Source organism: Bradyrhizobium sp. 199 (genome assembly GCF_023073355.1).
GTDB lineage: Bacteria > Pseudomonadota > Alphaproteobacteria > Rhizobiales > Xanthobacteraceae > Bradyrhizobium.
The window spans coordinates 1-57,208 of record NZ_JADPJI010000002.1; the positions used below are offsets into that span (position 1 = coordinate 1).

Annotated in this window: 51 protein-coding genes, 1 tRNA gene and 1 pseudogene (1 of these 53 cut by a window edge); 24 read left to right on the top strand and 29 right to left on the bottom strand. The window is 64.7% G+C overall.

The window, feature by feature from the left end:
* Positions 1-4: 4 nt before the first annotated feature.
* Entirely contained in the window at positions 5-1,276 is a 1,272-nt protein-coding gene (locus IVB28_RS00015) for an MFS transporter (RefSeq protein WP_247524030.1), read from the bottom strand.
* A 402-nt stretch (positions 1,277-1,678) separates the two neighbouring features.
* Between IVB28_RS00015 and IVB28_RS00020 the strand changes: the two genes are divergently transcribed.
* From IVB28_RS00020 to ptsN, 8 genes are all read left to right on the top strand, one after another.
* Positions 1,679-2,962, top strand: a complete 1,284-nt coding sequence (locus IVB28_RS00020) for a UbiA family prenyltransferase (protein WP_247524031.1) — start codon at positions 1,679-1,681, stop codon at positions 2,960-2,962.
* Positions 2,963-3,066: 104 nt separating this feature from the next.
* The gene (locus IVB28_RS00025) at positions 3,067-3,681 is read left to right on the top strand and encodes a ribonuclease D (RefSeq protein WP_247524032.1); all 615 of its coding nucleotides are present in this window, start codon (positions 3,067-3,069) and stop codon (positions 3,679-3,681) included.
* Positions 3,682-3,816: 135 nt separating this feature from the next.
* A complete protein-coding gene (gene lptC, locus IVB28_RS00030; protein WP_247524033.1) occupies positions 3,817-4,545 on the top strand; it encodes an LPS export ABC transporter periplasmic protein LptC in 729 nt (242 codons plus the stop codon).
* 5 nt (positions 4,546-4,550) lie between these two features.
* Positions 4,551-5,276 (top strand): LptA/OstA family protein, encoded by a 726-nt coding sequence (locus IVB28_RS00035; protein ID WP_247524034.1) that lies wholly within the window; start codon positions 4,551-4,553, stop codon positions 5,274-5,276.
* 223 nt (positions 5,277-5,499) lie between these two features.
* The gene (gene lptB, locus IVB28_RS00040; protein WP_247524035.1) at positions 5,500-6,510 is read left to right on the top strand and encodes an LPS export ABC transporter ATP-binding protein; all 1,011 of its coding nucleotides are present in this window, start codon (positions 5,500-5,502) and stop codon (positions 6,508-6,510) included.
* A 91-nt stretch (positions 6,511-6,601) separates the two neighbouring features.
* On the top strand, positions 6,602-8,230 hold the full coding sequence (gene rpoN / locus IVB28_RS00045) for an RNA polymerase factor sigma-54 (protein WP_247524036.1): 1,629 nt from the start codon (positions 6,602-6,604) through the stop codon (positions 8,228-8,230).
* A gap of 197 nt (positions 8,231-8,427) precedes the next feature.
* On the top strand, positions 8,428-9,054 hold the full coding sequence (raiA, locus tag IVB28_RS00050; RefSeq protein WP_247524037.1) for a ribosome-associated translation inhibitor RaiA: 627 nt from the start codon (positions 8,428-8,430) through the stop codon (positions 9,052-9,054).
* 228 nt (positions 9,055-9,282) lie between these two features.
* Positions 9,283-9,744 (top strand): PTS IIA-like nitrogen regulatory protein PtsN, encoded by a 462-nt coding sequence (ptsN, locus tag IVB28_RS00055; protein WP_027514736.1) that lies wholly within the window; start codon positions 9,283-9,285, stop codon positions 9,742-9,744.
* A 30-nt stretch (positions 9,745-9,774) separates the two neighbouring features.
* Here ptsN and IVB28_RS00060 read toward each other — a convergent pair.
* From IVB28_RS00060 to IVB28_RS00105, 10 genes and pseudogenes are all read right to left on the bottom strand, one after another.
* A pseudogene (locus IVB28_RS00060) lies at positions 9,775-10,255 on the bottom strand (GNAT family N-acetyltransferase).
* Positions 10,256-10,368: 113 nt separating this feature from the next.
* Positions 10,369-10,662: a type II toxin-antitoxin system Phd/YefM family antitoxin gene (locus IVB28_RS00065; RefSeq protein WP_247524038.1), complete on the bottom strand. Its 294-nt coding sequence runs from the start codon at positions 10,660-10,662 to the stop codon at positions 10,369-10,371.
* 124 nt (positions 10,663-10,786) lie between these two features.
* Positions 10,787-11,059: a DUF1150 domain-containing protein gene (locus IVB28_RS00070; protein WP_007598581.1), complete on the bottom strand. Its 273-nt coding sequence runs from the start codon at positions 11,057-11,059 to the stop codon at positions 10,787-10,789.
* 50 nt (positions 11,060-11,109) lie between these two features.
* Positions 11,110-11,535 carry an Hsp20 family protein gene (locus tag IVB28_RS00075; RefSeq protein ID WP_018323442.1) on the bottom strand — a complete coding sequence of 142 codons (426 nt, stop codon included), beginning with the start codon at positions 11,533-11,535 and terminating at the stop codon, positions 11,110-11,112.
* 265 nt (positions 11,536-11,800) lie between these two features.
* A complete protein-coding gene (locus IVB28_RS00080; RefSeq protein WP_247524039.1) occupies positions 11,801-12,883 on the bottom strand; it encodes a sn-glycerol-3-phosphate import ATP-binding protein UgpC in 1,083 nt (360 codons plus the stop codon).
* 6 nt (positions 12,884-12,889) lie between these two features.
* Positions 12,890-13,738: a sn-glycerol-3-phosphate ABC transporter permease UgpE gene (gene ugpE / locus IVB28_RS00085; RefSeq protein WP_247524040.1), complete on the bottom strand. Its 849-nt coding sequence runs from the start codon at positions 13,736-13,738 to the stop codon at positions 12,890-12,892.
* Positions 13,738-14,619, bottom strand: coding sequence for a sn-glycerol-3-phosphate ABC transporter permease UgpA (gene ugpA, locus IVB28_RS00090; RefSeq protein ID WP_247524041.1), 882 nt, complete (start codon positions 14,617-14,619; stop codon positions 13,738-13,740). The genes ugpE and ugpA overlap by 1 nt, the downstream gene beginning before the upstream one ends.
* A gap of 48 nt (positions 14,620-14,667) precedes the next feature.
* A complete protein-coding gene (ugpB, locus tag IVB28_RS00095) occupies positions 14,668-15,984 on the bottom strand; it encodes a sn-glycerol-3-phosphate ABC transporter substrate-binding protein UgpB (RefSeq protein WP_247524042.1) in 1,317 nt (438 codons plus the stop codon).
* Between the two features lie 223 nt (positions 15,985-16,207).
* Positions 16,208-17,428, bottom strand: a complete 1,221-nt coding sequence (locus tag IVB28_RS00100) for a CaiB/BaiF CoA-transferase family protein (protein WP_247524043.1) — start codon at positions 17,426-17,428, stop codon at positions 16,208-16,210.
* A gap of 175 nt (positions 17,429-17,603) precedes the next feature.
* Positions 17,604-18,029 (bottom strand): organic hydroperoxide resistance protein, encoded by a 426-nt coding sequence (locus IVB28_RS00105; RefSeq protein WP_247524044.1) that lies wholly within the window; start codon positions 18,027-18,029, stop codon positions 17,604-17,606.
* A 148-nt stretch (positions 18,030-18,177) separates the two neighbouring features.
* Between IVB28_RS00105 and IVB28_RS00110 the strand changes: the two genes are divergently transcribed.
* Complete coding sequence (locus IVB28_RS00110) at positions 18,178-18,639, top strand: MarR family transcriptional regulator (protein ID WP_247524045.1); 462 nt, start codon at positions 18,178-18,180, stop codon at positions 18,637-18,639.
* A 3-nt stretch (positions 18,640-18,642) separates the two neighbouring features.
* Here IVB28_RS00110 and IVB28_RS00115 read toward each other — a convergent pair whose 3' ends face one another.
* The 3 genes from IVB28_RS00115 to IVB28_RS00125 form a co-directional block, all read right to left on the bottom strand.
* Positions 18,643-18,864, bottom strand: coding sequence for a GIY-YIG nuclease family protein (locus tag IVB28_RS00115; protein WP_247525307.1), 222 nt, complete (start codon positions 18,862-18,864; stop codon positions 18,643-18,645).
* A 167-nt stretch (positions 18,865-19,031) separates the two neighbouring features.
* Positions 19,032-19,107: transfer RNA gene (locus IVB28_RS00120), tRNA-Ala, on the bottom strand.
* A 93-nt stretch (positions 19,108-19,200) separates the two neighbouring features.
* The gene (locus IVB28_RS00125) at positions 19,201-19,608 is read right to left on the bottom strand and encodes a TIGR02300 family protein (protein ID WP_247524046.1); all 408 of its coding nucleotides are present in this window, start codon (positions 19,606-19,608) and stop codon (positions 19,201-19,203) included.
* A 161-nt stretch (positions 19,609-19,769) separates the two neighbouring features.
* On the opposite strand from IVB28_RS00125, the gene aroA reads away from it, so the two are divergent.
* From aroA to trpB, 8 genes are all read left to right on the top strand, one after another.
* Positions 19,770-21,107 (top strand): 3-phosphoshikimate 1-carboxyvinyltransferase, encoded by a 1,338-nt coding sequence (gene aroA, locus IVB28_RS00130; RefSeq protein WP_247524047.1) that lies wholly within the window; start codon positions 19,770-19,772, stop codon positions 21,105-21,107.
* Entirely contained in the window at positions 21,104-21,742 is a 639-nt protein-coding gene (gene cmk, locus IVB28_RS00135; protein WP_247524048.1) for a (d)CMP kinase, read from the top strand. Before aroA ends, cmk begins: the two co-directional genes overlap by 4 nt.
* A gap of 267 nt (positions 21,743-22,009) precedes the next feature.
* Positions 22,010-23,716 (top strand): 30S ribosomal protein S1, encoded by a 1,707-nt coding sequence (rpsA, locus tag IVB28_RS00140; protein ID WP_247524049.1) that lies wholly within the window; start codon positions 22,010-22,012, stop codon positions 23,714-23,716.
* A gap of 346 nt (positions 23,717-24,062) precedes the next feature.
* Positions 24,063-25,043, top strand: coding sequence for a signal peptide peptidase SppA (gene sppA / locus IVB28_RS00145; RefSeq protein ID WP_247524050.1), 981 nt, complete (start codon positions 24,063-24,065; stop codon positions 25,041-25,043).
* Positions 25,044-25,214: 171 nt separating this feature from the next.
* Complete coding sequence (locus IVB28_RS00150; protein ID WP_007598410.1) at positions 25,215-25,520, top strand: integration host factor subunit beta; 306 nt, start codon at positions 25,215-25,217, stop codon at positions 25,518-25,520.
* A gap of 155 nt (positions 25,521-25,675) precedes the next feature.
* Positions 25,676-26,068 carry a lipopolysaccharide assembly protein LapA domain-containing protein gene (locus IVB28_RS00155; RefSeq protein ID WP_247524051.1) on the top strand — a complete coding sequence of 131 codons (393 nt, stop codon included), beginning with the start codon at positions 25,676-25,678 and terminating at the stop codon, positions 26,066-26,068.
* Positions 26,069-26,132: 64 nt separating this feature from the next.
* Entirely contained in the window at positions 26,133-26,804 is a 672-nt protein-coding gene (locus IVB28_RS00160; RefSeq protein WP_247524052.1) for a phosphoribosylanthranilate isomerase, read from the top strand.
* Positions 26,801-28,018, top strand: a complete 1,218-nt coding sequence (trpB, locus tag IVB28_RS00165; RefSeq protein WP_247524053.1) for a tryptophan synthase subunit beta — start codon at positions 26,801-26,803, stop codon at positions 28,016-28,018. Before IVB28_RS00160 ends, trpB begins: the two co-directional genes overlap by 4 nt.
* Before the next feature lie 78 nt (positions 28,019-28,096).
* On the opposite strand, the gene IVB28_RS00170 is transcribed toward trpB, so the two are convergent.
* Entirely contained in the window at positions 28,097-28,441 is a 345-nt protein-coding gene (locus IVB28_RS00170) for a DUF559 domain-containing protein (RefSeq protein ID WP_247524054.1), read from the bottom strand.
* Positions 28,442-28,513: 72 nt separating this feature from the next.
* Here IVB28_RS00170 and trpA point away from each other — a divergent pair, with 72 nt between their 5' ends.
* From trpA to IVB28_RS00190, 4 genes are all read left to right on the top strand, one after another.
* Complete coding sequence (gene trpA, locus IVB28_RS00175) at positions 28,514-29,350, top strand: tryptophan synthase subunit alpha (protein WP_247524055.1); 837 nt, start codon at positions 28,514-28,516, stop codon at positions 29,348-29,350.
* 174 nt (positions 29,351-29,524) lie between these two features.
* Positions 29,525-30,466: an acetyl-CoA carboxylase, carboxyltransferase subunit beta gene (gene accD / locus IVB28_RS00180; protein WP_247524056.1), complete on the top strand. Its 942-nt coding sequence runs from the start codon at positions 29,525-29,527 to the stop codon at positions 30,464-30,466.
* Positions 30,463-31,806 (top strand): folylpolyglutamate synthase/dihydrofolate synthase family protein, encoded by a 1,344-nt coding sequence (locus tag IVB28_RS00185; protein ID WP_247524057.1) that lies wholly within the window; start codon positions 30,463-30,465, stop codon positions 31,804-31,806. The genes accD and IVB28_RS00185 overlap by 4 nt, the downstream gene beginning before the upstream one ends.
* A gap of 15 nt (positions 31,807-31,821) precedes the next feature.
* Positions 31,822-32,562 carry a metallophosphoesterase family protein gene (locus IVB28_RS00190; protein ID WP_247524058.1) on the top strand — a complete coding sequence of 247 codons (741 nt, stop codon included), beginning with the start codon at positions 31,822-31,824 and terminating at the stop codon, positions 32,560-32,562.
* A 125-nt stretch (positions 32,563-32,687) separates the two neighbouring features.
* On the opposite strand, the gene IVB28_RS00195 is transcribed toward IVB28_RS00190, so the two are convergent.
* From IVB28_RS00195 to ubiE, 12 genes are all read right to left on the bottom strand, one after another.
* Positions 32,688-33,695, bottom strand: a complete 1,008-nt coding sequence (locus IVB28_RS00195) for an ATP-dependent DNA ligase (protein WP_247525308.1) — start codon at positions 33,693-33,695, stop codon at positions 32,688-32,690.
* A 146-nt stretch (positions 33,696-33,841) separates the two neighbouring features.
* Positions 33,842-34,162, bottom strand: a complete 321-nt coding sequence (gene trxA / locus IVB28_RS00200) for a thioredoxin (RefSeq protein ID WP_007598398.1) — start codon at positions 34,160-34,162, stop codon at positions 33,842-33,844.
* A gap of 66 nt (positions 34,163-34,228) precedes the next feature.
* Positions 34,229-37,738 (bottom strand): double-strand break repair helicase AddA, encoded by a 3,510-nt coding sequence (gene addA, locus IVB28_RS00205; RefSeq protein ID WP_247524059.1) that lies wholly within the window; start codon positions 37,736-37,738, stop codon positions 34,229-34,231.
* Complete coding sequence (addB, locus tag IVB28_RS00210; RefSeq protein ID WP_247524060.1) at positions 37,732-40,878, bottom strand: double-strand break repair protein AddB; 3,147 nt, start codon at positions 40,876-40,878, stop codon at positions 37,732-37,734. Before addB ends, addA begins: the two co-directional genes overlap by 7 nt.
* A 245-nt stretch (positions 40,879-41,123) precedes the next feature.
* Positions 41,124-41,846: a nucleotidyltransferase family protein gene (locus tag IVB28_RS00215; protein ID WP_247524061.1), complete on the bottom strand. Its 723-nt coding sequence runs from the start codon at positions 41,844-41,846 to the stop codon at positions 41,124-41,126.
* A 117-nt stretch (positions 41,847-41,963) separates the two neighbouring features.
* The gene (locus IVB28_RS00220) at positions 41,964-42,281 is read right to left on the bottom strand and encodes a PilZ domain-containing protein (protein ID WP_247314512.1); all 318 of its coding nucleotides are present in this window, start codon (positions 42,279-42,281) and stop codon (positions 41,964-41,966) included.
* Positions 42,282-42,367: 86 nt separating this feature from the next.
* On the bottom strand, positions 42,368-43,888 hold the full coding sequence (gene tsaE / locus IVB28_RS00225; RefSeq protein ID WP_247524062.1) for a tRNA (adenosine(37)-N6)-threonylcarbamoyltransferase complex ATPase subunit type 1 TsaE: 1,521 nt from the start codon (positions 43,886-43,888) through the stop codon (positions 42,368-42,370).
* Positions 43,885-46,389: a PAS domain-containing sensor histidine kinase gene (locus IVB28_RS00230; protein ID WP_247524063.1), complete on the bottom strand. Its 2,505-nt coding sequence runs from the start codon at positions 46,387-46,389 to the stop codon at positions 43,885-43,887. The genes tsaE and IVB28_RS00230 overlap by 4 nt, the downstream gene beginning before the upstream one ends.
* A gap of 191 nt (positions 46,390-46,580) precedes the next feature.
* Positions 46,581-47,039: a dUTP diphosphatase gene (gene dut / locus IVB28_RS00235; protein ID WP_247524064.1), complete on the bottom strand. Its 459-nt coding sequence runs from the start codon at positions 47,037-47,039 to the stop codon at positions 46,581-46,583.
* Complete coding sequence (coaBC, locus tag IVB28_RS00240; protein ID WP_247524065.1) at positions 47,036-48,487, bottom strand: bifunctional phosphopantothenoylcysteine decarboxylase/phosphopantothenate--cysteine ligase CoaBC; 1,452 nt, start codon at positions 48,485-48,487, stop codon at positions 47,036-47,038. Before coaBC ends, dut begins: the two co-directional genes overlap by 4 nt.
* A 56-nt stretch (positions 48,488-48,543) precedes the next feature.
* Positions 48,544-50,118: a 2-polyprenylphenol 6-hydroxylase gene (gene ubiB / locus IVB28_RS00245; protein ID WP_247524066.1), complete on the bottom strand. Its 1,575-nt coding sequence runs from the start codon at positions 50,116-50,118 to the stop codon at positions 48,544-48,546.
* Entirely contained in the window at positions 50,115-50,876 is a 762-nt protein-coding gene (gene ubiE, locus IVB28_RS00250; protein WP_247524067.1) for a bifunctional demethylmenaquinone methyltransferase/2-methoxy-6-polyprenyl-1,4-benzoquinol methylase UbiE, read from the bottom strand. The genes ubiB and ubiE overlap by 4 nt, the downstream gene beginning before the upstream one ends.
* Positions 50,877-50,957: 81 nt before the next feature.
* Here ubiE and mutM point away from each other — a divergent pair, with 81 nt between their 5' ends.
* A complete protein-coding gene (mutM, locus tag IVB28_RS00255) occupies positions 50,958-51,857 on the top strand; it encodes a bifunctional DNA-formamidopyrimidine glycosylase/DNA-(apurinic or apyrimidinic site) lyase (RefSeq protein ID WP_247524068.1) in 900 nt (299 codons plus the stop codon).
* Positions 51,858-52,128: 271 nt separating this feature from the next.
* Here mutM and IVB28_RS00260 read toward each other — a convergent pair whose 3' ends face one another.
* Positions 52,129-52,872: a ParA family protein gene (locus IVB28_RS00260; RefSeq protein WP_247524069.1), complete on the bottom strand. Its 744-nt coding sequence runs from the start codon at positions 52,870-52,872 to the stop codon at positions 52,129-52,131.
* A gap of 238 nt (positions 52,873-53,110) precedes the next feature.
* Here IVB28_RS00260 and ggt point away from each other — a divergent pair, with 238 nt between their 5' ends.
* Both ggt and IVB28_RS00270 read left to right on the top strand, forming a co-directional pair.
* Entirely contained in the window at positions 53,111-54,790 is a 1,680-nt protein-coding gene (gene ggt / locus IVB28_RS00265) for a gamma-glutamyltransferase (protein WP_247524070.1), read from the top strand.
* A 192-nt stretch (positions 54,791-54,982) separates the two neighbouring features.
* Positions 54,983-57,085, top strand: coding sequence for a methyl-accepting chemotaxis protein (locus tag IVB28_RS00270; protein ID WP_346730703.1), 2,103 nt, complete (start codon positions 54,983-54,985; stop codon positions 57,083-57,085).
* Positions 57,086-57,098: 13 nt separating this feature from the next.
* Here IVB28_RS00270 and IVB28_RS00275 read toward each other — a convergent pair whose 3' ends face one another.
* Positions 57,099-57,208: the final stretch of a peptidoglycan-binding protein gene (locus IVB28_RS00275; protein ID WP_247524072.1), read on the bottom strand. Its footprint extends 1,249 nt past the window's final position; the window shows 110 of its 1,359 coding nt (coding positions 1,250-1,359); the start codon falls outside the window, past its right edge; it ends in the stop codon at positions 57,099-57,101.

Below are 57,208 nucleotides of genomic sequence, written 5' to 3' on the forward strand. Positions count from 1 at the left end.
CCCCTCACACCACCCGCTTCCCCGCCCGCTCCGCCACCGCCTTCTGCACGAAATACATCATTACCAGCGTGACGATTGTCGTCGTGACGACGACGTAGCCGATCCGGTCGAAATGGAGCAGCGAGCCGTCGGGCCCTTGCGCGATGATCGCGCCGGCGAGCACCGAGCCGAGCCCGCCGGAGAGCTGCTGCAGCGAGGCGCTGACCGCGCTGAACGAGCCGCGCTGGCTTTGATCGGGGATTGCCGACATCAGGGCCTGTGATGGGATCATCCGTGAAAAGATGCCGATGAACATCAGCACGTTGACGATGATCGCGGTCACGAGCGAGACGTGACCGAGATGGGTGTAGATCAGCACCATGATGACGGTCATCACGCAGCCGAACACGAAGGTCGGATATTTGCCGAACGCATCGCTGGCGCGGCCGACCAGCGGCCCCGTGACGATGCTGAACAGGCCGGAGACGAGATAGATCGTCGGCAGATGGGTGATGTCGATGCCGAGATTGTGGACGGTGAAGGCGCTGGAGAACGGCATCAGCATGTATCCGCCGGTCGCCAGCAATGTCGTGACGGCGAAGGCCAGCGTATAGCGCGGCTCACCGATCGTTGCGACCAAATGGCGGAACGGGTTTCTGTCCTGCCTCAGCTTCAGATGCGCATCGACCGGCTCCATCGCAAAGGCGATGATGATGATCGCCGCGATCGACACGATGACAATCGCGATGAAGCAGACATGCCAGCTCCAGTGATTGGCGAGAAACAGCCCGGCCGGAATGCCGAGCACCTGACTCGCGGCAAACGCCGTCTGGATGAAGCCCATCACGCGGCCGCGCAGATGCAGCGCGAACAGATCGGTGACGATGGCCAGTACGACCGAGCCGATCACCCCGCCGAACAACCCCGTCACGATGCGGCCGAGCAGCAGCACGTGGTAATTCGGCGCGGCGGCGCAGAGCAGGGTGCCGAGCGTGAAGCCGACATAGAAGAACAGCAGCAGGCGCTTGCGGTCGAAGCGATCGGCAAAGCCGGCGGCCAGCACGCCCGAAACGCCCGCACTGAACGCGTAGGCCGACACCGCGACGCCGAATTGAGTGGCCGTGATGTCGAGCGCGGGCATCAGGATGGCGCCGAGCGGCGACATGATGATGAAGTCGAGAATGATCGTGAACTGCGTGAACGCGAGCAGCGCGATGAGAAGCGCCTGATAGCGCGAGAAGCCGCGCGGGCGTTCCGATGGCTCCTCGATAGGCGCAGCGAGCGTCTGTTCGGTCATGGGTCTCGATTCCGTCGGGAGCGGGGGAGCGAAACTGGCAAATGGGGTGGGCCCGCACGATTTTCACGGGGCGCGCGGCCCTCGTTCCTGCCGGAACCTGAACTCGCGTCAAGTTGTGGGATCCGTGCAACAGCCCGCGATCCCACGAACCGCCCGGCTTCTCCGCGACCGGCTGTTTCGCCGCGGCGCTGGGCGCGGTGATCGCAATCTGCGCTCCGCAGGCCCCGGCTTAGCTCGTGTGAGTGGAGGGACGATTAAGCCCCCTTTAGCGAATGCGCCCTAGGCTTGCGGCCGTCCATTTCCCTGCTCCCCGGCCATCCCTTTGGGCCGGTCAGTTTGCGGCAAGTCAGAGCGTTTTTTCGGATGGAGCTCCCTGCCCGGCCATATGATTCTGGCGCGTCCATGCCGTCGGCCACGGCGGCGGCTGCGCGGACGCTCGTCATCGATCTCGAAGGCGCGCTGTTGCGCTCCGAGCTGCTGATGGAAGCGCTCTTCAGCCGGCCCGCCCTCATGCTCGCCCGCTTCGGTGCGGGCGGACGGCCGGGCATGGCCGCGCTTACCGATATCCTGGCGCGGGCCGAGATCGACTACGCTCATCTGCCCTATGATTCCGACGTGCTGAACCAGGCGCTGGCCGCGCGGGCGCGGGGCGAGAAGATCTATCTGGTGGCGGATCGTTTCGCCGAGCATGCTGCGGGCATCGCCGCGCATCTCGGTTTCGACGGCGTCGTCACCCCGGCCGAACTCGCTGCGGGCAGCCTGCCCTTCGATCGTGCCTCCATCGAGCACGTTGAAAATCGCGGCAGAAGCAGAGCGAGCCTGAAGACCTGGGCGAAGGCGCTGCGCGTCTATCAATACGCCAAGAACACGCTGGTGTTCGTGCCTGTCATCACCGCGCATCAGCTGAACCTTGCAAGCTTCGGCTCCGCGCTGCTGGCGTTCCTGGCGTTCTCGGCCTGTGCGTCCGGCGCCTATCTGATGAACGATCTGCTCGATCTCGCGGCCGACCGGCAGCATCCGAGCAAGCGCCATCGCGCGCTCGCGGCCGGCGATTTGCCGATCTCCTCGGCGCTGCTTGCGATCCCTGCGCTGTGGCTGTTTGCGGCCGCAGCCGGCCTCTGCATCTCGCCGCTGTTTCTCGGCGTGCTCGGCGCCTATCTTGCCACCACGATCGCCTATTCGCTCGTGCTCAAGCGCAAGATGCTGGTCGACATCGTCACGCTCGCCGGTCTCTACAGCCTGCGCATCATCGCCGGCGCGGTCGGCGTCGGCGTGGTGCTGTCGGAATGGCTGCTGATCTTTTCGCTGTTCGTGTTCACCTCGCTGGCGCTGATCAAGCGGTTCAGCGAGCTCAGCATGCGCGAGAGCGCAGGGCTAGCCGATCCCTCCAACCGCGACTATCGCGTCACCGATCTGCAGATCATCGCCGCGATGGCGGCGGCGAGCGCGATGAATGCGGTGACCGTGTTCTCGCTCTACGTCTCCTCGACCGCGGTGATGCCGCTGTACAGCCGGCCCTGGATGCTGTGGCTGCTCAACCCGCTGCTGCTCTACTGGTTCGGCCGCGCCCTGATGATGGCGCATCGCCGCGAGATGCCGGATGACCCGATCCTGTACGCCTTCCGCGACGGTCCCAGCCGCGTCACGGTCGCGGCGATGATCTGCATCATGCTGGCGGCGATCTGACCGAACCCCGTGCTTGCGCGGCCCGCCGGCAATGGCTACATCGCCGGCAATTCGAATTCGTTATGATGCCGACGCACCGATTCGACCCGAGGTTTTGAAACGCCATGACCGTACGCCTGCACCGCGGTGACCTGCCTGACCTCACGCGCTACAGCGGAGCGGTGGCGATCGATACCGAGACCATGGGGCTGAATCCGCACCGTGACCGGCTCTGCGTGGTGCAGCTCTCGCCCGGCGACGGCAGCGCCGACGTGGTGCAGATCCCGAAGGGGCACACCGACGCGCCGAACCTGAAGGCCCTGCTGGCCAATCCCGAGATCACCAAGATCTTCCACTTTGCGCGGTTCGACGTCGCGGTGCTGTACCAGACCTTTGGCGTCATGACCGGGCCGATCTACTGCACCAAGATCGCCTCCCGCCTAGTCCGCACCTATACCGACCGCCATGGCCTCAAGGACCTCGTGCGCGAGGTGCTCAATGTCGACCTCTCCAAGCAGCAGCAGTCCAGCGACTGGGGGTCAGACAGCCTGACCGAGCCGCAGCTCGCCTATGCCGCCTCCGACGTGCTGCATCTGCATGCCCTGCGCGAGCGGCTCGATGCCATGCTGGTGCGGGAAGGCCGCACCCAGCTTGCCAAGACCTGTTTCGATTTCCTGCCGACCCGTGCCCTGCTCGACCTCCAGGGCTGGGCGGAAGAGGACATTTTCGCGCACTCCTGAGGCCCCTTGGCGGGAATTGCCGCCCCGTTTCGGACACTTTCGTAACAGCCTGTCGCGGGCTGCATATTTTGGCGCCGCCGGGTACAATGGGGCGCGCCTCAACCGGACCAGGCGAGCGACACCTCAGGAACCCAGGTGAATTCGGCCCAGAATCCCACCTACGACGCCGCGCTTGCGGCGAAGTTTGCCAGCGCGGCGCGGCACAGCCGCCTGGTGCAGATTTTGCGCGTCTCGGTGCCGGCAACGGTGGTCGTGGCCATGGCCGTGATCATCTACATCGCGTTCTTCAACAAGTTCCGGATTCCGGAGCTGCCGCTCACCGTTGAAAATATGGTGGTGTCGGGCACCAAGATCACCATGGAGTCGCCGCATCTGTCCGGCTTCACGCCGGACCAGCGGCCCTACGAGCTCTGGGCCAAGACTGCGACCCAGGACGTCACCGACCCCGATCATGTCGATCTCAAAGACCTGCGCGCCAAGGTGCTGATGGAGGATCAATCCACCCTGTTCCTCGATGCGCGCACCGGCCGCTTCGACAACAAGCAGCAGCAGCTCGATCTGCACAAGGACATCTTCCTGCGCACCTCGACCGGCTATGAGGCGCGGCTGAACTCCGCGTTCGTCGACATGGGCAAGGGTACTGTTTCGTCGGACGAGCATGTCGACGTCAAGTTGACCAACGGCACGCTGACCGCTGACAAGCTCCGCATCACCGAAGGCGGCGACGTCATCCGCTTCGAAGGCAATGTGGTGATGCATCTGGACAAGCTGGATGAGCCCGCCGCCGCCCAGCCTGCGCCAGCCGAGCGCGCGCCGCCGGCGAAGACACGTACGCCTCAGAACAAATCTGCCAACTCAAGATGATTTTCATGACCAAGACTTTTTCGCGCAGCGACGACAAGCGGTGCGCCATCGTCAGCGCGGCCGCACTTGCAGTCGGCGTCGCGCTGGTCGCGGGCGGTGCGGCCCTCGCGCAGAGCACGATGCAGGGCGTGCCCAACGCGATGCAGGGCTTTTCGCAAAACCGCGACCAGCCGATCCAGATCGAGGCCGCCTCGCTCGAGATGCGCGACAAGAAGAAGGAGGCGACCTTCGCCGGCAATGTGAAGGTCGTGCAGGGCGACACCACCATGACCTCGAAGACGCTGGTGGTGTTTTACGACTCGGGTGGGGACAAGCCCGCGACGCCGCAGCCGGCGGCGAAGGGCGCGAAGGCGGCGCCGATGCAATCGGCGCAGCCGGGCCCGGGCGGCAGTTCCTCGATCAAGAGGCTGGAGGCGCGCGGCAATGTCGTGGTCACCCAGAAGGACCAGGTGGTGACCGGCGAGACCGCCGTGTTCGACACCAGGACCAATCTCATCACCATGCTCGGCGGTGGCGGCCAGGTCGTCCTGACGCAATGCAAGAACGTGCTGCGCGGCGACCGTTTGATGGTCGACATGACGACGGGCGTCTCGCGGGTGGAATCCGACAACGGCCGGGTTCAGGCCCTGCTGCCGCAGGGCGGCGGCAACGATTGCGGCCCGGGGGGACAAGCCGGCAAGCCCGGCGGGGCGCCGCCTTTGCAATTGCCTGGTGCAAGTAAACCGAAATGAACTCAACGGCTTGGCTCGGATACGGCCGAACCGAGGTTGAAGCTTGGCCGGCGAGACTGTATCTAGCGCGCAGGGCTTTCGAAGCGGGGTCCGCCGCTTTCCGGGCGTGTTTCACTGGGCATGAGACATCCCTTCACTCATGCTGCATCGGCGAATCGAACGACCGGTGCGGCAGATCGCGCGAATTCGCGCAGGATCGTCGCGAAAGGGCTAGAAGGCGGGGATGGTCGATCTCTTCAGCATGTTCCGTCGGCGCCCCGCCAAGCGCGGCCGGCCAGGATTTGCGCGTCAGGACATCACCGCGCTCGCCGACAGCGGGCTCGTGACCAGTCCGATCCGGGACGCGCCGCCGATGGCCCGCGACCAGGCGATCCATGCGCCCGACCAGTTCCAGGGGGACTACGAGGACGACTATCAAGCCGACTATCAACCCGAGCCGCCGCAGGCGGTTCACCCCGTCAGGGCTGCCGGCAGGTCCAATGGCGCGGGCGAACCGCAGCTCCTGAAGCGGCCGGGTTTCCTGGCCGTCCATGGCGTGAAAAAAGCCTTCGGCAGCCGGCAGGTGGTGCGCGGCGTCAGCATCTATGTGCGGCGCGGCGAAGCGGTCGGCTTGCTCGGCCCGAACGGCGCCGGCAAGACCACCGTGTTCTACATGATCACCGGCCTGATCAAGGCTGACGACGGTGCGATCGAGCTCGACGGCCACGATGTCACGAAACTCCCGATGTATCAGCGCGCGCGGCTCGGCATCGGCTATCTGCCGCAGGAAGCCTCGATTTTCCGCGGCCTCACCGTCGAGCAGAACATCCGTGCCGTGCTCGAAGTGGTCGAGCCCTCGCGCAAGAAGCGCGAGCAACAGCTCGACTCGCTGCTCGATGAATTCAACATCACGCGGCTGCGCAAATCGCCCTCGATCGCGCTATCCGGCGGCGAGCGGCGTCGCGTCGAGATCGCGCGTGCGCTGGCGACGCGTCCGAACTACATGCTGCTCGACGAGCCCTTCGCCGGCATCGACCCGATCGCGGTCGGCGACATCCAGGACCTCGTCCGCCATCTCACCAATCGCGGCATCGGCGTGCTCATCACCGACCACAATGTCCGCGAGACGCTCGGCCTCACCGATCGCGCCTATATCGTCTATGCCGGCGAAATCCTGACCGAGGGGAGCCCGGAGGAAATCGTGGCCGATCCGGACGTGCGCCGCCTTTACCTTGGCGAGGAATTCCGCCTCTAGCCCATTTTGCGTCTCGTCAAGACGTGTACATCGGGCCCGGACTAGGATAAGCAAAAATCGGACCAACTTTTTTGGATCGGTTTCTTGCTTCATGGCGCTTACGCAGAGATTAGAGTTCCGGCAATCGCAGTCGCTGGTCATGACGCCGCAGTTGATGCAGGCGATCAAACTGCTGCAATTGTCCAATCTCGATCTCACGACGTTCGTGGAAGAGGAACTCGAGCGTAACCCCCTGCTGGAACGGGCCAATGACGAGGCCCCCGCGGGCGAGACTCCCACTGACGCCGGCCAGTATGGCGATGGCGACGAGGCTGGCGGAGGTGACGGTCAGGGTGACGACGGCTTTGGCGGCCCTGCCGAGGCGTTCGAGCCGGGCCAGGAAGAATGGATGAGCAAGGATCTCGGCACCCGCGCCGAGATCGAGCAGACCCTGGACACGGGCCTGGACAACGTCTTCTCCGAGGAGCCGGCCGAGGCTGCGGCACGCAATGCCCAGGACGCGGCGCCGACGACCTACACCGAATGGGGCGGCGGCGCCTCCGGCGATGAGGACTACAATCTCGAGGCCTTCGTCGCCGCGGAATTGACCCTGTCGGACCATCTCGCCGAGCAGCTGTCAGTCGCCTTCACCGGGCCTGCGCAGCGCATGATCGGCCAATATCTGATCGACCTCGTCGACGAGGCCGGCTATCTGCCGAGCGATCTCGGCCAGGCCGCCGAGCGTCTTGGCGCATCGCAAGCCGACGTCGAGGGCGTCCTTGCCGTGCTGCAAAAATTCGATCCGCCCGGCGTCTGCGCGCGATCTCTCAGCGAATGCCTTGCGATCCAGCTCCGCGAGCTCGACCGCTATGATCCCGCAATGCAGGCCCTGGTCGAGCATCTCGATCTCCTCGCCAAGCGAGACATCGTGGCCTTGCGCAAGATCTGCGGCGTCGACGACGAGGACATCGCCGACATGATCGGCGAGATCCGCCGCCTCAATCCCAAGCCCGGCATGAAGTTCGGCTCGGCGCGTTTGCAGACCATGGTGCCTGACGTCTATGTCCGCCCGGGTCCCGATGGCGGCTGGCATGTCGAGCTCAACAGCGACACCTTGCCGCGCGTGCTGGTCAACCAGACCTACTATTCCCAGCTGTCGAAGAAGATCGGTAAGGACGGCGACAAGTCCTATTTCACCGATGCGCTGCAGAACGCGACCTGGCTGGTGCGCGCGCTCGATCAGCGCGCCCGCACCATCCTGAAGGTTGCAACCGAGATCGTGCGCCAGCAGGATGGCTTCTTCACCCGCGGCGTGGCGCATTTGCGTCCGCTCAATCTGAAGGCCGTCGCCGACGCCATTCAGATGCATGAATCCACGGTGTCGCGCGTCACCGCCAACAAATACATGGCGACAAATCGCGGCACATTCGAGCTGAAATATTTCTTCACGGCCTCCATCGCCTCGGCCGACGGCGGCGAGGCGCATTCCGCGGAAGCCGTGCGCCATCACATCAAGCAGCTGATCGATTCGGAAGCACCCGCGGCGATCCTGTCGGACGACACCATCGTGGAACGCTTGCGCGGCTCGGGCATTGATATCGCCCGCCGCACGGTCGCGAAGTACCGCGAAGCCATGCGCATACCCTCCTCGGTGCAACGCCGCCGCGACAAGCAGAGCGCCCTTGGTAACGTCCTCTCCACCGCCTTGTCCGATCGTTCCCGCAATCCCGAACCGGCCTGATTGCGCTGGCGCGAAATCGCGCTACTCTCGGCTCCTCTTTGCAACCGATCCAGGCACGCGCATGATCCTGAAAAGCGCACAGCGGTTTCCCCTCCCGACAAACGCGGAAAGTGTTCGTGGGGAGATCATGCGCAGGGAACGACTTCTGCTGCGATGATGCGTCGTCGCAGCTGAAGAGCAAACCAAGCGAGGCATCCATGAGTCTTCGGATTTCGGGCAAGAGCATCAGCGTCGGCGAGGCCCTGCGCGGCCGCGTGGCCGAGCGCACCGACGAGGTGCTGCGCAAATATTTCGACGGCAATTATTCCGGCCACATCACGCTCAGCAAGGACGGCTTCGGCTTCCGTACCGATTGCGCCCTGCACCTCGATTCCGGGATTACGCTGGAGGCCGATTCGAACGCGCCGGACGCCTATGCCAGCGCCGACCAGGCGCTGGTGATGATCGAGAAGCGGCTGCGCCGCTACAAGAACCGGCTCAAGGACCGCTCCGCCCGCAAGGCCCATGTCGCCTCCGAGGCGATGGCTGCGCTTGACGCGACGAGCTATGTGCTGGAGGCGCCGGAGGGCGAGGACGAGGTCACCGGCTACAGCCCCGTCATCATCGCCGAGGCGACCACTTCGCTGAGACCGCTGTCAGTCAGCGAGGCGGTCATGGAACTCGATCTCAGCGGAGCGCCTTGCCTGGTGTTCCAGCATGGCTCTTCGGGCCGGGTGAACATCATTTACCGCCGTGCGGACGGCAATGTGGGCTGGATCGATCCGCCCGGGGCCAAGATGGACGACACGAGCGACGGCAAGATCGACGGCAAGGCGGGCCGCTAGGCCGAGGCGGGGTCCGTACGATCCCGGCCCCTTAACAATGACCGTGGCAAAGCCGCACGCGGGAGTTGGCACCGGGATTGCGTTGGAGTAGAAGCCCCCCACATCTGGACTTGGCAGGACTTCCGGCTAAGTCCCCCTCCTGCTTCATGTTATTGACGCCGGCTCGGCTTGGTCTATCAAGCTGGCCAAATCGGAACCTGACGGTTTAATTCACCTCGGAAAGCCTCCATGCCGATTACCGATCTGGTCGCACCCGAGGCGATTCTCCCGGCATTGAAGGTCAACAGCAAGAAGCAGGCCTTGCAGGAGCTCGCGGCCAAGGCCGCCGAGCTGACCGGGCAGAACGAGCGCTCCGTGTTCGAGGTGTTGCTGCAGCGGGAGAAGCTCGGCACCACCGCGGTTGGCTACGGCGTCGCCATTCCGCACGGCAAGCTGCCCAAGCTCGAAAAGATCTTCGGCCTGTTCGCGCGGCTCGATCGCCCGATCGATTTCGAATCGATGGACGGCCAGCCGGTCGATCTCGTCTTCCTGCTGCTCGCCCCCGAAGGCGCCGGCGCCGATCACCTCAAGGCGCTCGCCCGCATCGCCCGCCTCCTGCGCGACCAGGACATCGCCAAGAAGCTCCGCGCCTCGCGCGATGCCCAGGCAATCTATTCGGTGCTGGCGCTGCCGCCGGCGACGGCGGCTTAAGGCCGCTCAATCAGCTTTCTTTGGGTGTGGTTAGAGGGTGCGCGCGAGATAGCGTACCGTCTTGCTTCCGTTGTCAATGCTTGCGCTGACAACCTCGGCAAATCCAATGCGGCGTGAAACGCGTCCGACGCCGGATTCGGCGGCTGGTGATTGACTTCGCAGACGATGCGATCGTGCCCAGCCTCCACCGCGCGATCGAACAGGTCGGCATAACGCCGGCGCGCGCATCCCACGCCGCGTGCGGCTGCTGCGACCACGATCCGGTCAACATAGACAAAGCGCGCGTAGCGGATCGAAACCACAGGAAGTTCGGGCTGTCGTATTGTCCGTCTTGATCGAATGCAATCAGGAAAGCATCAAGATGGCCAATCCTGAACGCGTAAAAGGCTTGCGAGACGAGATCTTGCAGCTGCTCGCGCTCAAGCCATGACAATTCCTCTGCATGGCTGTTGTTGAGCGTAAGCAGGGCGTCACAGAGCGGCGCGCCGCGTGAAATATCGAACTGGGTGATCGGGACGGATGCAATCTCGTGTTCATGCCGACGATCTACCAGCCGCCTCAGTTACAAATTTGATATTGCGTCGAGCGTCATGGGCGGTCGCATCCGCGTCTCCTGCCATCCTCTCAAAGCTCGACATCCCGAACCCTGGATTTGATCGTCAGGCGTTCGAATTTCAGGTCGCCCAACGGAGATTTGGCCAAGGCGGTGACGATGTCGGGCCCGCTTACGGGCCGCTGGAGGCGGTCAAATTCCTCTAGCGCGACAATGACCGCGGCGTCCTTCCCGTGAAGTGTAACGCGCTGCGGTCCGGAGCGTTGGGCCTCTCTGACAATTTGGCTCAGGTGCGTCTTCGCATCCTGAAGGCTCCATCGTCTGGATTCAGTGCCCTTCTTCGACGAGGGACGCTTCGCGGTCATGTTGTTCTTTCTGGCTGAATCAACCAGAATTTAGAGCGTCCGAATTCCTGCCCAAAGCGAAACGGGCACGCCCTCCTGCGAAGGCATGCCCGCTTGAAACCCTATTCGTGCGACGCGCGTGCGCTCAGTGCACGCTCACCGCTTGCAACTCGTTGCTCCAGGCGTTGGCGATCGCGGCTTCGCGGCTGTCGGTCAGCATGATTGGCGTGCCGTCGGCGGCGTGGAGCGCGAAGAGCTTGAGGCCCGGCGCGATTTTCGGTGCTTCGGGAAACAGGCCCGGCACGTCTTCCGAACGGATCTGCTTCACATAGGCGATATGACCTTCGCCGAGGGTTGCCAGCGTCTCGGGCGAGACGTTCTTGGCTTCGTATTCGAACGCAACGTGACCTTCACTCATGGTCTCGACTCCTCTGGAACACTAAGCGGTCGAGTCCGCTACTCGTTCCATTATTCGTGCTCATTGATAGCGATTGTCTTAACGATCCTCTCCGGTTCAGGCCGCGCAAGATCGATCGACAAAAGCCCGTTCTTCAGATCCGCACCCAGCACCAGCATCCCCTCCGCCAGCACGAAGGTGCGCTGGAAGTGGCGCGCGGCGATGCCGCGATGGATGTATTGCCGGGACTTGTCGTCCTGCTGCCGCCCACGGATCACGAGCTGGTTTTCCTCAATGGTTACATCGAGTTGGTCGCGGGTGAATCCGGCGACCGCCAGCGTGATGCGCAAACGCTCGGGCTGGCCGTCCGCGCCGCCGCACCTCTCGATATTGTACGGAGGATAACCGTCGGCGCCTTTGACGACCCGATCGAGCACGCGCTCGATCTCGTCGAAGCCCAGTAGGAACGGACTGGAGAGCGTTGGAACACGAGACATAGTTTACAAAGTCCTCTCGAAGCGACTTTGGTGCATCAGGGCCCGCAAGCGGCACCCCTTGATCAGCAATATGGGCATGTTCCCGTGTTGGTTCAAGCAGGTAGCGGGACTGTGGGTGCCGCTTCCCTCTCATCATGGCCATGCAGGCGGGACAAGTCTGGGAATGACGAAATCGGCTCGTAATTTATCCCAATGAAAACAAGCCCCCTTCTACTGTGCATGGGGTTGTTTTCGCACTTGTTGTTGGCAGGGCCGTGGGAACCGGTCAGGCTTCGATCCGCGTCCGCCCGTCAGCGCTGAACAAATGCAGCTTTGCCCGCACCGCCGCGACCCGGATTTTCGCGCCGATGGCAGGGGCTTCGGTTCCGGGAATGCGGACGATGATCTCGCCGGGCGGCAGTTCGCCTGGCGTGGCGGCGATGCGCTGCTCTTCCTGCTCGCGTGAGCCGTAGATGAAGGTTTCGGCGCCGACGCGCTCGATCGCTTCCACGGTCAGCGGCAAGGCGACGCCGCCGGCCGGGGTCTGGTCGGTGATCACGAAATCTTCCGGGCGGATGCCGAGGATGGCTTCGCCCGCGCTGGTGCCGAGCTGCGATTTGATCTCGTCGGGGCGCGTCGACATCAAATTCATCGGCGGTGCGCCGATGAAGGAAGCGACGAAGGTGGTCGCCGGCTTCTCGTATATCGCAAGGGGATTGCCGACCTGCTCGACCTGGCCGCCATTCATCACGACGAGAATGTCGGCGAGCGTCATGGCTTCAAGCTGGTCGTGGGTGACGTAGATCGAGGTCGTGTTGAGCCGGCGCTGCAATTTACGGATCTCGACGCGCATCGCAATGCGCAGCTTGGCGTCGAGGTTCGAGAGCGGCTCGTCGAACAGGAACACCTTTGGCTGGCGCACGATGGCGCGGCCCATGGCGACGCGCTGGCGCTGACCGCCGGAGAGCTGGCGCGGCTTGCGCTCCAGCATTGACGTAAGTTCGAGCACGCGCGCGGCTTCGTCGACGCGGGACTTGACCTCGTCCTCCTTCATGCCGCGGTTGCGCAGGCCGTAGGCCATGTTATTGAAGACGCTCATATGCGGATAGAGCGCGTAGTTCTGGAACACCATCGCGATGTCGCGGTCGGCGGGCTCGATCTGGTTGACGATGCGGCCGCCGATGTCGATCTCGCCGCCGGTGATGGTTTCGAGCCCTGCGACCATGCGCAGCAGCGTGGACTTGCCGCAGCCGGAGGGACCGACCAGCACGCAGAACTGTCCGTCGCCGACATCGACATCGACGCCCTTGATGGCCTCGAAGCCGCCGGGATAGGTCTTGCGGACGTTGCGCAGGGTGACGTTGGCCATAACTCTCTACTTCTCCGTCTCGACCAGACCGCGCACGAACAATTTCTGCATGACGACGACGACGAAGACCGGCGGCAGCATCGCGAGCACGGCTGTCGCCATCACGACCGGCCATTCGGTCAATGCATCGGTGGTGGTGATCATCTTGCGGATGCCGATCTGGATGGTCTGCATGTCGTCGCGGGTGGTGATCAGCAGCGGCCAGAGATATTGATTCCAGCCAAGGATGAACAGGATCACGAACAGCGCGGCCATGTTGGTGCGCGACAGCGGCAGCAGCGTATCCCAGAAGAAGCGGAAGGGACCCGCGCCGTCGATGCGCGAAGCTTCCAGGAGCTCGTCCGGCACCGTCATGAAGAACTGGCGGAACAGCAGCGTCGCCGTGGCCGAGGCGATCAGCGGCAGCGACAGGCCGGCATAGCTGTCGAGCATGTGCAGATCGGCGACGATCTTGTAGGTCGGATAGATACGGACCTCGACCGGAAGCATCAAAGTAATGAAGATGATCCAGAAGATCGGCATCCGGAACGGAAAGCGGAAATACACGATCGCATAGGCCGAGATGATCGAGATCGCGATTTTTCCGACCGCGATCAGCAGCGCCATCACGAGCGAGTTCAGCATCATGTTGCCGACCGGCTCGCGGGTCGAGCCGCTCGTGCCGACGAAGATGGTCTGGTAATAGGTTTCGAAGAAATGCCCGCCGGGCAGCAGCGACATCTGCCCGTTCGCGATCAGCGCGTTGTCCTGGCTCGAGGCGACAATCGCGATGTAGACGGGGAACGCGACAATCGCGATCCCGATCCAGAGAATGATATGCGCGACGTAGCGCCGGAAGCCCTCTTCTTCGACCATCAGTAGGTCACCTTGCGTTCGACGAAGCGGAACTGGATTCCGGTCAGCACGATGACCATGATCATCAGGATCACCGATTGCGCCGCCGAGCTGCCGAGGTTGCCGCCGAGCAGGCCGTCGGAATAGACCTTGTAGACCAGCGTGACCGTCGACGTGCCCGGACCGCCGCGGGTCATGGTGTCGATGATGCCGAACGTGTCGAAGAAGGCGTAGACGATGTTGACGACCAGCAGGAAGAAGATCGTCGGCGACAGCAGCGGGAAGGTCACGGTCCAGAACCGGCGCATCGGGCGGGCGCCGTCGATCGCGGCGGCCTCGAGCACGCTTCGCGGGATGCTTTGCAGGCCGGCGAGGAAGAACAGGAAGTTGTACGAGATCTGCTTCCAGGCGGCGGCGAGGATGATCAGCGTTGCCGCCTGGTCGCCGTCGAGCAGCGGATTCCAGTCGACCCCCATTGCGCGCAAATAGCGCGCGATGATGCCGAGCGAGGGGTGCAGCATGAAGATCCAGAGCACGCCGACGACCGGCGGTGCCACCGCATACGGCCAGATCAGCAGCGTGCGGTAGAGCATCGAACCGCGCAGCGGCTTGTCCGCCATTACGGCAAGCAGCAGCGCAAACGACAGCGACGACACGGCGATGGCGAACGAGAAGAAGAAGGTCCGCACGATCGCCTTGAAATAGGCGCGGTCCTTCAAGAGCTCGATGTAATTGTCGAACCAGACAAAGGTCGTCGAAAGTCCGAACGCATCCTGCAGCAGGAAGGACTGGATCACCGCCTGCAAGGCGGGCCAGTAGAAGAAAATCAGGACGATCGCGAGCTGCGGCGCAACCAGCGCGTACGGCAACAGCTTCGATTGGAAAATGGCTTGCTTTTGCATGATGCCCCAGGGCGGCAGGCCGGGGTCACCGGCCTGCCGCTGATCGTCTCACTTGACGGCGGTCTTTTCGAACTGACGCAGCATGGTGTTGCCGCGTTCGACGGCCGCGTCCAGCGCCTGCTTGGCGGTCTTCTTGCCGGCCAGCGCCTGCTCGATCTCTTCCGCCCAGACGTCGCGAAGCTGAACCATGTTGCCGAGGCGCAGACCGCGGGAATTCTCGGTCGGCTCCTTGTTGGTCAGCTCGAGCAGCGGGGTCTCGAGATAGGGTTGGTCCTTGTAGAAGCCTTCCGCCTTGGCCTTCTCATAAGCCGCTTTGGTGATCGGCAGGTAGCCCGACGCCTTGTGGATGTAGACCTGGCGATCGGTATCCGAGAGGAAGGTCAGGAATTTTGCGATGCCCTTGTATTCCTCGGCAGGCTTGCCGCCCATGACCCAGAGCGAAGCGCCGCCGATGATCGAGTTCTGCGGCGCGCCCTTCACGTCGGGATAATAGGGCATCGGCACGGCGGTGAAGCTGAACTTGGCCTGGGCCTTGACGTTGCCGAAGAAGGCCGACGAGGTCAGGTAAAGCGGGCATTCGCCAGAGGTGAAGCGGCCTTCGCCGGTGTTGGTGCGGCCGGCATAGTCGTAGGTCTTGTCCTTCTGGAGCTCCACCAGCTTCTCGAGGTGCTTGACCTGGAGCGGTCCGTTGAACTCCAGCGCAGTGTCGAAGCCGTCGAGGCCGTTGGCCTTGCTGGCGAGCGGCACGTTGTGCCAGGCGGAGAGTTGCTCGACATTGACCCAGGTTACCCACGAGTTGGAGAAGCCGCAGGTGGCATGACCGTTGTCATGGAGCTTCTTGGCGGCCTCGAACGTTTCGGGCCAGGTCTTCGGGATCTCGATATTGGCCTTCTTCAGCTCGTCGAGATTGACCCACATTACGGTGGAGGACGAGTTGAAGGGGAACGACAGCATCTCGCCCTTGGAGGTCGAGTAGTAGCCCGTGATGGCGGGCAGGTAGATCTTGGGATCGAACTTTTCGCCGGCCTCGGCCATCAGCTTGTAGACGGGCTTCACGGCGCCGGTCGCAGCCATCATGGTGGCGGTGCCGACCTCGAATACCTGCATGATGTGCGGCGCGTTGCCGGCGCGGAAGGCGGCGATGCCCGCATTCATCGTGTCGGCGTAATTACCCTTGTAGGTCGGGATCACCTTGTAGTCGGTCTGCGACGTGTTGAAGTCGCTGGCAAGCTTGACGATGACGTCGTTGTTGGCGCCGGTCATCGCGTGCCACCACTGGATTTCGGTCACGGCCAAGGCCGGCGAAGCGCCGAGACCAACCGCGAGTGCAACAGCAGCAGCCGTGCCAAAATGTCGAAGAGCCATCAAGAAAACCTCCCTTGCCCGTCACTTAAAGAAGCGCTTGCGCTAGCAGTGCCATATGACGTTCACATGACTGTGTAAGCGGCCGAAACGAAAGCGGCAAGCGCTGGAAAAGGGAAGCCGGAAAATAGGCGAAGGCGAAGGGACACCTGCTCCGTTCGCAGTGCACTGACGTGCCCGCGCCGCAGTGCGGCATTGGATGTCGGAGGGAGAAGGGGTGGGGATCCTAGCGCTTGCGCTCGGGGCCGCAGACCGTGCCCTGTTCGACCATCGCGTCGATCTCGGCCTTGGAGTAGCCGAACTCGCCCAGCACTTCCTGGGAGTGCTGGCTGAATTTCGGCGGTAGCCGGCGCAGGCTCGGCTTGCTGCGATCGAGCCGGATCGGCGACGCCACGCCCTTGTACCAGTCCTTCTCGATAATATCCCCGCGCGCGATCGTGTGCGGGTTGGTCAATGCCTGGTCGATCTTCTGCACGGGCCCTGCGGGCAGGCCCGCTGCAAGCAGGCGATTGCACAGCGGCTCGGCCTCGTGCTGGCTGAAGACGGCGGCGAGCTCGGCGCGCAGCGCCTCGCGGTTGGCGATGCGGTCCTTGTTGCGGGCGAAGCGCGGATCGGTGCCGAGCTCGGGCTTGCCGATCTCCTTGGCGAGTTTGCGGAAGGTGCCGTCATTGCCGACCCCGATGAAGATGTCGTCGGTCTTGGTCGGGAAGATCGCGTAGGGCACGAGGTTCGGGTGCTCGTTGCCAGTGAGCGAGGGCGGTTTGCCATGCATGAAATAATTCGCGGTGTGCGGATGCATGATGGCAAGGCCGGTCTCGTACAGCGTCGTCTCCAGGAACTGGCCCTTGCCGGAACGCTGCCGCTCCGACAGGGCCATCAGAATGCCGATCGCCGCGTAAAGGCCGGTGGTGATGTCGACCAGCGGCACGCCGATCCGCATCGGCCCGCTCTCGGGCGAGCCGGTCGCGGCGATCATGCCGGTCATGGCCTGGATGATGGCGTCATAGCCGGGATTGCCGCCGCGCGGACCGTCGGCACCAAAGCCGGAGATCCGGCAATGCACGAGGCGTGGGAATTTCTCGCGCAGCACCTCGTTGCCGATGCCCCATTTGTCCAGCGTGCCCGGCTTGAAATTCTCGATCAGGACGTCGGCGGTCTCCAGCATCTTGAGCAGCACGATGCGGCCGCCTTCGGAGGCAAGGTCGAGACCGATCGAGCGCTTGTTGCGGTTGATACCGACGAAATAGGCCGCGTCCTCCTCGTGGAAGGGAGGGCCCCATTCGCGCACCTCGTCGCCCGCAGGCGGCTCGACCTTGATCACGTCGGCGCCATGGTCGGCGAGGATCTGAGTGCAGTAGGGACCGCCGAGCACGCGCGTGAGATCGATGACGCGCAGTCCGCTCATGGCACCCGGAATGGCTTCAGAACCCGCGGCTTCAGAACTCATGCTTCGCTTCCCTGTGGCGACGTTTGACCACAGGCCTAGCGAGGTTCGTGCATGCCAGCAATGGCCCCGCGCGTAGGGCTGTATGCGCCGCCGCGCCTCAATCCCGCGGCGTGGCAAAACAAACCGAAGCGGCCGGCCCGAGGGGGATCCCGGGCCAGCCAATCCGCACTTTTGATCAGACGACCGTCAGGCGAACGTCGACATTGCCGCGCGTGGCGTTGGAATAGGGGCACACCTGGTGCGCCTTCTCGACCAGCGCCTCGGCCTCGGCACGGTCAAGGCCCGGCAGCGACACGGCGAGGTCGATATCGAGACCGAAGCCGCCCTCCGAGCGCGGGCCGATGCCGACGGTCGAGGTGACGGACGCATCGGCTGGAACCTTGGGGCCGCCCTGCGAGGCCACGAACTTCATCGCGCCGATGAAGCAGGCGGCATAGCCGGCCGCGAACAGTTGCTCGGGATTGTTGCCGGCGCCGCCTCCGCCGCCCAGCTCCTTGGGCGTGGTCAGCTTGACGTCGAGCGCGCCGTCGAGGGTTGCAGCATGGCCGTCGCGGCCGCCGGTGGCTTTGGCGCTGGTCTTGTAGAGGACGTTCACGGACATTGTCATCTCCCTGGGTTTAATGGGGTGCATCCGTATCGCAGACAATTAGATTGCGCACAATTGAAATTGCGCCGTCTCACATTTAATTGTCGCAATTGAATATACCGCCGCCCGGTCCCAGAATGAGGAAGATCCCGTGAGATTCTCCATGCCTCGAAAATCATCGGCAGCGGATACGCCGCTGCGGCTCGACAACCAGATCTGCTTCGCGGTCTATTCGGCCGCGCATGCCTTCAACCGCGTCTACAAGCCGCTCTTGGACCGGCTCGGCCTGACCTATCCGCAATATCTCGTCATGCTGGTGCTGTGGGAGCGCGACAACGTTCCGGTCAAGGACATCGGCGAAAGATTGTTCCTGGATTCGGGCACGCTGACGCCGCTGCTCAAGCGGCTGGAGGCCGCCCATCTCGTCAAGCGCACACGTTCCAGCGAGGATGAGCGTCAGGTCCTGATCGCGCTGACGGCGCAGGGACACGCCTTGAAGGAAAAAGCCCGCAATGTGCCGCACTCGATCCTGGCCGCCTCGGACTGCTCGGTGCCGGAGCTAGTGGCGATGAAGGACGAGATCGTCGCGTTGCGGGATCGGCTGAACGCGGTGATCGGGGAGTAGGGGTTAGAGCCGTTTCTTGGCGAAGGCGCGACCGGACGCTGACTTCAGATACTTCTCGAATGCTACGGCTTGCTTCTCGATGCTGAATGCAACGTAAGTCTTGAGACGCCAAGGCCCGTATTTCGAGGTGTGGGGCACCTCGCCAGCATTGTGCTTTGTCAGTCGGGCGCGCAGATCGTCGGTAATCCCGACATAGAAGTGGAGGGAATCGAGGCTCTCAAGGATGTAGACTTACTTCACGGCACGCTCCCCGGCTGTCGAGGGAGAGCTTAGTATATCCGCTTTAGATTTGTTGAAGCCCGGCTTCGCCCTTCGGGCTACGCCGCGGCAGCCTTCGCTACGATGGATCGGAGCTGGCTTGCCGAGCCGAAGCTCGCGAAGCGAGCGAAGGCTGGTGGAGCCAGGCGGGATCGAACCGCCGACCTCTTGCATGCCATGCAAGCGCTCTCCCAGCTGAGCTATGGCCCCTTAGTCTTCGCGGGATGAACCTGGTGGTTCACCCCAACCGGCGAGCCCTGGTGACTCGCGCGGTGCACCCTTTTTCACAGATCAGGGCTGATCTCAAGTCTCTTCATCACCTCCGACATCACCAATGATGTCGGTTACGTCCTCATCGCCTTCTTCTTCGTCGGCAATGAAGGTCGAATCATCGTCATCGTCGTCATCGAGGGTCTCATCGACCTCGATATCGTCCTCCGACTCCGGCACGACGGCCTTGACCTTGCCGGTGTTCTCCTCCGCGTCAGCCTCTTCGAGCGAGACCTCTTCGACCTCTGCCGGTTCCGGCGTGGCGTCCGCCGCGGGCGTGTGCCGGGCTTCGGCGCCGCGGGGTACGCGCGCGGGCGCCACCGGCGCGATCGGCACCACTTCGCCGGTATAGGGCGAGATCACTGGACTCTTGTTGAGGTCATAGAACTTCTTGCCCGTCGTCGGGCAAATACGTTTAGTTCCGAGTTCGGACTTGGCCACGGCAGGAATCCTGGGAATGTCTTGAAAAGCGGTGTTTCACTTGGCTAGTTGGCGGCCCGCTGTCAATAGCGCATTACGGGAGAACGACATGCCCGTGACGGGGCGCGGACCATGTGGTACCTGCGCCGCAACCCTCTCAGGGCTCATCCAAGGACACAAACTTGACCCATTCCGACCAACCGAGGCCGCTTAAGTCGCGCGCTAGCGGTCCCCTGACCGGGAAAGTACGGGTGCCCGGGGACAAGTCGATCTCGCACCGGGCCCTCATCCTGGGCGCGCTCGCGGTCGGTGAGACCAGCATTTCGGGCCTGCTGGAGGGCGAGGACGTCCTCAACACCGCCAAATCCATGCAGGCGCTGGGCGCCAAGGTCGAGCGCACCGGTGATTTCGCCTGGAAGGTAAACGGCGTCGGCGTCGCGGGTTTCGCCCCACCCAAGGCGTCCTTGGATTTCGGCAACTCCGGCACCGGCTGCCGGCTGGTGATGGGCGCCGTCGCGGGCTGCCCGATCTCCGCGGTATTCGACGGCGACGCCTCGCTGCGCAGCCGCCCGATGCGCCGGATTCTCGATCCGCTGGAAAAGATGGGCGCCAGGGTTGTTTCCGGGGGTGAGGCTGGCCGGCTGCCGCTGACCCTGCAGGGCGCGCGCGATCCGCTGCCGATCATCTACACGACACCGGTCGCCTCGGCCCAAATCAAGTCGGCGGTGCTGCTGGCGGGACTCGCCGCACCCGGCACCACGACCGTCATCGAGACCGAAGCCAGCCGCGACCATACCGAGCTGATGCTGAAGCATTTTGGTGCCGACATCTCCTCGGCGCGAGAGGGCGTGCATGGCCGCCGCATCACGCTCAAGGGCCAGCCCGAGCTGCACGGCGCCGCCGTGGTGGTGCCCGCCGATCCCTCCTCGGCCGCTTTCCCGGTGGTCGCAGCACTGATCGTCGAGGGCTCCGATGTCGTCCTGTCCGACGTGATGACCAATCCGCTGCGCACCGGCCTGTTCACCACGCTGCGCGAAATGGGCGCTTCGATCGAGGAAAGCGAAGTGCGGGGGGACGCCGGCGAGCCGATGGCGCAATTGCGCGTGCGGGCCTCGAAACTGCGCGGCGTCGAGGTGCCGCCGGAGCGCGCGCCCTCGATGATCGACGAATATCTGGTGCTAGCGGTGGCGGCGTCCTTTGCCGAAGGCACCACGATCATGCGCGGCCTGCACGAACTGCGGGTCAAGGAATCCGACCGGCTCGAAGCCACCGCCGACATGCTTCGTGTCAACGGCGTCAAAGTGGAGGTCTCCGGTGACGATCTGATCGTCGAAGGCCGCGGCCACGTTCCCGGCGGCGGCGTTGTCGCCACCCACATGGACCATCGCATCGCGATGTCCGCGCTCGTGATGGGCTGCGCCTCCGACCAGCCCGTGAGCGTCGACGACACCGCCTTCATCGCCACCAGCTTCCCGGACTTCATTCCGATGATGCGTTCGCTAGGGGCCGAGTTTTCATGATCATCGCCATCGACGGGCCCGCGGCCTCGGGCAAGGGGACGCTCGGCAAGCGCCTTGCGCATCATTACGGCTACCGTCACCTCGACACCGGCGTGATCTATCGCGCCGTGGCTTACGCCCTGATGCAGTCGGGCCATGATCTCCGCGACGAAGCGGCCGCGGTGCAGGCCGCCTTGGAACTCGATCCCGAAAAGTTCGGCAATCCGGCCCTGAAGACCCAAAAGGCCGGTGAGGGCGCCTCGATTGTTTCGGCGATCCCTGGGGTGCGCGAGGCCCTGGTCAATTTCCAGCGGCAGTTCGCCGCGGGTCCGCCCGGCGCCGTGCTTGATGGCCGGGACATTGGAACCGTGATCTGCCCGGACGCCGACGTGAAGATCTTCGTCGTCGCCGACCCCAAGGTCCGTGCCCGCCGCCGGACGATGGAGGCCAAGGCGAGGGGCGAGGAGGCGGACGAGGCCGCCGTGCTCGCCGACATCATCCAGCGCGACGAACGCGACAAGAACCGGCCGATTGCGCCTTTGAAACCGGCCCCGGATGCTTACTTGCTAGATAACTCCCAACTGGATATAGAAGGCGGCGTCCGGGCCGCCATCGACATTATCGAGGCCGTCCGAGCGGGCCGGTCGCGGGGCTAAGCCGCAGCCGTCATTGGAGGAAGCGCCCGCTCCCGCTCTTTGAGGTCGATACGTCAGGTCCCTGTTCGGGACCGGCGCGATCCAGGCTCCGGACAAAGATTTTCCACGTATCGAATGCGCGGGCCTTTGCCGGCCCGCTTCTGCTGTTCCGCCTCCAAGGCCGGAGCAGCGAGCGGTCGCTCGAAGGTTTTGCGGACCTTCCGACACTGCGCGTGCGATGCGCCCATGAACCCAACGGCCGGCACGACATCCGCAATTGGAGAACAAATGGCTTCGACTTCTGCTGATACCTATAGCCCGTCGCGCGACGATTTCGCCGCGATGCTCGATGAGTCCTTCGCAGGCGGCAACCTGCAGGAAAGCTCCGTCATCAAGGGCAAGGTTGTTGCAATTGAAAAGGACATGGCCGTCATCGACGTCGGCCTGAAGACCGAGGGCCGCGTCGCCCTGCGCGAATTTTCCGGCCCCGGCCGTGACAGTGAACTGAAGGTCGGCGACGAGGTTGAAGTGTTCCTCGATCGCATCGAGAACGCTCTCGGCGAAGCCGTGCTGTCGCGCGACAAGGCGCGGCGCGAAGAGAGCTGGGGCAAGCTCGAGAAGGCGTTCCAGAACAACGAGAAGGTCAACGGCGTCATCTTCAACCAGGTCAAGGGCGGCTTCACCGTCGACCTCGACGGTGCCGTGGCCTTCCTGCCGCGCTCGCAGGTCGACATCCGTCCGATCCGTGACGTTGCGCCGCTGATGAACAACTCGCAGCCGTTCCAGATCCTCAAGATGGACCGCCGCCGCGGCAACATCGTCGTGTCCCGCCGCACCGTGCTGGAAGAGACCCGCGCCGAGCAGCGTCAGGAGCTGGTGCAGAACCTCGAAGAGGGTCAGGTCATCGACGGCGTGGTCAAGAACATCACCGATTACGGTGCGTTCGTTGACCTCGGCGGCATCGACGGCCTGCTGCACGTCACCGATATCGCGTGGCGCCGCGTCAACCATCCGACCGAAGTGCTCTCGATCGGCCAGACCGTGAAGGTCAAGATCATCAAGATCAACCACGAGACGCACCGCATCTCGCTGGGCATGAAGCAGCTGCTGGATGATCCGTGGCAGGGCATCGAAGCCAAGTACCCGCTGGGTGCCCGCTTCACTGGCCGCGTCACCAACATCACCGACTACGGTGCGTTCGTCGAGCTCGAGCCGGGCATCGAAGGCCTGATCCACGTCTCCGAGATGTCGTGGACCAAGAAGAACATGCACCCCGGCAAGATCGTTTCGACCTCGCAGGAAGTCGACGTGCAGGTGCTGGAAGTCGATTCCGTCAAGCGCCGCATCTCGCTCGGCCTCAAGCAGACCATGCGCAACCCCTGGGAGGTCTTCGTCGAAGGTCACCCGACCGGTTCGACGGTCGAGGGCGAGGTCAAGAACAAGACCGAGTTCGGTCTGTTCCTGGGCCTCGAGGGCGACGTCGACGGCATGGTCCATCTCTCCGACCTCGACTGGAAGCTTCCGGGCGAGCAGGTGATCGACAACTACAAGAAGGGCGACATGGTGAAGGCCGTGGTGCTCGATGTGGACGTCGAGAAGGAGCGCATCTCGCTCGGCATCAAGCAGCTCGAAGGCGACCCCTTCTCCGAGCCGGGCGATGTCAAGAAGGGCGCGGTCGTGACCTGCGAAGTGCTCGAAGTGAAGGAGAGCGGCATCGAGGTGAAGATCACCGGTACCGACTTCACCACTTTCGTGAAGCGGTCGGAGCTCGCCCGTGATCGCGCCGACCAGCGCGCCGAACGCTTTGCCGTCGGCGAGAAGGTCGATGCCCGCGTGATCCAGTTCGACAAGAAGGCCCGCAAGGTCCAGGTGTCGATCAAGGCGCTCGAAGTTGCCGAAGAGAAGGAAGCCATCGCGCAGTACGGCTCCTCCGATTCGGGAGCGACGCTCGGCGACATCCTGGGCACCGCGCTCAAGAACCGCGACACCAAGTAAGCGAAGCGTACGTTTCGCTGACATCAAAGCCCCGGCCCGAGCCGGGGCTTTTTTGTTGCGGGCCCTCTACAACTCCGCTGTCGTCCCGCGGCGCGCGAAGCCCAGGATGTCCATCACGACAGAATTGAGTTCGGCGAAGATTCGCGCTTGTCAGCTCGCGCGACAATTTCTCCCTGTGGTTACGGATCCCGCGTCCGCGGGAATGACCACTGAGTTTGTGGCGACTTGCTGGGCCTCAGGGGGTCTTGTTTTCTTCAAATTGCGCCGCAATTGATGTATCCAGATAAGCCGTTGCTCACGCCGTGACGGCACAACGCGCGCAGCCCTTTGATTTGGAGATATCTAGATGTCGCTCGATTCGGACATCATCGTTGATCGTCGCCGGATCCGTCGCAAGCTGACGTTCTGGCGCGTCATGGCCGCGCTGGTCGCGATCGCGGCGATCGCAGGCTTTGCGCTGGTTGCGACGCCGGGCGCGCGCGGCACGTTCGCGTCGGCCGGCTCGATTGCGCGGGTTCACATCGAGGGACTGATCCGCAGCGATTCCGATCGCACGCAGGCGCTGGAGCGGCTGGAGAATTCGCAGGCCGCCGCCGTCATCGTTCACATCAACTCGCCGGGCGGCACCACCGCCGGCTCCGAGCAGCTCTACGACTCGCTGGTCCGGCTGAAGGCGAAGAAGCCGCTCGTCGTGGTGGTCGAGGGCTTGGCTGCCTCCGGGGGCTACATCACGGCGATTGCCAGCGACCACATCATTGCCCAGCAGAGCTCGCTGGTCGGGTCGATCGGTGTGCTGTTCCAATATCCCAACGTCTCGGAGCTTCTGAAGACCATCGGCGTCAAGGTCGAGGAGGTGAAGTCGTCGCCGCTGAAGGCCGCGCCCAACGGTTTCGAGCCCACCAGCCCCGAGGCGCGCGCCGCGCTGGATGCGCTGGTGAAGGATTCCTACGCCTGGTTCAGGGGGCTGGTGAAGGAACGGCGTGGCATGGATGACACGCAGCTCGAGAAAGTGGCCGACGGCCGCGTCTTCACCGGACGCCAGGCGATCGATCTCAAGCTGATCGATCAGATCGGCGACGAGAAGACCGCGGTGACCTGGCTGGTCGAGCAGAAGGGCGTCAAGAAGGGACTCTCCGTGCGCGATTACAAGCTCGAGCCGCGCTTTGGCGATCTGCCCTTCCTCAAGACGGCAGCCGCTGTGACGCTGGAAGCGCTCGGTTTGGGCTCGATTGCGCATCAAATTGGACAAACCGGCGTTGCGCAGGCGGTCGATCGGTTCGGAATGGATGGAATGCTGGCCCTGTGGCAGCCGGCCGCCTCAAACTGAGGGAACTAGGCGAGCATCCCAGGGGTTTCCCGTTTGACGGGCATCGGGGCAGCCCGCTTTTTCGGCATTTGTCACGCATTTTCACGACGCTCAATCTTGATTTAGCGTCTTGACAGATCAAGGTATTTTCACGGAAATGGTCATCCGCACGCTCCCGGGTCCTATCTCTCGATGATCAAATCCGAACTTGTTCAGCGTATCGCCGAGCACAACCCGCATCTGTACCAGCGGGATGTCGAGAACATTGTGAATGCGATTCTCGAAGAGATCGTAGCGGCCCTCGCGCGCGGTGATCGCGTCGAGTTGCGCGGCTTCGGTGCCTTCTCGGTCAAGCATCGCCCTGCACGCGCGGGGCGCAATCCACGCACCGGCGCCCATGTGCCCGTCGATCAGAAGAGCGTTCCGTTCTTCAAGACCGGCAAGGAAATGCGCGAACGGCTGAACCGCGACCATCCGGATCCCGGCGCGCCAGACTGAAGCGCGAGAAGATCGCGCGTCAGGTCATTGTTTGAGCATGATCTTTTCGGAAATCGCTGCACACTTATCCGGATCATGCTCTAAAGCCAACGTCTGGGTTTGCCGCGGTCGCGCAAGGTGCGGCCGGAAACTTGATTCAAGGCGAGCGAAGCGAGATGCGAAAGTTCCTGACCGCGCTGATCGTGATTCCGCTGGGCGTGATCCTGGTGGCCTTCGCGGTCGCCAACCGGCACTTCATCACGGTCTCGTTCGATCCCTTCATCGCGAACGACCCGTCATTGTCGGTCACGATGCCGCTGTTCCTGCTCCTGATCCTGATCGCTGCCCTTGGCGTCTTCGCGGGCGGCTCTGCCGTCTGGCTCGGCCAGCGGCGCTGGCGGCGCGCGGCGCGCCGGCACGAGGCGGAGGCACGGGCGGCCAGGGGCGAACTGGCCGACCTGCGGGCCCAAATGGCTGCGGCAAGGCCCGAGTCCCAGCGCCTCCCGGTCCCCTCGGGGGGCGGCCTTTACGGGCCCATCGGGCGAGACAAGCAGCGCGCGACGTTGTAGAAGCGGCGCAACCGAAAGCCCCGTTTTCCGGCCGCGCCTCGTGGCCTCCATTTGCTTTGAGATCATGTCCCTGCTCGTCAAGATCTGCGGCCTGTCCACGCGCGAGACGCTTGAAATCGCGCTCGACGCCGGCGCTGACATGGTGGGGTTCGTGTTCTTTCCGCCGTCGCCGCGGCACCTGTCCCTGGAACTCGGCCGCGATCTCGGGCGCCAGGTGGAGGGGCGCGCGCTCAAGGTGGCGCTCACCGTCGATGCCGACGATGCGACGCTCGACAACATCATGGATGCGCTGTCGCCGGACATTTTCCAGCTTCATGGCACGGAGAGCGTGGCGCGGCTGCGCGACATCAAGCAGCGGTTCGGTCGCCCGGTGATGAAGGTCGTGCCGGTCGCAACAGCAGCCGATCTCGCCGTGCTGCCCGGCTACGCCACGGTCGCCGATCGCATTCTGTTCGATGCGCGCGCGCCGAAGGATGCGACGCGGCCCGGCGGCCTCGGTGAGCCGTTCGACTGGCACCTGCTCGAAAGTCTTGATTTGAAGCTGCCCTACATGGTCTCGGGCGGGCTTCGCGCCGACAGCCTCGCCGAGGCGCTCCGTGTCACCCGGGCCGGCGGCGTCGATGTGTCCTCCGGCGTCGAGATCGCGCCCGGCGTCAAAGATCCCAGGATGATCGAGGCCTTCATCCGCGCCGCGCGTGCCACCCAAGATGCAAGCCAAGAGTTGAGCGTCAGATGAACATCGCCAAGCCAAATTCCTATCGCAGCGGGCCCGATGACCGCGGCCATTTCGGCAATTTCGGCGGCCGCTTCGTCGCGGAAACCCTGATGCCGTTGATCCTCGACCTGGACAAGGCTTACACCGAGGCCAAGGCCGATCCGGCGTTCCAGGCCGAGATGAACGGCTATCTCAAGAACTATGTCGGCCGGCCTTCGCCACTCTATTTCGCCGAGCGCCTGACCGAGCATCTCGGCGGCGCGAAGATCTATCTGAAGCGCGAAGAACTCAACCACACCGGCTCGCATAAGGTGAACAACGTGCTCGGCCAGATCATGCTGGCGCGGCGCATGGGCAAGAAGCGCATCATTGCCGAGACCGGTGCGGGCCAGCACGGTGTCGCCACCGCGACGCTGTGCGCGCGCTTCGGGCTCGAATGCGTGGTCTATATGGGCGCCGTCGACGTCGAGCGGCAGCAGCCCAACGTCATCCGCATGGAGATGCTCGGCGCCACGGTAATGCCGGTGCAGTCGGGTACGCGCACGCTGAAGGACGCGATGAACGAGGCGCTGCGCGACTGGGTCACCAACGTGCACAACACGTTCTATTGCATCGGCACGGTGGCGGGTCCGCATCCCTATCCGACCCTGGTGCGCGACTTCCAGTCGATCATCGGCAACGAGACCAGGGCGCAGATGCAGGAGATCGAAGGACGCCTGCCGGATTCGCTGGTCGCCTGCATCGGCGGCGGCTCGAACGCGATGGGCCTGTTCCACCCGTTCCTCGATGATCCCTCTGTCGAGATTTTTGGCGTCGAGGCCGCAGGTCACGGCCTGACGCAGCTGCATGCCGCATCGATCGCAGGCGGCCGTCCCGGCGTGCTCCACGGCAACCGCACCTACCTCCTGATGGACGCCGACGGCCAGATCCAGGACGCGCATTCGATCTCGGCCGGTCTCGATTATCCCGGCATCGGGCCCGAGCATTCCTGGCTGCACGAGGTCGGCCGCGTGAATTATCTCTCCGCGACCGACGACGAAGCACTCGCCGCGTTCCAGTTGCTTTCGAAGTTGGAAGGCATCATTCCCGCGCTGGAGCCCGCGCATGCCATCGCCAAGGTGATGGAGCTCGCGCCGAAGCGCGCAAAAGATCACCTGATGGTCGTCAACCTCTCCGGCCGCGGCGACAAGGACGTCCCGCAGGTCGGCGACATCCTGAGGGGCAAGAGCAAGTGAGGCGGGTATCGCACTCTCTCCACCTCTCCCCGCCGGGGAGAGGTCGGCTGCGAAGCAGCCGGGTGAGGGGTCTTCCGTTCACTCGAACCTCAGTGAGGTTTCGATGAGCACAAGCACGCCTTCGAGATTCTCATATACATCCGTATTCGAGACGCGAAGGACGAAGAAGCCGCAGGACTCAAGCACCTTGGTCCTGGCTTCGTCACGTTCGATCTCGGACGGACTGGAATGCGTGACGCCGTCGACTTCAATGATGAGCTTCCCGTCCAGCGTCGCGAAATCAACAACGTACCGATCGACCGGGTGCTGGCGCCGAAACTTCCAGCGGGCGAGCCGACGGTTGCGCAGCGCTTGCCAAAGCTTCGCTTCGGCACTCGTCTGCGACTCGCGGAGCCTTCGCGCTCTGGACTTGAACCTCTCCATCCCCCTCACCCGGCTGCTTCGCAGCCGACCTCTCCCCGGAGGGGAGAGGTATAGCACAGCGGCCGCGGAAACATGACCACGCGTATCGACACCCGTTTTGCCGAACTGAAGAAGCAGGGCCGCTCGGCCTTCGTGACCTTCCTGATGGCCGGCGATCCTGATCCCGCGACCTCGCTCGAGATCATCAAGGCGCTGCCGAAATCCGGCGCCGACGTGATCGAGATCGGCATGCCCTTCACCGATCCGATGGCCGACGGTCCGTCGATTCAGGCCGCGGGGCTTCGCGCGCTCAAGGCCGGCATGACGCTGAAGAAGACGCTGGAGCTGGTGCGCGGCTTCCGCAAGGACGACAATGCGACCCCCATCGTGCTGATGGGTTACTACAACCCGATCTACATCTACGGCGTCGACAAATTCCTCGTCGATGCGAAGGGCGCCGGCGTCGACGGTCTGATCATCGTCGATCTGCCGCCGGAAGAGGATGACGAGCTCTGCCTTCCCGCGATGAAGGCCGGCCTCAACTTTATCCGCCTGGCGACGCCGACCACGGACGACAAGCGTTTGCCGGCCGTGCTCGCCAACACCTCGGGCTTCGTCTACTACGTCTCGATCACCGGCATCACCGGTGCGGCGACCGCGGATACCGCGGCGGTGAGCGAGGCGGTGGCCCGCATCAAGCGGCACACCAAGCTGCCGGTCTGCGTCGGCTTCGGCATCCGCACGCCGGAGACGGCACGTGCCATTGCCTCGCATGCTAACGGCGCCGTTGTCGGAACGGCGCTGGTCGATGCGCTCAAGAACAGCCTCGATGCCGGGGGGCGGGCGACCGGCAAAACCGTTAACGCGGTGGCTGAGCTGACGGCGGCCCTGGCCCAGGGCGTCAAGGGCGCGCAACAGGCGGCGGAATAGGCCACAATTCCGCTTGAGCTGTTAAGTTTGAGCATGATCTTGCCGGAAAACCGCTTCACACTTTTCCGGATCATGCTCTAACGCGGGCGACACGGCAGCTTGTCGGGCGGAGGCCCGGCCGCCATATACCCCTTCAGGCGATCCGCGAGGCGGGTTCGCGCATCGGAGCAAACCATGAACTGGCTTACCAATGTGGTCCGGCCGAAGATCCGCAACATGCTGCGGCGGGAGACGCCGGAGAATCTGTGGATCAAGTGCCCGGATTCCGGACAGCTCGTGTTCTACAAGGACGTCGAGGCCAACCAGTTCGTCATCCCCGGCTCGAACTACCACATGCGCATGAACGCGGTGGCGCGTCTCAAGTCGATCTTCGACAACGAGACCTGGTTCGACGTCGCGCTGCCCGAGGTGACGCCAGACCCGCTCAAATTCCGCGATGAGAAGAAATACGTCGACCGCATCAAGGATGCGCGGGCGCGGACCAATCTCAACGACGCCATCAAGGTCGGCTACGGCAAGCTCGAAGGCTCCGCCGTCGTCGTCGCCGTGCAGGATTTCGATTTCATGGGCGGTTCGCTCGGCATGGCCGCGGGCGAGGCCATCGTGCGCGGGCTCGAGCTTGCGGTGGAGAAGAAATCGCCGTTCATCGTATTCGCCGCATCCGGCGGCGCGCGCATGCAGGAAGGCATCCTGTCGCTGATGCAGATGCCGCGCACCACGGTCGGTGTGCAGATGCTGCGCGAGGCCAAGCAGCCCTATATCGTCGTGCTGACCAATCCGACCACCGGCGGCGTCACCGCGTCCTACGCGATGCTGGGCGATGTGCAGATCGCCGAGCCGGGCGCGCTGATCGGCTTTGCCGGCGCGCGCGTGATCGAGCAGACCATCCGCGAAAAGCTGCCGGAAGGTTTCCAGCGTGCCGAGTATCTCAAGGAGCACGGCATGGTGGACATGGTCGTGCATCGCCACGAGTTGCGTCCGACCCTGGCGCGGCTCTGCCGCTTGCTGACCAAGGCGCCGGCACAGGAAGGCGTATTGAAATCGGTGCAGCCTGTCGTCAGCCCGGCGCAGATCGTATCGGCCGCTGAGACCGCGCCGGCTGCGCCCCACGCGTGAACGCGTCTCCCGACAGCGAGAAGGCGCCGCTCGGCGAGCTGATCGGGCGGCTGTCGGCCCTGCATCAAAAACGCATCGATCTCGGGCTGGAGCGAATGCACCGGCTGCTCGAGCGGCTCGGGCATCCTGAAAGCAAGCTGCCGCCGGTGATCCATATCGCAGGCACCAATGGCAAGGGCTCGACGCTCGCGTATCTGCGAGCGATGCTGGAGGCTTCAGGCCTGCGCGTTCACGCCTACACCTCGCCCTATCTCGTCCGCATCAACGAGTGCTTCCGCCTCGGCCGCGTCGGCGGAGGCGTGCTGGTCAGCGACGACGAATTGCGCGCGGCGCTTGAAGAGGTCGAGCGCATCAATGCCGGCGAAGCCGCGACATTGTTCGAGCTGAAGACGGCCGCCGCGTTCCTTCTGTTTGCGCAGAGCCCGGCCGACGTGGTGCTGCTCGAGGTCGGCCTCGGCGGCCGGCTGGATTCGACCAATGTGGTCGATGCGCCGGCGGCCTGCGTGATCACGCCGGTCAGCATGGATCACATGGACTTTCTCGGCGATACGTTGACGGCGATCGCCGGCGAGAAAGCGGCGATCATCAAGCGCGGCGTGCCCGTCGTTTGCGCAGAGCAGACGAGCGAGACGATGGCGGTGATTGAGGCGCAGGCCAAGCGCATGCGCGCACCGTTGTTTGCCGCGAACGAAGGCTGGCACGTCAATGTCGAGCACGGGCGTCTGGTCTATTCCGATGATCGTGGCCTGATGGATCTCGCCGCGCCGCGCCTGTTCGGCCGCCACCAGTTCGACAATGCCGGGCTTGCCATCGCGACGTTGCGCGCCACCAACGTGTTCAAGATCGATCACGCGGCGTTCGAAGCCGGCATCGTCGGCGCGGAATGGCCGGCTCGGATGCAGCGCATCGCCTCGGGCGAGCTGCTCGCGCTCGGGCCGCCGGGATCGGAGATCTGGCTCGACGGCGGCCACAACGCCGAAGGCGGGCGTGTCGCGGCGGCTGCGCTGGGTGACCTCGAAGAGCGGGTGTCGCGGCCGCTGGTCGTCATCGCTGGCATGATGGCCAACAAGGATGCGCAGGGTTTTCTCGCCAATTTCGCCGGCCTCACCCGTCACATCATCGTGGTGCCGATTCCTGATACCGAGAACGCGATGCCGGTCGACCGCCTCGCCGACGCCGCGCGCAGCCTCGGCATGCGGGTCGAGACCGTCTCTGGCGTCGAAGCCGCACTGCGCGCCCTTTCAAAGCTTGCCTACGAGGTGCCGCCGCGTATCCTGATCACCGGCTCCCTGTATCTGGCCGGCCACGTCCTGGCGATCAACGGCACGCCTCCTGCATAAGCTAGGGTGACCAATATGCGTTTTGCCGCGATCGCCGACGTTCACGGAAACTATCTCGCGCTGGAAGCTGTCCTCGCCGACATCCGCGCCCACAGCATCACGGACATCGTCAATCTCGGCGACATGCTGAGCGGCCCGCTCGATGCGCGCAGGACCATCGAGATCCTGATGAAGCTCGACGCCGTGCACGTGCTCGGCAATCACGACCGCTATCTGCTCGACCGTCCGCCGGAGAAGATGGGCTCCTGGGATCGGCCTGCCCATGCAGCGCTCAACGCTGCGCAGCTCGAGTGGCTGCGGGCGCAGCCGATGACGCGGGTGTTTCGCGACCATGTGTTCCTCTGCCACGCGACGCCTGAAAATGACGAGGTGTACTGGCTTGAGACCGTGCATCCCGACGGTGCGGTAGCGCTGTCGCCGCTGGACCGCATCGAGCAATTCGCGCTGGGGCTCACGCAATCGCTGATCCTCTGCGCCCACACCCATCTCGCCCGCGCCGTCCGCCTGCGTGACGGCCGGCTGATCGTCAACCCCGGCAGCGTCGGCGGTCCCGGCTTTCGCGACAAGCATCCATATCCGCATGTGGTGGAGGCGGGCACGCCCCATGCGCGTTATGCAATTCTCGAACTGGCGAATGGAGCGTGGCAGGTGACGTTCCGCCACGTCGCGTATGATCATGAGGCCATGGCCGCACTGGCCCGTCGCAACGGTCAGCCGGAGCTGGCGAATGCGCTTGCGACGGGATGGATCGGGTAAATCCCCTCGTGTCCCGGACGCGGTGCAGCGCAAAGCGCTGCTCCGCAGAGCCGGGACCCAGACTCGCGGCCCCTGGGCCCCGGCTCTGCAGCACTTCGGGCTGCGCCCCGGGGCACGAGGCCAACTCACTTCAACAGCTTCATCGGGTCGGCAACCTTCTGCTTCAGCTGCTCGAAGCTGCATTGCCGCGGCGCCTTGTCGGGACGCCAGCGCAGGATCGAGGTACCGTGGCGGAAACGTTCGCCGCTGAAATGGTCGTAGCAGACCTCGATGACGAGCTTCGGCTTCAGCGGACACCATTTCGCCGAGCGCTCGGTGGACCAGCGGCTCGGCCCACCTGGTGCATTGCCGGTGAAGCCCGGCTCACCGATCAATGCTTCGAGCCGGTCAGTCAGCGCGGGCTTCTCCTCCGCCTTGATCGCCGAGGTGAAACCGACATGGTGCAGGAGACCTTCATCGTCGTACAGCCCGAGCAGCAGCGAGCCGGCGACTTTCCGGCCCGCGATCTTGTTGGTGGCATAGCGGAAGCCGCCGACGACGCAATCGGCGCTGCGGAATTTCTTGATCTTCTGCATGCCGTCGCGATTTCCGGCCTGGTAGGGCAGGTCGATGCGCTTGGCTATGACACCGTCCGAGCCGCCGCCGGATTGCGCCAGCCATTTTTTGGCCGTGGCGTAACTCGTTGTCGACGGTGAAAGGCGGAAGAGACTGCCTTTGAGATTGGCTTTCGCAAAAGCTTCCAGCGCCGGCCTGCGCTCGCGCAGCGTCTTCTCAGCCAGACCTTTCTCCTGGGATGTCGCGAGCAGATCGAAGGCGAGATAGAGCGCTGGCGTTTCCAAAGAGAGCTTGTTCACGCGGCTTGAAGCGGGGTGAATACGTTGCAAGAGCGCGTCGAACGAAAAGCTCTTGCCGTGCGGGACGACGATCTCGCCGTCGAGCGAGAAGCGATCCGCCCTCAGCTTCAAGGCGGCGGCGACGATCTCGGGAAAATAGCGCGCGAGATCTTCGCCCGACTTCGAGCGTAGATCGACGTCACCGCCATTGCGCGACAGCAGGCAGCGGAAGCCATCCCATTTCGGCTCGTATTGCCAGTCCTTGCCGCGCGGGATCTCGTCGACTGAACGCGCCTCCATCGCGACGAGAGAGGTCGATCTTCGGGCGCGCTTGGGGAGAGGGGCTGGCAAGGGCGGGACTCGTCATACGCTGAACACGTCCCGTCAACGCAGAACGGCCGGCTTTCGCCGGCCGTTGTTAAAAATAATCTGACGCGGCAGGCGGATCAGACCGCGGAGGTGATCCACTGCTGCAGCTTCGCCTTTGGCGCCGCGCCGACCTGACGGGAGGCCATCTCGCCGCCCTTGAAGATCATCAGGGTGGGGATCGACATCACGCCATACTTGGACGCGGTTTTGGGACTCTCGTCGACATTCAGCTTCACGATCTTGACCTTGTCGCCCATCGCGCCGGCAATCTCGTCAAGCGCGGGCGCGATCATGCGGCAGGGGCCGCACCATTCGGCCCAGAAATCGACGACGACGGGGCCGTTTGCCTTGAGCACTTCGGCTTCGAAATCGGTATCGGAAACCTTGCCAACGGCCATGGGAGTACCTCGTTCAGTTGAAAGAATCGGCGCGACGGGAATCGCGCCCGGGATCATGGCGTCAACCTATGAACGGCTCCTTGCCGGGTCAAGGACGCTCACGCCGAGATGAAGGGATGCCAGCGCCGCGTCCAGCGCGGGAGCCGAAATCTCCATATATTCAAGGGCCTCGGTCCAGAGCAGGACGGCGCGGACCGGCTTTTGGGGATAAAGCCTCGATAGCACCGCCCGATACAGCGCAAGCTGCCGGACATAGGCGGCAGGCGCCTCAGCCGCGCTTTTGGGTGCCGCCTGGTTGGTCTTGAAATCGATGATCAAAAGCTCATCGGGGCGAACGACCAGCCGGTCGATTTGCCCCGACACCAGCGCCGCCGGGCGGCCCGGCCGCTCCAATTTGCCGACGATGGCGACCTCCGCCCGGCTGTCGGCGGCAAAGACCGGCGCGAAACGGGGTTCAGTGATCAAGGCGAGCACTTTGTCGACCAAAGCGGCGCGGTCGGGCTCCGGCCAATCCGCGGCATTGCGGGCCATGAAGCCGAGCGCCGCCTCGCGACGGCGCTCAATGGCGACGTCAGGGAGGGATTGCAGCAGCCGATGCACCAGCGTGCCGCGCTGCAATGCGAGGGCGCGGGACTGGACCGTTTCGCCTGTTCGCACCGCGCGCCCTCCCTCGGCAGCCTGGCCGGAGGGACGCACCGAATCGTCGTCGACGGTCTCCCGTGGCGCCGGCGCCCGCAGCCAATCGGGCAGGACGAGGGTCTGGTCCAGGGACGTTGCGGGCGTGCCGAGCGCAACAACATCCTCGGGCCCGGTGAAGCGCGTCACCTTGCCGAGCGGCGTCTCGATGACCTGCTTGTCCAAGCCCGCGCCGGCGAGCCCCGTGTCGATCAGATCATACCAGCTCAGCTTGCGGACCACCTTCCTGTTGCCCGGCAGACAGCCCCCGACGATCAGCCGGTCCGCCGCGCGGGTCATCGCAACGTAGAGCAGGCGGCGATACTCATCCTCGGTCTCCTCGAGCATCGCGTTGCGCGCTTCGGCAACCGGTTTGGGATCGTCAGCCTTGCGGCCGGCCCAGACCACGACCTCGCCGCCATTGCCGCGTGGGACGTGGATCAGTTGAAGTCGCTGCGAATCCGCTGGCGATGAGGTGGTGTCGACCATGAACACGACGGAGGCCTCCAGACCCTTGGCGCCGTGCACGGTCATCACTCGCACCTCGTCGCGCGAGATCTCCATGTCGCGCTTCACCTCGGTGTCAGCCGAGCGCAGCCAGGCCATGAAGCCCTGCAGCGAGGCCGGCGCCTTGCGTTCGTAGTTCAGCGACAACTCCAGGAACTCGTCGAGGGCGTCATTGGCCTCGTGGCCGAGCCGGCGCAGCATGCGCGCCCGTCCGCCGTCGCCGCCGAGCAGCCAAGCGTAAAAGGCGAACGGCGTTTCCTCGCGCGCACGCATCTCGCAGGCTTCGAGACGCCGCAGCGCCGCCGCGAACTTCTCGCTTGTGACCGCATGTTCGCCGAGCGCGCGGCGCAGCGATCCCTTGCGATCCCAGGCAAGCTGGAACAGATCGTCGTCATCGAGCCCGAACAGCGGGCTTTTCAGCGCTACCGCGAGCGCGAGATCGTCCTGCGGCAGCAGCAGCGCATCCGCAAGGTTCATCAGGTCGATGATGGCGATATGCTCGGTGAGCTTGAGCCGATCGGCGCCGGCGACCGGGACGCCAGCATGCTTCAGCGCCTGGATTACGGCGTCGAACGCATTGCCGCGCCGGCGCACCAGGATCAGCATGTCGCCATAGCGCAACGGGCGGCGCTCGCCTTCGTGCCCTGTCAGCGTGCCGCTCTCGACCAGCCGTTTGATCTCGGCCTGAATGCGGCGCGCGAGCTTGACCTCGGGGCTGGTGACGGCGACGCCGTCGAACGGCGCGCGCCAGCCCTCGATGTCCTGCCTGTCATCGGCTTCCGCGAGATCCCACAGCTCGATCATGCTCGGCCCTGCATCGGCGAGCGCATTGTGCAGGGGATGGCCGATCTCGACTGAATGGATGCTCTTGTAGATCTGGGGATCGCGGAAGACGTGGTCGACCGAGCGCAGGATCGCGGCGCCCGAGCGAAACGAATAGGTGAAGGCAACAGGATCGAACTTCAGCCCCGCGGCGGTGAATCTGCGGTGCAGCTCGCGCCGTCGCGCATCGAACTCGTGCGGAGCCGCGCCCTGGAACGAGAAAATCGATTGCTTCTCGTCGCCGACCGCGAAGATGGTGCGGTTCAGCCCCTCGCGCGCGCCTTCGCCGGCGGTAAACTCCGAGATGATATGCGCGACGATGTCCCATTGCCGCGGACTGGTGTCCTGGGCCTCGTCAATCAGGACGTGGTCGACGCCGCGGTCCAGCTTGTAATGCACCCAGCCCGACGCGACGCGATCGAGCATTGCCAGCGTCTTGTCGATGAGATCGTCATAGTCGAGCAGCCCGCGCTCCTGCTTCTCGCGGCGGTAATTCGCAGCAGCAGCGGTCGCGATATGCAGCAAGGCGGCGGTGCGGTCGCGCATGGTCACGGCGCGGCGCTTCTCTATGAGCCCACCGATGCGCTGCGCCTCGGCCTCGAACAGGCGGGCGACGGAGGAGTTGTGATCGCAAAATTTCCTGGTCAGCACCGCCTTGCGCGGCAGCTTCTCGTCGGTGAGGAATACGCAGAGATAGGCATCGACCTGCGCGCTGCCGGAAAACACCTTTGCTTCGCGCAGCCGGCCGGCCTGATCGTTGTCGGACTTGCTGCCATCCTCCAGCGCAAAGGCGATGTCGTCCCAGCGCGATCGCGGCAGGTAGGGTCCATCAAGAATCTCGGTCTCGACGTCCTCGATGCGGTCGCGCGCATCAACGCCGAGCGCCGCCGCCATCTGGGCAGCAGCGGCTTCCGCGTTGCCGGCATCGTCGGTCCAGGCCATGAAGTGGTCGCGGCTCAGACACGCCTCGCGCACGACCTCCTTGAAGGTGACGTCGGCGGCGCTGGCCATCGCCGTCAACAGCGCGCGGCCGGTGATGCTGTCCGGATCACGCGCGGCCTCCAGCAGCACCTTCAGATTGGCGCGCTCCATCATGTCGGTCTGGTCGCGCTCGTCGATCACGGAAAAGCGCGCGGGAACGTTGGCCTCGAATGGAAACTGCTGCAGCAAGCGGGTGCACAGCGCATGGATGGTCTGCACCTTCAAGCCACCCGGCGTCTCCAGCGCGCAGGCGAACAGTTTCCGCGCGTCACGGCGCAGCTTTCGATCCGGATGCGGGATGCCGACGGCTCGGATCGCGGCGTCGAGCGCGGTGTCATCCAGCGTTACCCAATGGCCGAGCGTGCTGAACACGCGCTCGGCCATATTGGCAGCCGCGGCCTTGGTGAAGGTGATGCACAGGATCTTTTCCGGCGGCACGCCCGACAACAGCAGACGGATCACGCGCTGCACCAGCACATGCGTCTTGCCGGAGCCGGCATTGGCCGACACGAAGGCCGAGGCGGTCGGATCCGAGGCGCGCGCCTGCCGCGCACGCACCTCATCAGGAATGGGGCGGGGCGCCTTCACCATTCCTCAATCCCCAACCCGCCGGCCGCGGACCATTCCTTGATCCGGGCGAGATCGTCATAGGCGCCGTAGCGGTTCGTCCACATTGGCAGGTTCAGCGAGGTGTACGGTTGATTCTCGTCTTCAAAGGCGCGGATCAGGGCCTCCAGTTTTATCCGCGCTTCTGCGGCCGCCGTATCCGGCGGCTGTGGCTCGTCGCCCTGCTTGTACTTGAGCTCGAGGATGCGCTCCTCGCCCGGCGGATTGTTGCCGCTGAGACGGACATAAACCAGCTGGCTCACGGACGAACCGGCATCGATGTCGGGAAAGCCGCCCTCGCGGAGGATCGCGGCCTCCAGCGTCAGCTGCGGCGACAGGCCCATACGGACCTGCTTGCCGGTCGGCGGCTGCCCGGTCTTGTAGTCGAGGATCGCGTAGCCGCCGCCCTTGCGGCGCTCGATGCGGTCGGCGCGCGCGGAAAGATAGAAAGTGCGCGCATTGTCGAGCCGGATCGGGATCTCGCCGCGGGTCTCCGCGGTGATCGCCTCGATCGCCTCGCGGCGGACGGTCTCCCATTCGCCGAACCAGTGCGCGATGCGCTGGAAGCGTGGCCACCACAGCGCTCGCGCCTCGGGCCGCTCCATCAGCGGCGCAAAATACTTTTCGCCGATCGCGCGCAGCACGCGGGCGGGATCATCGGGCAGGTGCGTGGCGTAGCTTTCCGTGAATTCGCCGAGCGCATCGTGGATGGCCGAGCCGCGATCGGCGGCGGACAGCGGCATGTCGACGGGATCGAGCGCGGCAAGCTTGAGGATGCGTTTGGCGTAGATCGTGTAGGGGTCGCGCAGCCAGTCTTCGATTTCGGTCACCGACATTTTCAGTGGCCGCGTCGCGCGGGGCGGCCGCGGCTCCGGCTGCTTGATCGGGCTGACTTCGGCGGGCTGGTCGAGCGCGGCGGCGAACTGCGCGTATTTCTCGCCGGCGCGAACGGCCGCCTTCCAGGATTCGTCGCCTGCGACGGCCTCCAGCCGGTGCAGGAAGCGCGAGGCCACTGCCGGCGCGCCGCCGGCCTTTGCGGAATGGGTCAGGATCACCTCGTCGCCGCCGAGCAGCTGCGCGAAGTCATGCGCGGAAAGGCCGATACGGCGTTCCGGCAGATCGAGACCGAGCTCGTGCCGCATCGGCCGGCTGAGCCAGGGGTCAATCCGTGGTGCCGGCGGCCAGACGCCTTCGATCAGTCCGCCGACGATGATGCGGTCGGCCTGCATCAATCGCGATTCCAGCGGTCCGTAGATATGCAGCCGCGCGCCCGGTCGGTCTCGTCGCCGGACCGCGCGATCGCCAAATGCGGTCTGAAAGACGTCGGGATAGTCGGGCAGCGGGACCATCAATCCGCTGGTCGTGCCGCCGCGCAGGAGATCGTCGAAGGCGCTGGCAAGCGCCAGGCCTTCGCGTTCCTCGAAGGCGAAAGGGACGCCCTGCTCGTCGCGCGACAGCTCGATCATGATCTCGCGGTGGCGATGCGCAAGCTCTGCGAAGTCGTACGGCTTTGAAGAGGCCAGGCTCTCGATCGGTGCCAGTGCTTTTTGCAGGATATCGATCAGCGCCTGGATGCCGTCGAGATCCTCAGCCTTCAGACGTGCGCGCGGCTCGGCTTTATGCAGCGCGGAGACCTCGCTGCGCCACAGTTTTGCAAGCTCCTCGCGGAAGCGGTTGAATTCACGCAAGAGGCCGGCCGTGCCGGCAGGCGGGCGCGTGCCTCGCAAGACTGCAAGCTCGAGGCCTTCGATCGCCGGCTTCCACGCCCCGGGCAGCCGGCCAAGCCGGCACAGCGGATGCTTCAGCATCGCCAGCAGCGTCGCCGGCTCCAATCCCTTTGTCGCCGCCTCTGCTGCGAGACGTGCAAATACGCCGGCAGAGGTTTCCATCAGCACGTCACCGCCGGAATCGTCGAAGTCGAGATCCCATCGGGTGAGCGCCGCGATCACCCGCCGCGCCAGTGCGCGGTCGGGCGTCACCAGCGCCGCCGATCTGTCGAGATGCCGCGCCTCGCGCATGGCGATGGCGATGGCAAGCGCTTCCATTTCAGGGTTGGGGGCTTCGACGACCGCAAGGTTTGTCATGCCGCCGGCGATCTTTGCAGCGACGTCCGGCTGCTTCAGCCGCTCGTGCCAGACTTCCGTCTTGGCCGACGGCCGCATCGATTCCGAGGCGAGCAGGTCGCGGCCGCCTTCAGCCGCCGGCTGGAGAATGTCGACGTCGCCGCGCTTGATGCCGAAACGATCAAGCAGCGCATTCATGGCATACTGCGGATGGTTCGAGGCCGGATGTTCGACGAATCTGCCGAGCGCATCGCGCACGCCGCCGATGCTCCGCCAGGCGTCGTCGTCGAGATCGGTGTCGAGGCCCGGCAGCACCACGGCGCCATGCGGCAGCGATGCGACTGCGTGCAAAAATTTGGCGGTGGCCGGCATCGAGCCGGTCGAGCCCGCCGCGATCACGGGGCCATTGGGATGCGCAGTCAGGCGTTTGGCTTCCGCCGCGATCAGGAGATCGCGCCGCGCCGCCGGCTCGATCCGCTTGATCTCGGCGAGATGAGCGGGCCAGGCGATACGCGCAATGCGCAAAAATTCGAGCGAGTGCTGCCAGTAGCGGTCAAGGTTATCAGGCACGAGGCCGTCGAGCGCGTCCCAGTCGACGCCGCGCGTGACCATGTCGTCGATTAGGCGTGCGAGATCGCCGGCGAGAGCAAGCGTCGAAGCGGGCCCGCCGACCACCAGCGGCGCCAGCACCGGGCCCTTGGCCCAGGCGGCGACAAGTTGTGCCAATGTCAGCCGCCGTTCGAGCTCGCCGAGCCGCGGCGGAATCTCGAGCGGCGTCGCGCCGGAAAACTGCTCGCCTTCGTCGGCGAAAGCGAGCTCGTCCTCGTCGATGTCGCCGAGCGCGACGATGCGCGGCAGCACCACCGCGGCGGCCTTCATCTCGTCGAGGAAGATCTCGCGGACGACGCGCATCGCGCGGCGGGTCGGCAGGTACAGCGTGGCGTCCGCCAGCCGCGCCGGTTCCTTGCGCGCCTCGAATCCCTCGACCAGCCGTCCCTCGATCAGGGCCGTGACGACCGTGCGCAGGAACGGAACCGAGATGGGAACGCTGAAAACACGCATGGGCTGCCTGATTCGGGAATCAGGGCAATATAGGGAGATCGACTCAAATGGTCATGGGCCGGGAAGAAGTCGTCCCCGCTGTTTGCTGAGTTGCGCCAATCTCGTGCCCCGGACGCGGCGCAGCACGCAGTGATGCGCTGCTGAGCCGGGGCCCAGGCGGCGTCATCACGGCTGCGACGGTGTGGGTCCTCGCTCTGCGGAGCGGCACCTCGCGCCGCACCGCGTCCGAGACAACAGAGCAGCTCTTAGGCCACGCTCTCCAGAAACGCCTCTTCCGCGGCGTGCACGGCGTCGGGCGTGCCGACATGCATCCAGACACCGTCGAGCCGGAGGCCGAACAGCCGCTCCTGCTCGTTGGCGCGGTCGAACATCTTGGTCAGCGAGAACTCGCCCGCCGGTGCGCCCTCGAAGATCGACGGCGACAGGATCGCGGCGCCGGCATAGACGAACGGAACGATCTCTTTTTCCTTGCGCTTGCGCAGGGCGCCATCGGGCAGCATGCCGTAATCGCCGCGGCCGCTATAGCCGATGCTGGTCGCGGTCGGCGCCATGAGGAGCAGAATGTCCATGCGTTCCGGATCGAAGTTTTCAGCGAGCCGCGTCAGGTTCGAGCGCACGCCGTCGATCCAGAGCGTATCGGAATTGACGTGGAAGAACGGCGCATCGCCGAGCAGCGGCAGCGCCTTGACCACGCCGCCGCCGGTGCCGAGCACCTGGTCGCGTTCGTCGGAGATGGTCACGCGCGGATGCTGGCGCGATGCGGTGTGATCGATGATCTGGTCCGGCAGGTAATGCACGTTGACCACGGCCTCGGTCACGCCGGCCTGGCCGAGCTTGTCGAGCACGTGGTCGAGCAGCGGCTGTCCCGCCACCGGCACCATCGGCTTCGGCATCTTGTCCGTCAGCGGACGCATGCGCAGGCCGAACCCTGCGGCGAGCACCATGGCTTTGGTCGGTTTGACGGACATCCTTCGCTTTCTCAGACCTTTCGCGTTCGCAGCAATCTAGCACGAGGTTCGATCAGCCGCACCGCATCTCAACCGCCTTAACCAGCCGCCGTGACGGTTGTACGACGGGTGTTGCCATCATGCCCCGACGGCTGTGGAGCGCGCCTTTTTCTTCCGGTCGCCGAGCTTGAGGAAATTGACGCCGATCTGGTCGCCATTGACCCAGGCCAGCTCGCAGCGCCGATAGGCCAAGCCGGTCGACGACAGCAGCAGAAAGAACTCTTTCAGATGCAGGCCCTCGACCGAGCCGTCGATGGTCAGCTTGGCGCCGGTTTCGGAGACGTCCTCCATGGTGCAGTCGCGCCGCCAGGTGCCGTCGATCCCCATCATCTGGGCCGAAATGCCGCGCTCGAAAACAACCCGGCTGTTGCCGCGCTGGTCCGTCTTTACCGCCATGTGCCCGCTCCAGCCCCGCAATGATCCGGCTGCCTCGCCGCCAGAATACCGAGGTCTTGGCTAACAGCCGGTAAATCGGCCCCAAATCAGGCCTGCGGCGGTGGGACGTGGGTGAGATACCAGTCGCGCAAGGAGTTCAGCGCCGGATGCGCCAGCGAGCGTTGGAGATAGGTCCAGATCCGCGGCTGGTGGCGCAAATAATGCGGCTTGCCGTCGCGGCGGTTGAGGCGGGCGAAGGTGCCGAGCAGGCGCGTGTTCCGCTGCGCCGACATGATGGCGTAGAGCTCGGCGAAGCCGGCGGGATCGAAGCCTGCATCACTCGCGCGTCGTGCCTTGATGTAGCGCGACAGCAGCGTCAGCTCAACCGTCTCGGGCACGTCGATGCGGGCGTCCTGAAGCAGCGAGACGACATCGTAGGATTGCGGTCCGAGCACGGTGTCCTGGAAATCGATCACGCCGACGCGCTCGATGCCGCTGCGATCGCCGAGCCAGATCAGATTGGGCGAGTGGTAGTCGCGGATGACCCACGTCTGCGGCGCCGCCAGCGGCTTCTTGAGCAGCTCGCGCCACATCGCGAAAAATTCCGCGCGGGCCGCTTCGCTCAGCGGCGCGTTGCGGTCGGGCAGATACCATTCCGGCATCAAACTGATTTCGATCAAGAGCGCTTCGTTGTCGAACACCGGGATGTCGTAACTCTGGCCCGCCAGCGGCAGGGTTTCCGGCAGCGCCTTGCCGTGCAGCGTGGCCAATAGGTCGGTCGCGGCCTCGTAGCGCTCGGCAATCGGCCGCGGCGGGTCGCCTTCGATCACGCCTTCGCTGCCGAAATCCTCGGTGATCAGGAAGCCATGGTCGAGATCGGAATGATGAATGGCAGGCGCCGAGATGCCCTGCGCGCGCAGGCCTTCGTCGATGGCGACGAAGGGCTTTACATTCTCGGCGAGATGCACCGCCGCGCTGTAGGATTTTCCGTTGTACACCGCTGCACCATCCGGGCGCTGCGGGAAGTTCATGAGGATGACGATGCCGTCGTCGCGCAGCAGCCGCGCATAGGAGCGGGTCGAGGCGTCGCCGGCCATGCGCTTGCGCGTCGCGTCCATGTAGCCGGCGGCGTCCAGAAACTCGCGCAGGGCCTGCAACCGCGCCACAATCGCGGCGGCCTTGCCATAGCCGGTGATGTCGGCGGCGCGCGCGTTAGAGCCCAGCGCCGGTCGATGCGTCAGCGCGATGTCGATGCGGTCTTGTGGCATCGCCGACGGCGCACGCTCCGGCCATTCGATCAGGACGAGCGTTGCATCCGGGAGCGGCGAAAGCCCGATCTCCTCGAGCTCGCTCTCGTCCTCGACGCGGTAGAGATCAGCATGCATCACCGGAAATGGCGGCAGCTCGTAACCCTGCACCAGCGTGAAGGTCGGGCTCGGCACTTCCAGCGCCTCGTCGCCGGCGAGATAGCGGATCAGGCTGCGCGCAGCCGCGGTCTTGCCGGCACCGAGATCGCCGGTGAGGGTGATCACGTCGCCGGGGCCGACCAGCAGCGCGAGGTCGGCCATCAACTGCGCGGTGGCCGCCTCGTTGTGAAGCGCGACTGAGAATGTAATGGGTCCGGTCATTCGGCGGCGTCGCGATGCGCCGCCTGGTCGGTCGGAAAATCGCAGATCACGACCGTCCCTCGGCCGACTATCGAGTCCACCCGCACCTTGCCGCCATGCAGCTCGACGAAGGAGCGCACCAGCGACAGGCCGAGCCCGGCGCCGCGGTGACGCGAGCCCTGCGAGCGGCTTTCGAACCAGTTGAACACCTTGTCCTTCATGTCGGCAGGTATTCCAGGCCCGGAATCTGTCACGGTGAAGACCACACTGCGCTCGGTGCGGCGCGCGCTGATGCCGACGGTAGAATCCTGTGGAGAAAACCCGACGGCGTTGGCGAGGAGATTATAGAGCACCTGCACCACGCGCTTCTCGTCGCCGGTGAAGCTGCCGACGTCGGGCGCGATCTCGACCTTGAGGCGGATGCGGTCGGTGGCGAGGCGGTCCTGGATGCCCTCGGCGGCGAGCTCGATGGTCTTGCTGACGTCGACCGGGCCGAGTTCCAGCTTCATGGCGCCGGCATCGATGGTGGCGAGATCGAGGATGTTGTTGGTCAGCGCCAGCAGCGCATTGGTCGATTTGGTGACGTAGTCGAGATATTCGGCCTGCTTCGGCGTCAGCGGCCCGGTCGATGGATCGCTCAGGAAGTGCGCAAAACCGATGATGGTGGTGAGCGGTGAGCGCAGCTCGTAGGAGACGTGGTGGACGAAATCCACCTTCATCTGGTCGGCGGCCTCCAGCGCCTCGTTGCGTTCGCGCAGCGCACGCTCGACGTTCTCGGTGTCGGTGATGTCCTGGAACGTCAGCATGGTCGCGCCGTCATGCAGCGGCCGGATCATGCCGTCGAGCACGCTGCCGTCCTTGCGCTCCAGCTTCAGCGGCACGTCGGCGCGATTCTCGATCGAGGTGACGGCCTCGCGGATCTGGCGCCAGACCACCGGGTCATCGAACAGCTGATGGCACCAGCCTTCGACGGTCTGGATGTGCGGCTCGTCGCGCATGGCATCGCTCGACAGCTTCCACATCCGGACGAAGGCCGGGTTGAACAGCTGGGCCTTGCCGTTGCTGCCGAACACGGCGACGCCCTCGGCGAGGCTGTCCAGCGTCTCGCGCTGAACCCGGATCATGCCGTCGAAGCGGCGGGCGAGCTGGAGGCTCTCGGTGACGTCGTCGAACAGATAGGTGACGCCGCCTTCCGGGTTCGGCGTGGTGACGACCGAGAGAGCGCGGCCGTCCGGCAGGTACCAGGTGTCCTTGGCCGCCTCGACCGCGCGATAGGCCTCGTGCAGCTTGGACTTCCAGGCCCGGAAGTCCGGCTGCTCCGGCAGCTTGCGCGCGGCGCGGAGCTGGTCGAGCACGCTGGAATCATCCGGGTTGGCGTCGAGGAAGCTGCGGTCGAGGTCCCACAGCCGGCGGTAGGAATCGTTGTAGAAGGCAAGCCGGCGCTGGCCGTCGAATACGGCAACGCCGGAGGAGAGCTGGTCGAGCGTGCGGCGATGCGCCTCCGCCATCCGCACCAGCGCGGAGCTGAGCGCATCCGCCTCGCTGGCATCGATGGCGACGCCGACGCTGCCGCTGCCGACATTGACGGCACGCACGTCGTAGATTCGGCGCTCGCCGCTGATCACGATCGGCAGCCGCGCGTTGAAATTGGCCGCGTCCTTCAACCCCCGCTCCATCGCGGTGCGATCGGCGCTGTCGAGCAGCTCGAGCTTGCGCTCGTGCGCGTCGACGATGCTGTTCGCCTCGGTGGCCCGCACATAGGCCGGGTTGGCATAAGTCAGCGCGCCGTTCTCGCCCTTGGCCCAGATCGGCCAGGGTGCGGCGGCGGCAAAGCCGCGCAGCATCTCGGTCTCGTCGGAGAGCGCGTTGTAGCGCAGATTGGTTTCGGCCAGATCGCGGCGGAGTCCTGAGAGTTCGCGAATCCGGACAATGGCCTGGCCGCCGATGGCGCGGCCGATGGCCTCCAGCGTGTGGCCATGGGCGGTGGTCAGCGTCAGCTGGAATCCATCACCGCGGTCGCGCAGCGCATCGACCGCATGATCCATCTGCAGCGCGGGTTCCGGCGGCAGCCAGGTTCCGAATGCGAGCACGCGCTGCGGGGACGAATCGCGCGGCAGCACCAAGGATATGTCGCCCGAGATTTGCGCGCGGTTGTCGCCGGCCGGCCATGAGATCAGGATTTGCGGCTCGGCGAACAGCAGCGCGCCGTATCGGTCAGCCTGGAGCTGGAGTTCCCCGATTCGGGCGCGCAGACGCGCCTCGTTCTTCGCCGTACGCACCCGCGTGCGCATCAACAGGATCGCGGCCATCACCGAGAAGCCGAGCAAAGCCAGCGCGGTGGCGAGCACCGCGAGTTCCTGCCGGTTGAAATCCAGCATGATGGAGAGAGTGTCGAGGAGATCGGCGGCCTCAGCCGGCGCAGCCGGCAGCAGCGCTGCAAGAGCGCCCCCCAATAAGCCGTTGCGCACCAGCGATGTGCACGACAGCAGCGTCCGACGCATCGACACGATCACGCCTGACATAGTTGCCCCAAGATCGCACGGATTTGCGCGCGGCGACCCCCGTCGCGCGCGAATCAAAAGACAATACCCTCACCGTGACTCCGCCGGTAAGAGTCCAGATCGTGAACGTAAACGCCACTCCCCAAAAATGCCGGGCGCGATGTTCCAGCTCACGTCGTTCTTCGGGATGATTCGGCTGAAACTGTCGCGCGTTAGCGGCCGGTCGAGCCGAAGCCGCCGGCGCCGCGATCGGTCGTGGACAAGCTGGCCACGGGAACCAGGGCGGCCTGCACCACGGGCGCGATCACGATCTGGGCGATGCGCTCGCCGCGCTTGATCACGAAGGCGGCTTGGCCGTGATTGATCAGGATCACCTTGATCTCGCCGCGGTAGTCGGCGTCGATCGTGCCCGGCGAGTTCAGCACGGTGACGCCGTGCTTGGCCGCAAGACCCGAACGCGGTCGCACCTGCGCCTCGTGCCCAGCCGGCAAGGCGATCGCGAGCCCCGTCGGCACCAACGCATATTGCCCGGGCGCCAGCGTGAGGGGTTCGTTGTCAGGAACCGCCGCCATCAGGTCGAGCCCGGCGGCCTCGGCGGTCTGATAGGTGGGCAGCGGCAGGCCGTCGGCATGGGCGAGGCGTTGCAGTTCCACAGTGACTTTGGTGCTCAAGATGCCGGCTCCCGGGATTTATGGCTCAGGCTTTTCGCGACATGCGCGACCAGTTCGATGGCGACCTGTTCCTTGGTCATCACCGGCCAGGAATCAACTGCAATCCCGCCGTCCTTCCCGTCGTTCTTGCGGCTGATCAAATGCACCGTGTTGCGATCGCCGCCCATCACGCCGGTGGCAGGCGAGACGTCGTTTGCAACGATCCAGTCGCAGCCCTTGCGCGCGAGCTTCGATTTGGCGTTGTCGATGAGGTGCTCGGTCTCGGCCGCAAAGCCGATCACCAGCGGCGGGCGCCTGTCGGTCAGCTTCGAGATGGTGGCGAGAATGTCGGGATTTTCGACCAGCTGAAGCGGCGGCATGCCGGCCGAGGTCTTCTTCAGCTTCTGCTCGCCTTCATTGGCAACGCGCCAGTCGGCGACCGCGGCGGCGAAGATCGCGATGTCGGCGGGAAGCGAGGCCTGCACCTGCTCCAGCATCTGCCGCGCCGATTCCACGTGCTTCACCGTGACGCCCTGGGGATCGCTGAGATCGACGGGACCGCTGACCAGAATCACCTCGGCGCCCGCCGCTTGCGCCGCGGCTGCAATGGCAAAGCCCTGCTTGCCGGAGGAGCGGTTGGCGATGTAGCGCACCGGATCGATCGGCTCATGCGTGGGGCCCGCGGTGATCAGCACCCGCTTGCCGGCAAGTGGCCTCGGCACCGGCGGCCGCAGCAGCCGCTCGGCGGCGTTGGCGATCTCGACGGCTTCGGACATGCGGCCTGTTCCGGCCTCGCCGGCTTCCGCCATCTCGCCGGAATTGGGGCCGATCAGAACCACGCCGTCGCGCTGGAGCAAGCCGACGTTGCGCCGCGTCGCCGCATTGTTCCACATCAGTGGGTTCATTGCCGGCGCCAGCAGCACCTTGCGGTTGGTCGCGAGCAGGATGGCGCTGGCGAGATCGTCGGCATGGCCGTTGGCCATCTTGGCCATCAGATCGGCGGTCGCGGGCGCCACCACGATCAGGTCGCAGTCGCGCGCCAGGCGGATGTGGCCGGCGTCGAACTCACTTTGCGGGTCGAACAGGTCGGTATAGGCGCGCTCATGCGAGAGCGCGCTCGCCGCCAACGGCGTGACGAATTGCTGCGCCGCCTTGGTCAGGACGCAGCGGACCTCGATGCGGCGTTCCTTCAGCCGGCGGATCAGGTCGAGCGATTTGTAGGCGGCGATGCCGCCGCCGATGATGAGGGTGACACTGGCCTCGGGAAGGGCGCCGGTGCGCTGTGCCGTGGGAGCGGACGATGCCGCCGCCGGGGCAGAAAACGGCGTCAGCGGCTCCTCGCGGCCCTCGATCAGCTCCCGCAGGATGACCCGGACCTCTTCCTCGACCGACCTGCGGTTCTTGGCCGAGCGCAGCCGCAGATAGGTTTTGACGTGATCGTCCAGTTTGCGGATGGTCAGGCTTGCCATGACGACCTCCAGCACAGAATGATAGCGATGCTATCATCCGCGTGATTGCAGTGCAATCATAGATTCCGGACGGCGATCAGGATGCCGATGAAGGTTGCGGCGATGATCCAGAGCGCGACGGTGCGCCAGCGGGTCTTGCGGCCTTCGCTGCGTCCCATCGCGGCGATGCTCTCCGGCGACAGCCTGATGCCGTCCCGCGTCATGGTCTCGAGCTGCTCCAGGACCTTCACGGACCGCTCCACGATCTCCGGCAGGCGCATCAGCACCCGCGCGATGTCTCCGGTCCCGGCGAGCGCCCCCTGCACCCGGCCGATCGGGCCGAGATTGCGCTCGATCCATTCGCGTACCACGGGGTCGGCGATCTTCCAGATGTCGAGCTTGGGATCGAAGCCGCGCGCCACGCCCTCGACCACCACCATGGTCTTCTGCAGCAGGATCAGCTCCGGCCGCGTCGTCATGTCGAACAGGCCGGTGACCTCGAGCAGCAGCGTCAGCAGCCGCGCCATCGAGATCTCTTCCGCCGTGCGGTTGTGAATCGGCTCGCCAATGGCGCGGATCGCTTGCGCGAAATTCTCGACCGAGTGATGCGCGGGCACGTAGCCCGCCTCGAAATGCACCTCAGCGACGCGACGATAATCGCGGGTGATGAAGCCGAGCAGGATTTCAGCGAGGAAGCGCCGCTCCTTCATGCCGAGCCGGCCCATGATGCCGAAATCGACCGCGACGAGACGGCCGGCATCGTCCAGGAACAGATTGCCCGGATGCATGTCGGCATGGAAGAAGCCGTCGCGAAGTGCGTGCCGCAAGAAGCTCTGGATCACCTTGCGGCCGAGATCGGGCAAATCGACCTGCGACTCTGCCAGGCGCTTGTGATCGTTCAGCGCGATGCCGTCGATCCATTCCATCGTCAGCACGTTGTGCGTGGTGCGGTCCCAGTCGACGGCCGGCACGCGGAAATCAGGGTCGTCGCGCGTGTTCTCCGCCATCTCCGACAGCGCAGCGGCCTCCAGCCGCAGGTCCATCTCCATCGCGACCGAGCGCGACATGGTGTTGATGACTTCGATGAGGCGCAGCCGCCGCGCTTCCGCCGAGTAGGTCTCGGCCTTGTGCGCGACGAAGAAGAAGTCGGAGAGGTCGCGGCGGAAGCGCGCGGCGACGTTCGGCCTGAGCACCTTGACCGCGACCGACGTGCGGATCCCGTGGTGCAAGACTTCGGCGCGATGCACTTGCGCGATCGAGGCGGCCGCGACGGGAGGCCCGAAGCTGACGAACACGTCCGTGAGCGGCCGCTCCAGTGACGTCGCAATTGCGGCCTCGGCTTCGGCCTGTGGAAATGGCTGCAGGCGGTCCTGAAGGCTTTCGAGGTCGCGCGCCATGATGACCCCGACCACGTCGGGGCGCGTCGCCAGGAACTGTCCCAGCTTGAGATAGGCGGGGCCCATCCGCGTCAGCGCGCGCGAGATCCGCGGGCCGTGCTTGGTGCCGCGGCGTTCGACGAGACGCGCCAGCTTCAGCGCGAGCTGTCCCGGCGGCGGCACCAGGCTCGGATCGACCGAGCCGAACACGCCCTCGCGGGCAAACACGAACGCGGCGCGGATCAGGCGCGCAATGTGGTTAAAGGCTGAGATCACAAACGCCAGCCCGAATGCAGTGCGACGATGCCGCCGGACAATGTCTGCCAGCTGACGCGGGCGAAGCCGGCGTCGCGGATCATGTCGGCGAACGCGTTGGGTTTTGGAAACTTGCGGATCGATTCGACGAGATATTGATAGGACTCGGCATCGCCGGTGATCATGCGGCCAAGCGGCGGGATCACCTTGAACGAGAACAGGTCGTAAAGCCGATCGAGCCCCGGCATCTCGACGCTGGAAAATTCCAGGCAGAGGAAGCGGCTGCCGGGCTTCAGCACGCGATAGGCTTCTTGCAGCGCAAGGTCGATCCGCGGCACATTGCGGATGCCGAAAGCAATCGTATATGCGTCGAAGCCGCGATCGGCGAAGGCGAGCGCTTCGGCATTGCCTTCGACGAAATCGACCCGGGTTTCGAGATGCCGCTTGACGGCGCGCTCGCGGCCGACCGCGAGCATGTCGGTGTTGATGTCGCAAACGGTGGCATGGAAGCCCGCACCTGCGGCCTTGGCGGCGCGGAAGGAGATGTCGCCGGTGCCGCCGGCCACGTCGAGCAACGCGAACGGCCGGTCGCTCCTGGGCGGGTCGAGCGCCGTGATCATGATGTCCTTCCAGACCCGGTGCAGGCCACCGGACATCAGATCGTTCATCAGATCATAGCGCGAGGCCACGCTGTGAAACACGTCGTTCACCAGCGTCTGCTTGTCCCCGAGGGGAACGTCCCTGAAGCCAAAATGCGTGGTTTCGCCCGGCCGATCCATTACTCTACTCCACTGGGCGGACCATAGCGCGCCCGCCGCAATGGCGCTATCACACCGCCCTCATAAGGTGAATGCCTGACCATGCCCGAATTGCCCGAAGTCGAGACCGTCCGCCGCGGCCTTCAGCCCGTCATGGAGGGCGCGAAAATCCTGTCCGCGGAGGCCCGCCGGCCGGACCTGCGCTTTCCGTTCCAGCCGGACTTCGTGGCTCGGCTCAAGGGGCAGGTCGTCACGGGCCTCGGCCGCCGCGCAAAATATCTCGTGGCGGATCTCGCCTCCGGCGATGTGCTCTTGATGCATCTGGGCATGTCGGGCTCATTCCGAGTCATCAAGCGGGGCAACGACGCCGTGCCTGGCGAGTTTCACTATCCGAAGGCCAAGGATTCCGCGCACGATCACGTGCTGTTTCGGATGTCCTCCGGCGCCGACATCGTCTTCAACGACCCGCGCCGCTTCGGTTACATGAAAGTGATCGCACGCAGCGCGCTTGATGAAGAACCGCTGCTGCGCGGGCTCGGCCCCGAGCCGCTCGGCAACGAATTCGATGCCGCGATGCTGGCGCGGTCCTGCGCAGGCAAGACCACGAGCCTGAAGGCGGCGCTGCTCGACCAGCGCGTGGTCGCGGGGCTCGGCAACATCTATGTCTGCGAAGCCTTGCATCGCTCGCATCTGTCGCCACGCCGGATCGCGGCGACGCTCGCGACCAAGGGTCGCAAGGGCGTTGCCGGGGGCGAGCCAACCGACCACGCCAAGCGATTGGTCGGCGCGATCCACACCGTGCTCAACGACGCCATCAAGGCCGGCGGTTCGTCTCTGCGCGACCATCGCCAGACTTCGGGCGAGCTCGGCTATTTCCAGCATTCGTTCAAGGTCTATGACCGCGAAGGCGAGACCTGCACGACCCCGCGCTGCGGCGGCACGATCAAGCGCTTCACCCAGAACGGTCGATCGACGTTCTGGTGTCCGAAATGTCAGAAGTGACGATCAGGCAAGCGGTCCGAGTCCGGAAGGCCGTGAGGTTTTCGAAGGCCGCCACGGGCGTCATTGCGAGGAGCCCTTGCGACGAAGCAATCCAGAGTCCCTCCGCGGAAGGATTCTGGATTGCTTCGCTGCGCTCGCAATGACGGGTGGATAGAGCATTCCGAAGAAGCGCGAGGCGAAGCAATCCGGCCGGGCTGGTGGCCGGATTGCTTCGTCGCTGGGGCCCTACAGGATGGTGAAGGGCCAACTGCCGTCCGAGCGATCGCCCCGCTCAGGACGCCAGCGTCGTGGTCTCGTCCGCCGTAAGCTTGGCGGCGGCATGCAGCATGCCGTCCGCAGCCGACATCACCTGGTCGATCAGGACACCGGTCCTCGCAGTGAGCTCGAGCCGGGCCTCAATCCAGCGCCAGAGGCCGCGGATCTCGTCCGCCGACTTGCCGTTCGGCGCGAATTCGCTGACGGCAAGGCCGCTCGCGAGCGAATCCTGATGATCGTTGCGCATCACGATCAGCGGACGCGCGAGCACCTCCGCAAGATCGAGCGCGGCTTCTTCGGCGAGGGTGTTGGCGGCGTTGTCGATGCGCTGGCCGCGGATCGGCGTCTGGTTCAGCACGAAGCTGTAAGGCCGCTTCCAGGCGCGCGCGACGCTCAGCGTCGAGACGGTCGCTTCGATGTCGGCGACGCTCGGGCGCGCCGGGATCAGGCAGAGGTTGGAATGACGGATCGCCGCAGTGGTGGCGGCGCTGAGGCCGGCGGCAGTATCGACGATCGCAAGCTGGAGGCCACTATCGGCCAGCATCTTCAGGCGCGGCTCGATGTCGGCGGCGTGATAGATCGGCTCGACGACGAGATCATCGGCGGCGCGACGGCGCTGCCAGTTGGACAGGGTGCCCTGCGGGTCGGTCTCGATCAGGCGGACGGTGAAGCCGGCCTGCTTGGCCGCGAGCGCGAGGCCGATGGCGAGCGTGCTCTTACCGCTGCCACCCTTTTGGGTGGCCAGTACGATCGTGTGCATTTGAAGATCAATCCTTTGGAGTGCTTGGGTCAGGGAAACGCCACGCGAACGTGCATCGATGTGGATGCTGAGCTCTTCTTGCTCAGGACGTGCCGGCCCGATCCAAAGGGGATCGCGGAGGTCCGAATCAGCAGTAGCAATGATGGCGGAACACGGAATGCCAGCTAATCCGTACCAATACTGGACCCGTACTCGTACGTGTGGTGTGCTTGCCGCCGTGCATAAAAGGACAAGCGGCATGGGCGGAAAGTGGCGCGACCGGACGGCGACGAATTTTGAATGCCAGAAGATGCCTGCGGTATCGAGCCGCGGCATGGTGGTCAGCAACCATCCACTAGCCTCCAGCGCCGGCGCGGAGATGCTGGCGGCAGGCGGCAACGCCGTCGACGCCGCGATCGCGACCCTGTTCACGCTGACGGTGGTCGAGCCGATGATGGTCGGCATCATCGGCGGCGGCATGGCACACATACGGCTCGCCGACGGCAGCCACCGTTTCATCGACGGGCAGAGCACCGTGCCCGCGGCGGTGCTTGACACCAGCTACACCTCCACGCCGGGCTCGGCGCATGACGTGTTCGACACCGTCGGCAATGAAAACCTCAACGGCCCGAAGGCGGTTGCTACACCGGGCTCGCTGAAAGCCTGGTGCGAAACGCAGCAAAGGTTCGGCACCATGAGCCTCGCCGACGTCATGCAGCCCGCGATCAAGCATGCCGCGCGCGGCTATGCGGCGACCCCCTATCTGCATGAATGCATCAAGGAGAGCGCCGCCGAGATGCGCAAAGACAAGCCGATCGCGGCGATCTATCTGCCAGACGGCGAGCCGCTCAAGACCGGCGCGCGCGTGGTACAGGCCGAATACGCCGAGACCTTGCGCCATATCGCCGACCACGGCGAGACCGCGCTCTACGAGGGGCCGCTTGGCGACATCCTCGTCGACTACATGGAAAAGGCCGGCGGCTTCATCCGTCGCAACGATCTCACGAATTACAAGACGGTCGAGCGGCAGCCGATCCGCGCGGACTACCGCGGCTGGACCATCCTTGGCCCTCCGCCGCCCGCGGCCTCCGGCGTGCACATCGCGCAGATGCTGAACATTCTGGAGGGCTACGACATCGAAGGTCTTGGCTTCGGTACGCCCGAGACCATCCACTGTCTCGCCGAAGTCCTGAAGATCGCATTCGCCGATCGCGCTGCGGCCAGCGGCGATCCTGATTATGTCGGCGTCCCCGTGGAGCGGCTGACGTCGAAGGCCTATGCCCAGGAGCGCCGCGGCGCCATCGATCCGGCACGGGCGCAGACCTGGAGCGCCGGCGTGTCGCAGCTTGAAGGGGCACACACCACGCACGTGACGGCGGCGGATGCCTTCGGCAACGTGGTTGCGACCACGCAGACCATCAACAATCTGTTCGGTGCGAAGATCATGATCCCGGGCCTCGGCGCCATCGCCAATAATTACATGAACCTGTTCGATCCGCGTCCCGGCCATGCGCTATCGCTGGCGCCGGGCAAGCGGGTGACGACGTCGATGTCGCCGATGATGGCGCTGCGTGACGGAAAGCTGCGCTACGCGCTTGGCTTGCCAGGCGGAAAACGCATCTTCCCGAGCGCAATGCAGGCGCTGGTCAATCTGATCGACCACGGCATGAGCCTGCAGGAGGCCGTCGAGGCGCCCAGGGTCTGGACCGAGGGCAATGCGCTAGAGGTCGAGCAGACGGTGCCGGAGAGGGTGTGCGTGAAGCTCGCGGCGCTCGGCCACAAGGTGCAGCCCGTCGCGACCGTCGCCGGCGGCATGAACGGGATCGCATTCCACGACGACGGCACCATGACTGGCGCCGCCTGCTGGCGTGCGGACGGCACGCCGGTCGGGATTTCCGGCGGGCTTGCGCGGGCCGGCGTGAGGTTCACTCTGGCCTGACCCGCAAACGCACCCCGCAGCGCAGCGCAAAGTTTCATGTGCAATGCAACGGTCATAGCCCGGTTGTTCTACGGGCCTTTTGACGTCTGACGCAGAACAACTTGGTACAACTACGGCTCGGCCGTTCGTCCATTTTTTACGTTGATGCCCAATCGTTGAGCAGCGCTTCTGCTCGCACGGATAGGGACTGGCATGGCATTCCTGAATTTGAATATTCGAGGCCGCTTGATTGTTGGTTTCAGCGCGTTGTGTGCGTTGTTGGCCGTCGTGGTGGGGACCACGATCCTCAAGGTGCGCGAGGTCGAGGCATCTACCACCCGCACGGTGCACCTTCGGGTACCGACGGCCATGACGGCGAGTGACGTCGTGGCAGGAGTTTATGCCTCACTTGCATCCCTGCGCGGCTGGCTCATCACGGGCAACGATACGTTCAAGGCCGAGCGCGCAACGCTCTGGAACGACATGCAGCGCTACGGCGCAAAAATGGACAATCTGTCGGGTCATTGGACCTCCGAGCAGAACAAAGCAGATTGGAAACAGGCCAAGCCGCTGCTCGACGAGTTGCGCAACGCGCAGGACAAGGCCGAGGCGATCGCTCACACCGCCGACGAACAGCCCGCGGCAAAGATTCTCGCGGTCGAAGCGGCGCCGCTGGCCAAGCTCATGCTCCAGAAGGCGACCTCGATCATCGAGGAGGAAGGCAACATAGCCTCGACCGACGAGCGCAAGAGCCTGCTGATCGGCTTTGCGGATCTGCGTGGCAGCATGGCGATGGCGATCGGCGCTATTCGCGCCTATCTCTTGACCGCGGACAAGACCTTCAAGACCGAGTTCGAGGAACTCTGGGCGCTCAATGAGAAGAAGTTCGAAGCGCTTGCGAAGCGGCGCTCGGAGATGACACGGGCCCAGCAAGGGGCGTTCGACGCGCTTGTTGACGCCCGCAAAAAATTCGCGCCGTTGCCGCAGAAAATGTTTGAAATCCGTGCCTCGGACCGCTGGAACATGGCGCAGTGGTTCCTGACCAACGAAGCGGCGCCGCGCGCCAACAAGCTTCTCGATATCTTTGCCGGCGCGAAAGACTCCGGCGGTGCGCGTTCGGGCGGAATGGTTTCCCGGCAGCAGGACAATCTCAAGCGCGACGGCGACGCCGTCCTCGCCGAGACCGGCTTCCTGATGACCCTGCTTTGGGTGCTGCTCGGCGTTGGCATCGGCGTCGCGGTGACTGTCGTCTACCTGACCAATCGCTCGATCGTGCCGCCGATCCTCAACATGGTCAGCGCCATGGGGCAGCTCGCAGGCGGCGATCACTCGGTCGCGATCCCCGCGACCGACAAGAAGGACGAGATCGGCCTGATGGCCAGGGCGGTGCTGATCTTCAAGGAAAACATGATCAGGGCCAAGGAGCTTGCCGACAAGGAGGCCGAGGCGATCAAGGCGCGCGTGGCGCGGGCGGCGCGTGTCAACGAACTGACCCAGGCCTTCGACGCCAGCATATCCGCCGTGCTGCGGTCGGTTGCGTCAGCTTCCACCGAGCTGCAGGCGACGGCGTCGTCGATGACGGCGACGGCGGAAGAGACCTCCAACCAGGCGACCGCGGTCGCGGCTGCGACCGAGGAGGCCTCCTCCAATGTGCAGACCGTCGCTGCGGCGTCGGAGGAACTGGCCAGTTCTGTCAGCGAGATCGGCCGCCAGGTGGCGCAGTCGGCTGCGATCGCCCAAAAGGCCGTCCAGGAGGCCGGTCGCACCAATACGACGGTGCAAGGCCTCTATGACGGTGCCGCCAGCATTGGCGACGTGGTCAAGCTTATCAACGACATCGCGTCGCAGACCAACCTGCTCGCGCTCAACGCCACGATCGAAGCGGCGCGCGCCGGCGAAGCCGGCAGGGGATTCGCCGTGGTGGCCTCCGAGGTCAAGAGTCTCGCCGAGCAGACCGCCAAGGCAACCGAGCAGATCGGTGCCCAGATTACGTCGATCCAGAACTCGTCGAGCGATGCGGTCACTGCGATCCGGGGCATCAGCGCGACGATCACTGAAATGAACGAGATTGCGTCGGCGATTGCCAGCGCCGTTGAAGAACAGGGGTCGGCCACGCAGGAGATCGCCCGCAACGTCCAGCAGGCGGCGCTCGGCACCGGCGAAATCTCGGCGAACGTCGTCGGGGTTCAGCAGGCCGCCGGCGATACCGGCGCCGCTGCCCACCAGGTGCTGCAGGCGTCCAGCGAGTTGTCGAAGCAGTCAGAGACGATGCGCGGCGAAGTCGAGACCTTCCTTAGCAACATCAAGGCTGCTTAGCTCGAGAGGGGCGCTACTTCCTGACGCAGATGACGCGAACCACGGACGCCTTGGCGTCGCTCGCCCCGCCGCTTGCGTTCACGCCATTCGCCTGAAGGAAGGCGCGCACGCGGTCAGCCGGCA

Bases quoted from the DNA above. Each gene is read 5' to 3' on its own strand.
- ggt (WP_247524070.1), top strand. From the start codon at position 53,111: ATGGGCGGAAAGTGGCGCGACCGGACGGCGACGAATTTTGAATGCCAG.
- ubiE (WP_247524067.1), bottom strand. From the start codon at position 50,876: ATGGATCGGCCGGGCGAAACCACGCATTTTGGCTTCAGGGACGTTCCC.
- IVB28_RS00065 (WP_247524038.1), bottom strand. From the start codon at position 10,662: ATGACCGCGAAGCGTCCCTCGTCGAAGAAGGGCACTGAATCCAGACGA.
- cmk (WP_247524048.1), top strand. From the start codon at position 21,104: ATGATCATCGCCATCGACGGGCCCGCGGCCTCGGGCAAGGGGACGCTC.
- IVB28_RS00195 (WP_247525308.1), bottom strand. From the start codon at position 33,695: ATGGAGGCGCGTTCAGTCGACGAGATCCCGCGCGGCAAGGACTGGCAA.
- ugpB (WP_247524042.1), bottom strand. From the start codon at position 15,984: ATGGCTCTTCGACATTTTGGCACGGCTGCTGCTGTTGCACTCGCGGTT.
- IVB28_RS00215 (WP_247524061.1), bottom strand. From the start codon at position 41,846: ATGTCCGTCAAACCGACCAAAGCCATGGTGCTCGCCGCAGGGTTCGGC.
- ugpE (WP_247524040.1), bottom strand. From the start codon at position 13,738: ATGGTCGAAGAAGAGGGCTTCCGGCGCTACGTCGCGCATATCATTCTC.
- addB (WP_247524060.1), bottom strand. From the start codon at position 40,878: ATGCGTGTTTTCAGCGTTCCCATCTCGGTTCCGTTCCTGCGCACGGTC.
- trpB (WP_247524053.1), top strand. From the start codon at position 26,801: ATGAACATCGCCAAGCCAAATTCCTATCGCAGCGGGCCCGATGACCGC.
- IVB28_RS00100 (WP_247524043.1), bottom strand. From the start codon at position 17,428: ATGAGTTCTGAAGCCGCGGGTTCTGAAGCCATTCCGGGTGCCATGAGC.
- IVB28_RS00035 (WP_247524034.1), top strand. From the start codon at position 4,551: ATGACCAAGACTTTTTCGCGCAGCGACGACAAGCGGTGCGCCATCGTC.
- ugpA (WP_247524041.1), bottom strand. From the start codon at position 14,619: ATGCAAAAGCAAGCCATTTTCCAATCGAAGCTGTTGCCGTACGCGCTG.
- IVB28_RS00230 (WP_247524063.1), bottom strand. From the start codon at position 46,389: ATGTCAGGCGTGATCGTGTCGATGCGTCGGACGCTGCTGTCGTGCACA.
- IVB28_RS00160 (WP_247524052.1), top strand. From the start codon at position 26,133: ATGTCCCTGCTCGTCAAGATCTGCGGCCTGTCCACGCGCGAGACGCTT.
- rpsA (WP_247524049.1), top strand. From the start codon at position 22,010: ATGGCTTCGACTTCTGCTGATACCTATAGCCCGTCGCGCGACGATTTC.
- IVB28_RS00170 (WP_247524054.1), bottom strand. From the start codon at position 28,441: ATGGAGAGGTTCAAGTCCAGAGCGCGAAGGCTCCGCGAGTCGCAGACG.
- ptsN (WP_027514736.1), top strand. From the start codon at position 9,283: ATGCCGATTACCGATCTGGTCGCACCCGAGGCGATTCTCCCGGCATTG.
- sppA (WP_247524050.1), top strand. From the start codon at position 24,063: ATGTCGCTCGATTCGGACATCATCGTTGATCGTCGCCGGATCCGTCGC.
- coaBC (WP_247524065.1), bottom strand. From the start codon at position 48,487: ATGGCAAGCCTGACCATCCGCAAACTGGACGATCACGTCAAAACCTAT.
- IVB28_RS00220 (WP_247314512.1), bottom strand. From the start codon at position 42,281: ATGGCGGTAAAGACGGACCAGCGCGGCAACAGCCGGGTTGTTTTCGAG.
- IVB28_RS00070 (WP_007598581.1), bottom strand. From the start codon at position 11,059: ATGAGTGAAGGTCACGTTGCGTTCGAATACGAAGCCAAGAACGTCTCG.
- rpoN (WP_247524036.1), top strand. From the start codon at position 6,602: ATGGCGCTTACGCAGAGATTAGAGTTCCGGCAATCGCAGTCGCTGGTC.
- trxA (WP_007598398.1), bottom strand. From the start codon at position 34,162: ATGGCCGTTGGCAAGGTTTCCGATACCGATTTCGAAGCCGAAGTGCTC.
- lptB (WP_247524035.1), top strand. From the start codon at position 5,500: ATGGTCGATCTCTTCAGCATGTTCCGTCGGCGCCCCGCCAAGCGCGGC.
- IVB28_RS00270 (WP_346730703.1), top strand. From the start codon at position 54,983: ATGGCATTCCTGAATTTGAATATTCGAGGCCGCTTGATTGTTGGTTTC.
- tsaE (WP_247524062.1), bottom strand. From the start codon at position 43,888: ATGACCGGACCCATTACATTCTCAGTCGCGCTTCACAACGAGGCGGCC.
- IVB28_RS00075 (WP_018323442.1), bottom strand. From the start codon at position 11,535: ATGTCTCGTGTTCCAACGCTCTCCAGTCCGTTCCTACTGGGCTTCGAC.
- IVB28_RS00150 (WP_007598410.1), top strand. From the start codon at position 25,215: ATGATCAAATCCGAACTTGTTCAGCGTATCGCCGAGCACAACCCGCAT.
- IVB28_RS00080 (WP_247524039.1), bottom strand. From the start codon at position 12,883: ATGGCCAACGTCACCCTGCGCAACGTCCGCAAGACCTATCCCGGCGGC.
- IVB28_RS00025 (WP_247524032.1), top strand. From the start codon at position 3,067: ATGACCGTACGCCTGCACCGCGGTGACCTGCCTGACCTCACGCGCTAC.
- IVB28_RS00105 (WP_247524044.1), bottom strand. From the start codon at position 18,029: ATGTCCGTGAACGTCCTCTACAAGACCAGCGCCAAAGCCACCGGCGGC.
- addA (WP_247524059.1), bottom strand. From the start codon at position 37,738: ATGGTGAAGGCGCCCCGCCCCATTCCTGATGAGGTGCGTGCGCGGCAG.
- accD (WP_247524056.1), top strand. From the start codon at position 29,525: ATGAACTGGCTTACCAATGTGGTCCGGCCGAAGATCCGCAACATGCTG.
- IVB28_RS00155 (WP_247524051.1), top strand. From the start codon at position 25,676: ATGCGAAAGTTCCTGACCGCGCTGATCGTGATTCCGCTGGGCGTGATC.
- IVB28_RS00190 (WP_247524058.1), top strand. From the start codon at position 31,822: ATGCGTTTTGCCGCGATCGCCGACGTTCACGGAAACTATCTCGCGCTG.
- trpA (WP_247524055.1), top strand. From the start codon at position 28,514: ATGACCACGCGTATCGACACCCGTTTTGCCGAACTGAAGAAGCAGGGC.
- raiA (WP_247524037.1), top strand. From the start codon at position 8,428: ATGAGTCTTCGGATTTCGGGCAAGAGCATCAGCGTCGGCGAGGCCCTG.
- IVB28_RS00260 (WP_247524069.1), bottom strand. From the start codon at position 52,872: ATGCACACGATCGTACTGGCCACCCAAAAGGGTGGCAGCGGTAAGAGC.
- IVB28_RS00110 (WP_247524045.1), top strand. From the start codon at position 18,178: ATGCCTCGAAAATCATCGGCAGCGGATACGCCGCTGCGGCTCGACAAC.
- IVB28_RS00015 (WP_247524030.1), bottom strand. From the start codon at position 1,276: ATGACCGAACAGACGCTCGCTGCGCCTATCGAGGAGCCATCGGAACGC.
- mutM (WP_247524068.1), top strand. From the start codon at position 50,958: ATGCCCGAATTGCCCGAAGTCGAGACCGTCCGCCGCGGCCTTCAGCCC.
- IVB28_RS00020 (WP_247524031.1), top strand. From the start codon at position 1,679: ATGCCGTCGGCCACGGCGGCGGCTGCGCGGACGCTCGTCATCGATCTC.